Annotated in this window: 54 protein-coding genes and 1 tRNA gene; 26 read left to right on the forward strand and 29 right to left on the reverse strand. The window is 71.3% G+C overall.

Annotated features, from left to right (window positions below; translation table 11 throughout):
- The 3 genes from GCL84_RS15600 to GCL84_RS15610 form a co-directional block, all read right to left on the reverse strand.
- Positions 1-937: WXG100-like domain-containing protein (locus GCL84_RS15600; protein ID WP_456236902.1), on the reverse strand; the 937-nt coding region annotated here is incomplete at its 3' end.
- Positions 938-947: 10 nt separating this feature from the next.
- Positions 948-1,271: a WXG100 family type VII secretion target gene (locus GCL84_RS15605; protein ID WP_235926293.1), complete on the reverse strand. Its 324-nt coding sequence runs from the start codon at positions 1,269-1,271 to the stop codon at positions 948-950.
- 2 nt (positions 1,272-1,273) lie between these two features.
- Positions 1,274-1,753: a YbaB/EbfC family nucleoid-associated protein gene (locus tag GCL84_RS15610; protein ID WP_156756199.1), complete on the reverse strand. Its 480-nt coding sequence runs from the start codon at positions 1,751-1,753 to the stop codon at positions 1,274-1,276.
- 99 nt (positions 1,754-1,852) lie between these two features.
- On the opposite strand from GCL84_RS15610, the gene GCL84_RS30050 reads away from it, so the two are divergent.
- Complete coding sequence (locus GCL84_RS30050; protein WP_156756200.1) at positions 1,853-2,371, forward strand: three-helix bundle dimerization domain-containing protein; 519 nt, start codon at positions 1,853-1,855, stop codon at positions 2,369-2,371.
- Between the two features lie 252 nt (positions 2,372-2,623).
- Here the strand turns inward: GCL84_RS30050 and GCL84_RS15625 are convergent, their stop codons facing one another.
- Entirely contained in the window at positions 2,624-2,941 is a 318-nt protein-coding gene (locus GCL84_RS15625) for a DUF4394 domain-containing protein (protein ID WP_197523279.1), read from the reverse strand.
- 300 nt (positions 2,942-3,241) lie between these two features.
- Here GCL84_RS15625 and GCL84_RS15630 point away from each other — a divergent pair, with 300 nt between their 5' ends.
- Together GCL84_RS15630 and GCL84_RS15635 are read left to right on the forward strand one after the other, a co-directional pair.
- Positions 3,242-4,303, forward strand: a complete 1,062-nt coding sequence (locus tag GCL84_RS15630; protein WP_235926294.1) for a methyltransferase domain-containing protein — start codon at positions 3,242-3,244, stop codon at positions 4,301-4,303.
- Positions 4,304-4,405: 102 nt separating this feature from the next.
- Positions 4,406-4,729, forward strand: coding sequence for a hypothetical protein (locus tag GCL84_RS15635; protein ID WP_156756203.1), 324 nt, complete (start codon positions 4,406-4,408; stop codon positions 4,727-4,729).
- 131 nt (positions 4,730-4,860) lie between these two features.
- Here GCL84_RS15635 and GCL84_RS15640 read toward each other — a convergent pair whose 3' ends face one another.
- The 4 genes from GCL84_RS15640 to GCL84_RS15655 all read right to left on the reverse strand — a co-directional run bounded on the left by GCL84_RS15640 (position 4,861) and on the right by GCL84_RS15655 (position 8,387).
- Complete coding sequence (locus GCL84_RS15640) at positions 4,861-5,118, reverse strand: PASTA domain-containing protein (protein ID WP_235926296.1); 258 nt, start codon at positions 5,116-5,118, stop codon at positions 4,861-4,863.
- A 224-nt stretch (positions 5,119-5,342) separates the two neighbouring features.
- Positions 5,343-6,401: an alpha/beta hydrolase gene (locus GCL84_RS15645; protein WP_156756204.1), complete on the reverse strand. Its 1,059-nt coding sequence runs from the start codon at positions 6,399-6,401 to the stop codon at positions 5,343-5,345.
- Positions 6,402-6,615: 214 nt separating this feature from the next.
- Positions 6,616-7,440, reverse strand: a complete 825-nt coding sequence (locus tag GCL84_RS15650) for a DUF72 domain-containing protein (protein WP_156756205.1) — start codon at positions 7,438-7,440, stop codon at positions 6,616-6,618.
- 377 nt (positions 7,441-7,817) lie between these two features.
- Positions 7,818-8,387, reverse strand: coding sequence for a hypothetical protein (locus tag GCL84_RS15655; RefSeq protein ID WP_156756206.1), 570 nt, complete (start codon positions 8,385-8,387; stop codon positions 7,818-7,820).
- 525 nt (positions 8,388-8,912) lie between these two features.
- Here GCL84_RS15655 and GCL84_RS15660 point away from each other — a divergent pair.
- The 4 genes from GCL84_RS15660 to GCL84_RS15675 all read left to right on the forward strand — a co-directional run bounded on the left by GCL84_RS15660 (position 8,913) and on the right by GCL84_RS15675 (position 11,560).
- A complete protein-coding gene (locus GCL84_RS15660; RefSeq protein ID WP_235926297.1) occupies positions 8,913-9,248 on the forward strand; it encodes a PadR family transcriptional regulator in 336 nt (111 codons plus the stop codon).
- Positions 9,245-10,120 carry a hypothetical protein gene (locus GCL84_RS15665; protein WP_156756207.1) on the forward strand — a complete coding sequence of 292 codons (876 nt, stop codon included), beginning with the start codon at positions 9,245-9,247 and terminating at the stop codon, positions 10,118-10,120. Before GCL84_RS15660 ends, GCL84_RS15665 begins: the two co-directional genes overlap by 4 nt.
- A gap of 126 nt (positions 10,121-10,246) precedes the next feature.
- Positions 10,247-11,068 (forward strand): helix-turn-helix domain-containing protein, encoded by an 822-nt coding sequence (locus tag GCL84_RS30055; protein WP_235926299.1) that lies wholly within the window; start codon positions 10,247-10,249, stop codon positions 11,066-11,068.
- Positions 11,069-11,410: 342 nt separating this feature from the next.
- Positions 11,411-11,560 carry a hypothetical protein gene (locus GCL84_RS15675; RefSeq protein ID WP_156756208.1) on the forward strand — a complete coding sequence of 50 codons (150 nt, stop codon included), beginning with the start codon at positions 11,411-11,413 and terminating at the stop codon, positions 11,558-11,560.
- A 27-nt stretch (positions 11,561-11,587) separates the two neighbouring features.
- Here GCL84_RS15675 and GCL84_RS15680 read toward each other — a convergent pair whose 3' ends face one another.
- Together GCL84_RS15680 and GCL84_RS15685 are read right to left on the reverse strand one after the other, a co-directional pair.
- Positions 11,588-12,241, reverse strand: a complete 654-nt coding sequence (locus tag GCL84_RS15680) for a hypothetical protein (protein ID WP_156756209.1) — start codon at positions 12,239-12,241, stop codon at positions 11,588-11,590.
- Between the two features lie 70 nt (positions 12,242-12,311).
- Positions 12,312-13,268 carry a CPBP family intramembrane glutamic endopeptidase gene (locus GCL84_RS15685; protein ID WP_197523280.1) on the reverse strand — a complete coding sequence of 319 codons (957 nt, stop codon included), beginning with the start codon at positions 13,266-13,268 and terminating at the stop codon, positions 12,312-12,314.
- A 176-nt stretch (positions 13,269-13,444) separates the two neighbouring features.
- Here GCL84_RS15685 and GCL84_RS15690 point away from each other — a divergent pair, with 176 nt between their 5' ends.
- The gene (locus tag GCL84_RS15690) at positions 13,445-14,044 is read left to right on the forward strand and encodes a helix-turn-helix domain-containing protein (RefSeq protein ID WP_156756211.1); all 600 of its coding nucleotides are present in this window, start codon (positions 13,445-13,447) and stop codon (positions 14,042-14,044) included.
- 628 nt (positions 14,045-14,672) lie between these two features.
- Here GCL84_RS15690 and GCL84_RS15695 read toward each other — a convergent pair.
- Positions 14,673-16,103: an alpha/beta hydrolase gene (locus GCL84_RS15695; protein WP_197523281.1), complete on the reverse strand. Its 1,431-nt coding sequence runs from the start codon at positions 16,101-16,103 to the stop codon at positions 14,673-14,675.
- 286 nt (positions 16,104-16,389) lie between these two features.
- Here GCL84_RS15695 and GCL84_RS15700 point away from each other — a divergent pair, with 286 nt between their 5' ends.
- Together GCL84_RS15700 and GCL84_RS15705 are read left to right on the forward strand one after the other, a co-directional pair.
- Positions 16,390-17,547 (forward strand): sensor histidine kinase, encoded by a 1,158-nt coding sequence (locus GCL84_RS15700; protein WP_235926301.1) that lies wholly within the window; start codon positions 16,390-16,392, stop codon positions 17,545-17,547.
- Positions 17,544-18,239, forward strand: a complete 696-nt coding sequence (locus tag GCL84_RS15705) for a response regulator transcription factor (protein WP_407924395.1) — start codon at positions 17,544-17,546, stop codon at positions 18,237-18,239. Before GCL84_RS15700 ends, GCL84_RS15705 begins: the two co-directional genes overlap by 4 nt.
- 277 nt (positions 18,240-18,516) lie before the next feature.
- On the opposite strand, the gene GCL84_RS15710 is transcribed toward GCL84_RS15705, so the two are convergent.
- Positions 18,517-18,590 (reverse strand) — tRNA-Leu (locus GCL84_RS15710).
- Positions 18,591-18,741: 151 nt separating this feature from the next.
- Between GCL84_RS15710 and GCL84_RS15715 the strand changes: the two genes are divergently transcribed.
- Entirely contained in the window at positions 18,742-19,347 is a 606-nt protein-coding gene (locus GCL84_RS15715; RefSeq protein WP_156756214.1) for an ANTAR domain-containing response regulator, read from the forward strand.
- On the opposite strand, the gene GCL84_RS15720 is transcribed toward GCL84_RS15715, so the two are convergent.
- Positions 19,340-19,537 (reverse strand): hypothetical protein, encoded by a 198-nt coding sequence (locus GCL84_RS15720; RefSeq protein ID WP_156756215.1) that lies wholly within the window; start codon positions 19,535-19,537, stop codon positions 19,340-19,342. The two genes, GCL84_RS15715 and GCL84_RS15720, sit on opposite strands and share 8 nt — an antisense overlap.
- 719 nt (positions 19,538-20,256) lie before the next feature.
- On the opposite strand from GCL84_RS15720, the gene GCL84_RS15725 reads away from it, so the two are divergent.
- The 5 genes from GCL84_RS15725 to GCL84_RS15745 all read left to right on the forward strand — a co-directional run bounded on the left by GCL84_RS15725 (position 20,257) and on the right by GCL84_RS15745 (position 25,825).
- Positions 20,257-21,489, forward strand: a complete 1,233-nt coding sequence (locus GCL84_RS15725; RefSeq protein ID WP_156756216.1) for a branched-chain amino acid ABC transporter substrate-binding protein — start codon at positions 20,257-20,259, stop codon at positions 21,487-21,489.
- Between the two features lie 91 nt (positions 21,490-21,580).
- Entirely contained in the window at positions 21,581-22,498 is a 918-nt protein-coding gene (locus GCL84_RS15730) for a branched-chain amino acid ABC transporter permease (RefSeq protein ID WP_156756217.1), read from the forward strand.
- Positions 22,498-24,270: a branched-chain amino acid ABC transporter permease gene (locus GCL84_RS15735; protein WP_156756218.1), complete on the forward strand. Its 1,773-nt coding sequence runs from the start codon at positions 22,498-22,500 to the stop codon at positions 24,268-24,270. The genes GCL84_RS15730 and GCL84_RS15735 overlap by 1 nt, the downstream gene beginning before the upstream one ends.
- Positions 24,267-25,112: an ABC transporter ATP-binding protein gene (locus GCL84_RS15740; protein ID WP_235926302.1), complete on the forward strand. Its 846-nt coding sequence runs from the start codon at positions 24,267-24,269 to the stop codon at positions 25,110-25,112. Before GCL84_RS15735 ends, GCL84_RS15740 begins: the two co-directional genes overlap by 4 nt.
- A complete protein-coding gene (locus GCL84_RS15745) occupies positions 25,109-25,825 on the forward strand; it encodes an ABC transporter ATP-binding protein (RefSeq protein ID WP_156756219.1) in 717 nt (238 codons plus the stop codon). Before GCL84_RS15740 ends, GCL84_RS15745 begins: the two co-directional genes overlap by 4 nt.
- A gap of 99 nt (positions 25,826-25,924) precedes the next feature.
- On the opposite strand, the gene GCL84_RS15750 is transcribed toward GCL84_RS15745, so the two are convergent.
- Both GCL84_RS15750 and GCL84_RS15755 read right to left on the reverse strand, forming a co-directional pair.
- Positions 25,925-26,440 carry a GNAT family N-acetyltransferase gene (locus GCL84_RS15750; RefSeq protein ID WP_235926303.1) on the reverse strand — a complete coding sequence of 172 codons (516 nt, stop codon included), beginning with the start codon at positions 26,438-26,440 and terminating at the stop codon, positions 25,925-25,927.
- A 53-nt stretch (positions 26,441-26,493) separates the two neighbouring features.
- The gene (locus tag GCL84_RS15755) at positions 26,494-26,895 is read right to left on the reverse strand and encodes a hotdog fold thioesterase (protein ID WP_156756310.1); all 402 of its coding nucleotides are present in this window, start codon (positions 26,893-26,895) and stop codon (positions 26,494-26,496) included.
- Between the two features lie 102 nt (positions 26,896-26,997).
- On the opposite strand from GCL84_RS15755, the gene polA reads away from it, so the two are divergent.
- The 3 genes from polA to GCL84_RS15770 all read left to right on the forward strand — a co-directional run bounded on the left by polA (position 26,998) and on the right by GCL84_RS15770 (position 31,051).
- Positions 26,998-29,745, forward strand: a complete 2,748-nt coding sequence (gene polA / locus GCL84_RS15760; protein WP_197523282.1) for a DNA polymerase I — start codon at positions 26,998-27,000, stop codon at positions 29,743-29,745.
- 121 nt (positions 29,746-29,866) lie between these two features.
- Positions 29,867-30,493: a 5,6-dimethylbenzimidazole synthase gene (gene bluB / locus GCL84_RS15765; protein ID WP_156756220.1), complete on the forward strand. Its 627-nt coding sequence runs from the start codon at positions 29,867-29,869 to the stop codon at positions 30,491-30,493.
- 54 nt (positions 30,494-30,547) lie between these two features.
- The gene (locus GCL84_RS15770) at positions 30,548-31,051 is read left to right on the forward strand and encodes a Rossmann-fold NAD(P)-binding domain-containing protein (RefSeq protein WP_156756221.1); all 504 of its coding nucleotides are present in this window, start codon (positions 30,548-30,550) and stop codon (positions 31,049-31,051) included.
- A gap of 29 nt (positions 31,052-31,080) precedes the next feature.
- On the opposite strand, the gene GCL84_RS15775 is transcribed toward GCL84_RS15770, so the two are convergent.
- From GCL84_RS15775 to GCL84_RS15795, 5 genes are all read right to left on the reverse strand, one after another.
- Positions 31,081-31,674, reverse strand: coding sequence for a TetR/AcrR family transcriptional regulator (locus GCL84_RS15775; RefSeq protein WP_156756222.1), 594 nt, complete (start codon positions 31,672-31,674; stop codon positions 31,081-31,083).
- Positions 31,671-33,650, reverse strand: a complete 1,980-nt coding sequence (locus GCL84_RS15780) for a YhgE/Pip family protein (RefSeq protein WP_156756223.1) — start codon at positions 33,648-33,650, stop codon at positions 31,671-31,673. The genes GCL84_RS15775 and GCL84_RS15780 overlap by 4 nt, the downstream gene beginning before the upstream one ends.
- Entirely contained in the window at positions 33,647-34,285 is a 639-nt protein-coding gene (locus tag GCL84_RS15785) for an ABC transporter ATP-binding protein (protein WP_156756224.1), read from the reverse strand. Before GCL84_RS15785 ends, GCL84_RS15780 begins: the two co-directional genes overlap by 4 nt.
- 92 nt (positions 34,286-34,377) lie before the next feature.
- The gene (locus GCL84_RS15790; RefSeq protein WP_156756225.1) at positions 34,378-35,295 is read right to left on the reverse strand and encodes a GNAT family N-acetyltransferase; all 918 of its coding nucleotides are present in this window, start codon (positions 35,293-35,295) and stop codon (positions 34,378-34,380) included.
- Complete coding sequence (locus tag GCL84_RS15795; RefSeq protein ID WP_156756226.1) at positions 35,292-36,116, reverse strand: class I SAM-dependent methyltransferase; 825 nt, start codon at positions 36,114-36,116, stop codon at positions 35,292-35,294. The genes GCL84_RS15790 and GCL84_RS15795 overlap by 4 nt, the downstream gene beginning before the upstream one ends.
- Positions 36,117-36,404: 288 nt before the next feature.
- Between GCL84_RS15795 and rpsA the strand changes: the two genes are divergently transcribed.
- A complete protein-coding gene (gene rpsA / locus GCL84_RS15800) occupies positions 36,405-37,919 on the forward strand; it encodes a 30S ribosomal protein S1 (RefSeq protein ID WP_156756227.1) in 1,515 nt (504 codons plus the stop codon).
- A gap of 426 nt (positions 37,920-38,345) precedes the next feature.
- Positions 38,346-39,527, forward strand: coding sequence for a dephospho-CoA kinase (gene coaE, locus GCL84_RS15805; RefSeq protein ID WP_156756312.1), 1,182 nt, complete (start codon positions 38,346-38,348; stop codon positions 39,525-39,527).
- Between the two features lie 359 nt (positions 39,528-39,886).
- Here the strand turns inward: coaE and GCL84_RS15810 are convergent, their stop codons facing one another.
- Positions 39,887-40,405, reverse strand: coding sequence for a DUF402 domain-containing protein (locus GCL84_RS15810; protein WP_156756228.1), 519 nt, complete (start codon positions 40,403-40,405; stop codon positions 39,887-39,889).
- A gap of 143 nt (positions 40,406-40,548) precedes the next feature.
- Positions 40,549-41,172: a DUF402 domain-containing protein gene (locus GCL84_RS15815; protein WP_156756229.1), complete on the reverse strand. Its 624-nt coding sequence runs from the start codon at positions 41,170-41,172 to the stop codon at positions 40,549-40,551.
- Positions 41,173-41,297: 125 nt separating this feature from the next.
- Here GCL84_RS15815 and GCL84_RS15820 point away from each other — a divergent pair, with 125 nt between their 5' ends.
- Positions 41,298-42,548: a DUF5685 family protein gene (locus GCL84_RS15820; RefSeq protein ID WP_156756230.1), complete on the forward strand. Its 1,251-nt coding sequence runs from the start codon at positions 41,298-41,300 to the stop codon at positions 42,546-42,548.
- A gap of 65 nt (positions 42,549-42,613) precedes the next feature.
- A complete protein-coding gene (gene uvrB / locus GCL84_RS15825; RefSeq protein WP_197523283.1) occupies positions 42,614-44,776 on the forward strand; it encodes an excinuclease ABC subunit UvrB in 2,163 nt (720 codons plus the stop codon).
- 557 nt (positions 44,777-45,333) lie between these two features.
- Here uvrB and GCL84_RS15830 read toward each other — a convergent pair.
- The 7 genes from GCL84_RS15830 to GCL84_RS15860 form a co-directional block, all read right to left on the reverse strand.
- Positions 45,334-46,743, reverse strand: a complete 1,410-nt coding sequence (locus tag GCL84_RS15830; RefSeq protein ID WP_156756232.1) for an AMP-binding protein — start codon at positions 46,741-46,743, stop codon at positions 45,334-45,336.
- Positions 46,744-46,747: 4 nt separating this feature from the next.
- Entirely contained in the window at positions 46,748-47,302 is a 555-nt protein-coding gene (locus tag GCL84_RS15835) for a hypothetical protein (RefSeq protein ID WP_156756233.1), read from the reverse strand.
- Positions 47,299-49,005: a hypothetical protein gene (locus GCL84_RS15840; protein WP_197523284.1), complete on the reverse strand. Its 1,707-nt coding sequence runs from the start codon at positions 49,003-49,005 to the stop codon at positions 47,299-47,301. The genes GCL84_RS15835 and GCL84_RS15840 overlap by 4 nt, the downstream gene beginning before the upstream one ends.
- Positions 49,002-49,970 carry a serine/threonine-protein kinase gene (locus GCL84_RS15845; RefSeq protein ID WP_156756234.1) on the reverse strand — a complete coding sequence of 323 codons (969 nt, stop codon included), beginning with the start codon at positions 49,968-49,970 and terminating at the stop codon, positions 49,002-49,004. Before GCL84_RS15845 ends, GCL84_RS15840 begins: the two co-directional genes overlap by 4 nt.
- Positions 49,967-51,550: a MoxR family ATPase gene (locus GCL84_RS15850; protein WP_156756235.1), complete on the reverse strand. Its 1,584-nt coding sequence runs from the start codon at positions 51,548-51,550 to the stop codon at positions 49,967-49,969. The genes GCL84_RS15845 and GCL84_RS15850 overlap by 4 nt, the downstream gene beginning before the upstream one ends.
- An 88-nt stretch (positions 51,551-51,638) precedes the next feature.
- The gene (locus GCL84_RS15855; protein ID WP_156756236.1) at positions 51,639-52,499 is read right to left on the reverse strand and encodes an alpha/beta fold hydrolase; all 861 of its coding nucleotides are present in this window, start codon (positions 52,497-52,499) and stop codon (positions 51,639-51,641) included.
- A 44-nt stretch (positions 52,500-52,543) separates the two neighbouring features.
- A complete protein-coding gene (locus GCL84_RS15860) occupies positions 52,544-52,741 on the reverse strand; it encodes a hypothetical protein (protein ID WP_156756237.1) in 198 nt (65 codons plus the stop codon).
- A gap of 130 nt (positions 52,742-52,871) precedes the next feature.
- Here GCL84_RS15860 and GCL84_RS15865 point away from each other — a divergent pair, with 130 nt between their 5' ends.
- From GCL84_RS15865 to GCL84_RS15875, 3 genes are all read left to right on the forward strand, one after another.
- Positions 52,872-53,696, forward strand: coding sequence for a crotonase/enoyl-CoA hydratase family protein (locus GCL84_RS15865; RefSeq protein WP_197523285.1), 825 nt, complete (start codon positions 52,872-52,874; stop codon positions 53,694-53,696).
- A 54-nt stretch (positions 53,697-53,750) separates the two neighbouring features.
- Entirely contained in the window at positions 53,751-55,451 is a 1,701-nt protein-coding gene (locus GCL84_RS15870) for an AMP-binding protein (RefSeq protein ID WP_156756239.1), read from the forward strand.
- 62 nt (positions 55,452-55,513) lie between these two features.
- Entirely contained in the window at positions 55,514-56,080 is a 567-nt protein-coding gene (locus GCL84_RS15875) for a type 1 glutamine amidotransferase domain-containing protein (RefSeq protein ID WP_156756240.1), read from the forward strand.
- Positions 56,081-56,164: the final 84 nt, after the last annotated feature.

Consider the following 56,164-nt stretch of genomic DNA (forward strand, 5'->3'; position numbering starts at 1 on the left):
GGGAGGAGGTGGGGTCTGGGGGCGCTGGGGTCAGGCCGTCTCGCACTCGGCCTGCGCCGCCGTCCACAGCGCCGCTGGTCGCTCCGGTGAGGACGTCGCGGATGGTGAGTTTGTCCAGGTCGCCGGTGACGGCTGCTTGGGCGACGGTGGAGGCGACGCCTTCGGTGGCGCCCCGGACGGCGCCGCGGGCGGCATCGTCGGCGATATGGCGGCCGAGGGTGTCTGAGGCGCCTCGGGTGACGTTCCTGGGGATGGCGTCGGAGACCACGCCGATGGCGCCGTCGACCGCGCCGCTGATGGTGGCGTCCTTGGTCTTGTCCCAGTCCCAGCTCTTGCGGTCGCCGGAGAGCACCTGGAGGCCCTGGATGCCCACGTCGAGGGCGATGCTCTGCAGCACCTCGGCCAGGACGCGCTTGACGACCTCTTGGGCGACCTTCTTGAAGCCCTGCTGCATGAGCTTCTGCAGTAGCTGGCGGAAGAGCTGCTGCACGACGACGCGGGTGGCCAACTGCGCGGGCACGATGCCCGCGGTGGACGCGCCGAAGGTGCACCACGCGGTCGCCAGCATGGCGGCGATCGAGATCGCCAGCATGACCAGGGACGCGATGATCATGTACTTCGTGTACTCGACGTCCAGCGCGGTGGCGTCGGCCGAGTCACCGAGGGCCTGGCAGGCCTTGGCCAACGCGGTGAAGTAGGCGTCGTCGCCCTCGACGAACTTCTTCCACAGCTCCTCGAAGTTGTGCGCGGCCTCCCCGGCCCACGACCCCAGCGCCTCCTGGGCGCCCTGGTCCGCCGTCTGCGACACCCCCGGGATCGCCTTGGCCGCGGCGTGCCACGCGTCGCGCAGGTGCCGCAGCTTGTCCTCGTCGCCCTCCGGCCAGCTCTCCCCGACGACGATGGGCAGCAGCCACTTGACCTCGTCGGGAACCTCCATCCCCACGGTGCTAGTCCCCGCCCCCGAAACTCGATGTCGCCGTGTGCTCGGTGTCCTCGTAGGCCCGGGCGGTGTCCAGGAGACCCTGGTGGACGTTGCGCAGCCCCTCGGCGACAGCGCCCAGCCCCCGCTGGGTGCCGTCGGCGCCGGGCACGTAGTCCTTGGCGAACTCCTGCCCGGACTCGTCGCCGCCCCAGCACTCGCCCACCGCCGACAGCGCGTTCTCCAGCGCCGAGGCGACGCCCGCCAACTGCTCGGCCGCGGCGGAGAAGCGCGCCGCCGCCCGCGTCGCGACATCCGGCTGGATGTCGATCCTGCCCCCAGGCGCGACCACCGCTACCGCCGCCGCAGCCAGCTGTCGGGGGCCTCGTCGTCGTCAACCCGCGGCTCGGCCGCGGCGGTCGCGGTGGGCACCGGGATGTCGGCCATGAGCCCCCGCAGCGACGGCGCGTCGTCGAACAGGTCGCCGAAGTCGGGCAGCCCACCGCTGACCGGCGTCATCAGGTCGGACACCTGCTGGCGCACCTGCGCGGCCCCCTGCCTGGCCAGCTCCAGCACCGTCCTGGCCAGCGCCTCCGGCGTCGACCGGTCGAACGCCGACGGCGCGAGGTCCAGCGCGCTCAGCGCCCCCGACGAGTCCACGCTCACGCGCACCAACCCGTCCTTGGACGTCAGCGACGCGCTGGCCCGGGAAGCCGCCTCCTGTGCCTCCCGCAACGCCTCCGTCTGCCGCCGGAACGTGTCCAGCAGCCCGTCCACCTGCTCCTTCGCGGCCGTGTTGCGCGCACGCAAACGGTCGAGGTCTTCCTCCGCCATTCAGTCCCCCTAAGACTCCCCCTTGGCCGAGCTCGAGAACCATACCGCGACCGCCGGACAGGTGGGCGCGGTTGTCCACAACCCCTGCGAGAGCAGCCGATGAGCGGATTCTGGCTGCCCGATTCGCGGTCGAGGCGGCGAGCGACGCCACGCTGGCGTGAGCCGCCGCACTGGTTCGTTCCGAGGGCGCTGCGCGGCAAGGAGCCGCAGCGCGACCTCATGTTCGCCGTCGTGGGCGCGGTCGCTGACGGAGTCGCGCACCACGGCAACGACAGCCCGGCCGAAGGCCGCCACCCGGCAGCGCGGATCGACAGCGCCAGGCTTGGCTGGTGGCACAAGGGGGCCACACCGCGCGGGCCTGTTTGGGGTGTGCTGGATCACGGGTACGAACTAGGCATGGACTCGTCGCACACGATGGAGAACATGTCCGCGAACGTCGACAAGCAGCTCCACCAGGTGGAGGGCAGACTCGTCGAGCGGTTCGGCCCGGAGCGCGCCGACGACGTCCGCTCGGCGCTCTCGGCGGAGCGCGACCGGTTCGACGGGGCGAGGGTGACCGCGTTCGTCCCGATCCTCATCGAGCGACACGCCAGACGGCGGCTCGAGCGACAGGGCTGAGCACCGGAGGACGCCGGGGCCCGACCTGGCCCCGGCGTCGTCCTCGGGTCATTTGACGACCGCGACGCCTATCGGCGTGGTGCGCAGGTGGGAGACCACCGAGAGCCTGCGTAACCAGGTCGACGCGGTCGAGGACACCGGGCGCTGAGCAGGTCGATTTTGCCGACGGTGCCCCCAATGGCGCCGTTGTCCGGGTTCAGCCGCAGGTTGCGGCCGCGGTCGGTCACTAGGCGGATACGGTCCACCGAGGGACTAAGTCCAGGCCCACGGCCTCGCCGGAGGGCGCGACAGGCGCGCCCACGGCCAAGGCTTGCCGCTGCTGGCATCCACTGTGTACAGCTGGCCCTTCACGCAGATGGCGTAGACGCCGCCGGTGGCAGGCCGCACGTCCATTCCCACCAGCCTGTCGCCCGCCGCGAGCCCGGTGACCCGGACCCGGCGCTCGACCTTGCCGAGTCGGTCGCCGTCGTGCCTGCTCAACACCCCGTCGGCGCCGAGCACCAGTAGGTCCGGCCCCTTTTCGGTGGCCGCCGCCCCGGCCTCGGCGATCGTGGCGATGAGGCCCCTCATCGAGGTGCGCGTGGTTCTCGTTCGGTCGGTGACAGACGGGCCAGGCGATCGCCCTGCGACAGCCCTGGCTTCGCTACCAGCTCTCGCCCACCCCCGCATCGCGCCCGTGGAGCCAGTCTCCGTCACGGCCCAATCGGGGGACCTGCGCGTCACCGCCGACCTGATCGCTCACACGTGGGGCCCCGAGATCAAGCTGATGGGCTCCGACTTCACCCCGGCCCCCTCCGCGTCCCCGCCCGCCACGTCGATATCGTGCGGTTCCGCGCTTGGCATCTCCGCCGACGGAAGGGACAAGGGGCAGTGGCTGTGCGTCTGCTGGCGAGGACCCTGCGCGGGCTGGAGGACGTCGCCGCCGGGGAACTGGCCGAGCGCGGCCTCGGCGAGGTCCAGAGCAGCCGCCACCGCGAGGTGTGGTTCACCGCCGCCCGCCCGGACCCCCGCCTGCTGGACCTGCGCACGGTCGACGACCTGTTCCTGCTGGCCCGCGTGCTGGAGGACGTCGGGCACACCAAGGCGGAGCTGGGCAAGTTCACCGAGGCAGCCCGATCCCTCGACCTGGACGCCCTGCTGCGACGACGACTCGGGTGCGGCGGCCCACCCGGCGCGACCGGCGTGGACGTCGCCGCGTCCTTCCTGGGCAAACGCAACTACAACCGCTACGACGTCGAAGACGCCATCGGCCCCGAGATCGCGACCGCGATCGGCCTGCCCTATCACTCCCGACGCGGTGGCCAGGCACCACCACCGCGCACACTGTCGTTCCGCGTCACCATCGAAGGCGACCGCGCCACACTGGCCCTCCGCATCGGCGACCAGCCACTGCACCGCAGGAGCTACAAGCAGACCTCCACACCGGGCACCCTGCACCCCCCGCTGGCCGCCGCCATGGCACTGCTGGCAGGCATCACCCCCACCGACACCGTGCTCGACCCCTGCTGTGGCACCGGCACGATCATCATCGAGATCGCGGCCCTGACCCCCGACGCCCGCCTGCTCGGCGCCGACCACGACCCCCGCCCCCTGTCCGCGGCCACGGCCAACGCCGCCCTGACCGCCACCACGGCCACCTGGGTGCGGTCCGACGCGGCAAGGTTGCCCCTCGGCCTGGGGACGGTCGACCGGGTTGTCAGCAACCCGCCCTGGGACCGCCAGGTGCCCGCCCAGGCCGCGCTGGCGGCGCGTCCGGACCGGCTCTTCCGGGAGATTCGGCGGGTGCTGGCCGGTACGGGACCGGTGGTGTTGCTGCTGCACGAGGCCGAGGCCCAGCTCGCCTCAGCGGCGTCCGCTGGTCTGCGGGTCCACGACCTGCGCCCGCTGAGCCTGTTCGGCGCCCACCCGTCGATCGTGACGCTCACCGCGTAGCCGAGCCGGTCGACACGAACGTCGTCGGCGGCGCGACGAACGGCAGGTTTCGCGAGGCGGTTTCCGAGGCACTCCTCCTGTATCGGCACGGGAGGAGTCATCGTGATCGCAATGGAGCGGCAGGACTCAGGCGCGGCGGTCGTGCGGGTGGTGGGAACCGGGGTGGACCTGGTCGACGCGGCCGCGGTGCTCGACCCCGGCGACGTGCTGGTGGTGAACCTGGTCAGAGGGCCCGTTGGCGCGCGGACGGCGAGGGATGTGCTCGACGCGGCTGAGGTGTTGGCTAAGCGGGGAATCGCCCTTGTGGTGGCGGCGCGGGGTGAGCTAGCGGAGGTTTTGGAACGGCGAGGGGCCCTGGTGAGGTCGTCCGTCGCTGAGGCGGCTGGCGCGGCTATGGGGGCAGTGAGCGGGACCATCGCAGCGTGAGGGAGTGAAACGCAGGCCCGCAGGCGGGTGAGGTGGGTCTGGCGGGCTGGCGCGGCCACCTCGGTGGTGCTGACGGTCGGGCCCGCTGTCCACCGAGCCTTTCCACTGTGTTCAGCCGGTCCCAGGCAGGGTTACTCGTTGAGCTTCTTGGCGCTGAGCGTGATGGTCGTGGTGCAGTCGACGACTTGACCCGCTGCGACGCTCTGGGCGGTTGTGCGCCAGTTGCGGTCCAGGGCCAGGATGCGGCCCTGCCCGGTCGCGTCCTCCTCAAGCAGGATGTAGAGACCTGCGGCCTGCATGGCGTCCTGGGCGTTCTGGTGGACCATGCCCACCACGTTCGGGACAGTGCACGTCGTCGGCGCGTCGACCGGGCCCGGGGGCGCGGTCACCGTGGTGAGCGCGCAAGGTGATTCTCCCTGTTGTGGTTCACAGGGCCAGTCGCCGCGTTGCTGATCTTCGTTACCGGGAGTGGTCAGGGATCGGACTCGGCGCGCATCACCTCGTCAGCGGCGGGTCCACGAACGCCATCGCAACACCACTGGGTGCACGATCACGACGTCCTGGGGTTCGCGGAGCAACGAGCCCGCTCCGCGAACCCCGGGTCGGGTTGTGACTAGCTCGTGGCCAGGCCCGGGGCCACCAGGGCCATGAAGTGGTCCATGTCCGCCTGCAGGCACGGGGTCGAGCTGTGCTTGCCCGTGCAGCCCGGCGCCCACGCCGACCCGTCGCCGTAGTTGACGAAGGTGTGGGGGATACCGGCGTTGGTGAGGAACGACGAGGTCACCGCGGCGGTCGCGAGGGCGCGGTTCTCGATGACGGCCTGGACCGGGTTGACGGTCAGGTCCGCACCGTCACCGGAGTACATGGCCACCCCCATGCCGCGCAGCGGCTCGACGTTCTGAGCCGGGCTCTTGGCGTTCCACGTGACGTCGAGCGGCCAGACGGGCGCGCCGAAGATGGCGTCCGGGGCCACCGTCGGGGTGCCGTACGCGGCCAGTTGGGTGGTGCTGACCACGGCGGCGCGCATCTCCTGGTTGAGCAGGTCCAGGCCGCCGGAGAAGCTGCCGACGTAGCTGAACAGCTCGGGGCGCTGCTCGGCGTAGTGGAACGCGCCGAAGCCGCCCATCGAGTGCCCGGAGATGACCCGGCCCTGGCGCGTGGCCACGGTCGACAGGTTCGCGTCGATGAACGGGATCATCTGGTCGAGGTGGAAGTTCTGCCAGTTCTGCGGGGCCAGCGACCCGGGGAACTTCCAGTTGGTGTACCAGCTCCGGCCGCCGCCGTTCGGGGTGACGGTGATGACCGGGATGTCCTCGGTGGAGTTCTCGGCCAGCGTCCAGTTCCGCGAAGCCTGGGGCTGGTCACCGCCGCCGTGCAGCGTGTAGTGCACCGGGTAGTTGACGGCCGGGTCGTAGTCGACGGGCAGGGTGACCAGGACGACGTGCTCGCCGGACACCTGACCCGGCAGCACCTGGTAGGTCGGGACCTCGGGGGTCGTCACCGTGAAGGTGAACGACCGCTCACTGCCCTGCACCCACGTCGGACCGTCGATCACGGTCAGCCCCTGACCGCTTGTGAGCGTGGGCAGGGTGGTCTCCGCCTGCGCGGCAGGTGCGCTGACCCCTGCCAGCACGACCACTGCCGTTGCGACGAGCGATGCTGTGCGTCTCATGTGCGTTGTCCTCATTTTCCCTGGTGGTGTCCCGCGACCCTAGTGCCGAACGCCGGTCGCCCAACCGCCGTTGGCCGCGTCCGGCCATACCTGAGACCGCGTCGATAATCCGGTCGAGCGCACCAGGCAGACCACCCCGCCGGAATGCCGTAAACGCTCGATGCATTACTGCCAGGCTTTCAGTGATTGCCTGCCGCAGTGATCGCGATACCGCTCAGAACAGGGTCGCGGGCTCAACCGGCTCGGGCTCGGGCAGTGCGTCGAGGCCGGGCACGAGCGCCCGCACATCGTCGTGGAACCGGCGGGCGAGCGCGGGCGCGTCGTCGTTGTCGGGGGTGTGCAAGAAAACCGTCGGCGACCGGCCCTCGCGCAACCATCCGGCGACCACCGCGGTCCACGGCCGCCACCCCTCGACCGTCTCTTCAACCGAGTCCCGCCCCAGGTACCGGACGATCGGCTGATCGGTCAGCGCCCGCGTCCGCCGTGGCAGCCGCGGCTTCTTGGCCCAGGCGTCCTGCGCGGCCTCGCTGGTCGGCGGGCTCTGGAAGAAGACCGTGGTGTCGAACGGCACCCACTCGGCACCCGCGCCAGCGAGCGCCCCCTCCAGCAGCGACGTCGAGCGGGCGTCGGTGAAGTACCCGGGATGGCGCACCTCCACCGCACGCCTGCGGTCAGCGGGGAGCCTGCGCAGAAACCGGCCGAGGACGTCGACGTCCGAGGGGCCGAATGAGCCGGGCAGTTGGGTCCACAGGACCGCCCGCTCCCCGAGGGGCTCGATCGCGTCCAGGAACGCCCGCATCTCGGCCTCGACACCGACCAACCGGCGCTCGTGCGTGACGACCTTGGGCAGCTTGACCACGAACCGGAAGCCGGGACCGGTCTGCTGAGCCCAAGTCTCGACGGTCTTCCGGGCGGGGGTCGCGTAGAAGGTGGTGTTGCCCTCAACCGCGTCGCACCAACCGGCATAGGCCCGCAGACGCTCCTTGGCAGGCAGCGACTGCGGCAGGAACCGCCCGGCCCACGCCTTGTGGGTCCACATCGCGCAACCGACACGAAGACGCGCCACTCCGTCAGCTCCCTTCGATCATGGGCAAAGATAGCTCGTCGACGATATGGCGGCAGCCGAACATCCGCCGCTGCTCACGCACAAGAGCGAACCGCACGGGCGAACCAGTGCCTCTGTGCCCCGCAAGACACCAACCGAACAGGACTGACCTGGGGATTGCGTCGCGCAAACTATGCCGACCTCGTAGGGGGCGAGGTGTGACCTGCGAAAACGCTGCATGTCGTCGGGCCCGGAGGGTGTCCTCTCTGCGGTCGCCCTCTCGGAGCAGAAGTACGTTCGTACAGGTCTCGGAAACTTCGACCCTCGACAACGGTCGTATCGCCGTGCCTGGCCAGCCGCTTCCGGACCGGCTACTTCTTGGTCCAAACTGTGGCGTGGGCCCGGATTTCGCTGCCCGAGGTGAGCACTTCGAGCCGGAAGATCCGGCCTTCGGGCGTGCGGCCACAGACGATACTGCCCTTGACCAGGTCGTCCACCTGGTTGAAGCCAGCCTCCGACACCTGCGCGGCGCACTGCTCCTTGTCCGGCGAACCCGACCCCGGCCACTCTGCCAAGACGTGTTTCCCGGTCACGTAAAGCATCTCGCCAGCGAGCGCCTGGATCTTCTCCGACTCGACCTTGCGCGGTGGGACGGAGTCCAGGTTCCACTCGCCGAAGATGATTTCCTCGTCGAGCTGGACGCCCGCTGGCAGCGGTTTTGCCTGGGTCGTCTGCTGCGCGGCTTGAGCTGTGCTTGTGCCGCTGGTCGTGGACACGGCGGTCGCGGTGGTGACCGCCGTTGGCGTCGTCTCGGCGCCCGTCCCCTTGTCCACCAGAAACACGGCCAGGCCGACCAGCGCCGTGATCAGCGCGGCGATCGCACTAATCATGCCGGCGCTGTCCTTGAACCGGCCGCCGCGCTGAGACTCGTTGTTCGCCACGGCGGGTGAGTGTACTGGTTCGCTGCGTGACGCACGGGCGGTTCGCCGGGATCTGCTCGGGGGACCGCCAGGATACGGGCGGACCTGCCGGGTGGGTCGTCAGAACAGTAGGCCAAGCCCGTTCCGGAGGCGTGACGAGTCGCTGGATGGCTGATGCGGTCCAGCCTGGGCGGACGGTTCTGGTTCGGGGACCTGCCCAAGGCGGACCTGGGCGCGGGCCTCCAGTCGACGTCGACGGCGTCGAACTGGGGGCGGCCCGACTCGGCCACCGGGTCAAGTGTGCGCGGAAACTGCGGCTTCCGTGATAGTTGACCACTGCTGGTAGTGCTTCTTTCCGGTGTGGTTGATCGTTGGCCTTGGTGCCTCGCTTGGCGACGGTTCAAGGCGGTGTGGGGTGTCGGGGTGGTCGGGCGGGCGGAGCGGTGTTGTGCCGCGTTGGGCATGGTGCATGTCCTGGGTGGTGGCGCGGCGCGACTCGCGAAGGGTGGCTTGCGGATGGGCCGATGATCGGTATATACCGTTCCTGTGACCAACGCTTTGCGGGAACCCACGTTCCTGATACTCACCGCGCTTGCCGAGGAGCCCCGGCATGGCTACGGGATCCTGCGTGATGTCGAGCAGATCTCCGGGGGGCGGGTGCGGCTGCGGGCGGGCACCCTCTACACCGCGCTTGACCGGTTGACCTCGGACGAGTGGGTGGCCGTCGATCGGGAAGAGGTGGTCGACAGCAGGCTCAGGCGGTACTACCGCCTGACCGACTCGGGGGCGGCCAGGCTGGCGGAGGAGATCAAACGGGTGCGAGCCACTACCCGTGTCGCGGAAACACGTCTGCGTGCACGGCTCATCGGAGGAACGGCGTGAGCGAACTCGAGAAGCGGTACCAGCGGCTGCTGAGCCTCTACCCGCGGGACCACCGCGAACAGCACGGCGACGAGATGCTCGGCGTGCTGATCGCCGACGCGGGTGACCGGACAGCCCCAGGCTGGCGGGACACCGCCGACCTGCTGTGGGGCGCGTTCCGGTTGCACGTACGGCGTCTGCTCGCGGCCGACGTGCTGGCGATCGTCAGCCTGCTCGGCCCGATCGCGGTCCTGGCGGGTGCGGCCACGAGCCTGCACGAGCTGGCCTGGTGGGTTCAGGCGGGCTCGGTGCCGCGGTTCGAGCAGCTCCCCGACGCGCCGGTGTGGTTCGTCTGGCTCGGGGTCGCGATCCTTGCCATGGCCGGGAAACGCAGGGCGGCCGCGATTGGCGCCTGGGTGGCCACCGCTGGGCTGATCGTGGTCCTCCAGCTGCCGTTCGCGGGCTGGCAGTGGTTCACGGACAAGGCGGGCTGGGTGCTGCTCAGCGCGGTCACGGCTTTCGCGCTCTCCATGTCGGACGGGCGCAAGGCCCGGGGCTGGCCCGCGATCGGCACCATGGCCGCGACGGTCCTGGTGATCGTGGGGCTCGGGGTATTCGGCCACCGGGACGAGATCGCCGAGTACGCGGCGCTCGCCGTCCTGTTCGCCGGTGCGGTGCTGGCCGCCGGCATCAGGTCCGCCACCGGATGGCGGGCCGCGCTGGTGCTCTCGACGCCGGTCGCGACCGCGTTGCTCGCCCGGCTCGTGCACGCCGTGCACGACGGGCCGATCAACGACACGGTCTCCACGCTGATCTTCTTCGGCGCACCGCTGGTGTTCCTGGTCGCCATCGGCGGGCTGGTGCGACTGCCCCGGCGCACGAGCGTCAGCTAGTGGCGCGTCTCGGAGGGTTGATCCGGTAATCGGTCCTGTGGGGTGATCGGTCAGGCTGGTCCCGCATGTCGAGTGCGGGAGGTGGTCGTGGCTCGTCGACCGAGCGTGTTCGTGAGGCACTTGTCGATGGAGGAGGGCCGGAAGCTTCAGCGGGTCACCAGGACCGCGAAGTACCCGGTGCGGTTGCGGCGGGCCGCCGTGGTGCTGATGTCCGGCCAGGGCCAGGCGGTCCGGGACATCACCTCGTTGATGCAGGTCAGTGAGGATTGCGTGCGGGATGTGATCCACGCGTTCAACGAGCGGGGGTTCGCGGCGCTGGACCCAGAATGGAGCGGCGGGCGGAGTCGGACGATCGGTGAGGCGATCCGTGAACGGATCTGCCTGATCGCCCGGACCTCGCCCGCCGACTGGGGCATCACCGCGTTTTCCACCTGGTCGCTGGCGAGGCTGCGCGAGCACCTGCTCGATCGCGGCACCGTCGCCACGGTCAGCCGGGAAACGCTGCGGCGCGTCCTGCGCGACGCCAGCGTTTCCTGGCAGGCCACCACCACCTGGAAAGCGTCCACCGACCCGGACTTTCTCGCGAAGATGCACCGGATCCTCGACCTCTACGACCACCCTCCCCACAACGGACGCGTAATCTGCCTGGACGAGTTCGGTCCCCTGAACCTGGTGCCACGCAAGGCAAAGGCCTGGCGACCCGCCGCGCCGATTACGGGCCACCTACAACCGTCGGCACGGCGTGATGCACATGCTCGCCGCGCTGGACCTGGCCACCGGGAAGATCCTCTACCGGATCCGCCGCCGCAAACGGCACCGCGAGTCCCTCGACCTGCTCAAAGCCCTCCGCGCCCGCTGGCCCGGTCAAAAGCTCTACCCGGTCATGGACAACTTCTCCCCGCATCGACCCGCAATTGGGCCGCCGACAACGACGCCGAGTTGGGCTGATTTGGCGGAACCGAGCGTCAATTGTGTGCGTGCACGTTTGATCGGGAAGGGTGGGTTAAGGATGGCGGTTGGACGGGATTCAGTGTCGAGGATTGGGCGTCCACGGATCGTTGCTCTGGCGTATCCCGGGAGCGAAGGTGATGTCCCTGGCTCGGGGTTTCCGTTCGGGATGCCGTTGGCGTTGCAGGGCAAAGAGGTGCGGGTTGCGTGGGGTGAGTCGGACCTCGACGGAGGAGCATCAGGACCCGTGGCAGTCGTTGATGCGCCAGTTGGAGCGGGCCGAGGTTCCGGTTTTGGCGTCGAATGAGCCGATCATGATGGCCGTACGGCTACCGGGCGAAGGTGCTGAGGCATCCGAACGCGGCGAAGGCCGAGAAGGGTTTGACGAAGCCGGATGGTGGTTGCGGTGAGGCGGTGGCCTTGATGGCCCAGTGGCGTCATCACGAGGGGCTTGGGTTCGACGCGATCGCTCAGCGCCTCAACGCCCAGTGACCAGCCACAAAGTTTCCGGTCAACGATCTAGGTGCCAGCGCCGCTGTCGAGGAGCCAGTGGTAGCGCATGCGCATCGCGCGCTCGACGGCGGCGACCGCGGCGCCGACACCGAGTGTCAGGTTGAGCCACGGCGGCAGCCGCAACGGCGACTCGAACGTGCCCAGCGTGGCGGCGATCGACGGGATCTGGGAGATCGGTTCTGCGATCTGCAGCAGGTTCAATCCGACGCCGACGAGCAGCATCAGGATCGAGACGGCGCCGATGAGCCCGCTCGCGGCGGGATGCTCGCGCGCAAAGCGCATGCGTCGTCCCTCGGCGGATCGCGGGTCGGGCACGAGACGCTGCACCGTGCCGTCGTCGCCGACGAAGTGGCAGCGGCGCATGCCTGCCTCGCTCTTGTGGACCTCGATGTGACCGCCCGCGACCGGGAAGCGCGCGGGCAGCTTCGACTCCAGCCGGAGGCGGCCGTCGAGGTAGAGCCCGGCTCGCACCACGCCCGACTGGGCGTCCCCGCCATGCTTGACCTCGACCGTGTGCACGACCGGACGTCCGTGGACCGGGAGGGTGATCGACAACACCGAGCGCCGCACCATCTGCCACCAGCGGAAGGGCTTGAGCGCCCGCCCGTCGCCCGGCTTCGCACGCTTGGCCAGCCTGCGTTCGTTCCAGCTCGCGCTCATTGCCCCTGATCCTCTCCGCGGTCGGCCGCGCTGTGTCGAGTGGCTCGCTGCCGCCGATTCCGACGGGGTGTCACCGCTCGTCCGATGTCGTGCTGGCGAGCGTGCCAACCTTCGGCCCGCCTGCGCGCGTACCGCGTGTCGGCCCCCCGTTCCCGGGTGTGCGCGCGGGGTGGGTCCTGCGGGTCATCCACCAGACGATGGCGGTGATGACGACCAGCGTCGTGCTGGGGACGAGGTTCGCCCACGAACCGACCGCCTCCGACCGGGCCGCGAGCTCGGCGCCCACGTCGACGTGCAGGGTCGTGCCGAGCACGAGGAACGACACGTTGTAGACGCCGTGCAGGACGACCGCGACTTCCAGTCCGCCCGTGCGCCAGGTGACGACCGCCATCGACGAGAACAGCACGAGGTAGGAGGCGAACAGGAACGGGTCGAGCGTTCCGTGCGCGAGCGAGAACAGCACGGTCGTCACGACGATGCCGAGGACCGCGCCGGACCGGGCCCCGCGGGTCCAGCCCCCGAGCACACGAAACATCAGGCCACGGAACCCGTACTCCTCTCCCGCCGCGCCGAGAGGGGTCAGCAGCATTCCGATAGCGAAGAACCAGACCAGGTCAGCGGTCGTCCACGGAGCGGGGTCGCTGCCACCCAGCGACCCAACCGCGATCACGAGCAGGAGGGGCGGGCCGAACACCAGCAGCGCGCGGCCGAGGACGCCGAACCGGAACCGCCCCGCCACCGAGTGCAGCGACCTCGCGGGCACGCCGTAGAGCACACGCTGCACCAGCATGCTGTACGGGATCAACGCGGCCAGCGCCAGCGCACCCGCGGCCTGACGTAGCGGCGTCGAGGGCCCGGAACGTGCGAACAGTTCGGCGTCGACGACCTCCGAGAGACGTTGGAACAGGACCGCGAACCCGACGAACCCGGCCACCAGCAGCACGATCGCGACAATCCCGCGCAGGACGCGTCGCTTCTCGGTCGCGTAGACCCGGTGGTACTCGAGGCCCGCGGGCACCGCGGGCATCCACACGGGGCGGTCACCTCGTAAGAGCCAGGGACTGTGGTCGGTGACCGTCATTGTCTACTCCTCGTCGTCCTGATGTGTGACCGTCTAGGGCTATCACACTGTGCTAGTTTCTTCACAGTAGCACAGTGTGCTAATAAGGGTCGGAGCGACCGCCGGATGAAGTGAGCGAACCGATGCCACACAACACGCGAGACAAGATCCTGATTGCCGCGGCGACCATGCTCGGCGAGGATCCGACGGCCAGGCTGAGCGTGCGCGCGGTCGCCGCACGCGCCGATGTGAGCACTGGGTCGCTGCGACACTTCTTCCCGACGCAGCGGGAGCTGCTCGACACCGTGGTCGCAGGCATCTACGACGTCGACCTGCCCGACGACCCGATGCAGGACACCGCGCGCACTCCTGACAAACGGCTCGTGGCGTGCCTGCGGCTGCTGATGTCGCAGGTGGGGACGGGCGATCAGGCACGCGAATACTGGCGCGCGCAGCACGACGCCTACATCGCATCACCCCCCTCCGAGGGCGCCACCCATGCTTTCCTGGCCCTCGAACGCCTTGCCGTGCACCGCATCGAGAAGTGGTTGGCCGTCCTCCACGAGGAGGGCGCGCTCGCCCCCGGCGCGCTCGAACACCAGGCCCGCTTCCTTCTCACCGTCGTCACCGGCCTGCTGACCGAACGTGCACTTCCCGGCGACCAGGCACGGCTCGAGTTGGAGGCGCACACGCTCGCGACCGCCGCCTCGGCCGTGCTCCAGCCGGCGTCGGATCCCGTCTGACGCCCCCGGCGGTGCCTAATGACACGATCCGGACAAGAAGACCCTGTCAGCAACAGGCGTTGAGCAGAGAGCCGTCCACAGCCATCGCCGCCTCGAACCGGGCCAGCTCCTCCTGGGCCGGCGCCCTCATGCGAGTTCCCGACCCGGGAGAAGTGGCGGGCGCTTGCGCCTCCCTCGGATGCGCGGCCCGCCACCGCTGGCCGACAGGGTGGCATCGGCTTGTGGTGGCGCGTGATGATCAGCCCAATCCCGGCATCCCGATCGAGCAGCTACCCGTCACCAGAACTCTCACACCCCGTACACCCCCGGTCTGATGCACACGACAATGCTGACTACGCCCGCGACCTCTTGAGCGGAGCGTGCAGCACCACCGCGACAGCGCTTCTCCGACCAGCCGATCGAACAACGCCCAGTTCACCGCCGCGTCCCTTTCGCCGGTCGAACCACCCGCTCAAGGACACACGCCACCCGGCAAGCGGAATGGCAGTGAGAAGAGCGGACCAGCACGGGGCCTCGACGAAACTGAAACGCCCGGACGGGCGCGTTCAGCCCGTCGAGGCCGCGCGCTGAGCGCTCTATTGGTCACACTGCGTTCTCCGCGCTGCGGCACGGAAGACCGGCAAGTGGGTCACAGGACGCAGCGGGCGCCCCCGGGCGGTGTCTTCAGATCGACCAGGTAGCCGAGCGCGATGTCGTTGATGCAGGCGTTTTCACCGGTCAGTGAGACGCCGTGCTGCGCGCCGTCCACGGTCAGCAGGCTGCCGCCGAGCGCTTCGGCCAGGTCGACCCCTGCCTGGTACGGAGTGGCGACATCCCCGGTGGTCGACACCGTCAGCGTCGGAGGCACGCCTGCGACGTCGTCGGAGAGCCAGGGGCGGGTCCTGGACGGCGGCTTCGGCCATGCCGCGCACAGGTGGTGGGCCTGCCGCACCGGCCTGCCGTTGTCCATGAACGGTGCCGCTTCGCGCATCCGGCGGTTCGCCTCGGTCTGCTCGGCCGGTGTGCGGCGGGGCCAGTCCATGCACCGAGTCGCGAGGTAGCTGTCGCCGGTACCGTTGTAGGTGCCGTCCGGTTGGCGGCCTGCCATCTGGTCGCGCAGCGCGAGCAGGGTGTCGCCCCTGCCCGCGGCCAGCTCGGTGAGCCCGTCGATGAGTCGGGGAACCAGAGCCTTGGCGCGCATCCCGGCCAGCACAGCGAGGACGGCGTCGTTGTGGCCGAGGCCGCGGCCGTCGGCGGTCCGCGCGGGCCGGTCGATCAATGGCCGCGCCAACGCCTGGAACCTCTCGGTCGCGCGAGCCGGATCGGTCCCCAGTGGACAGTTGGCGTCCTGTGCGCATTCCTCGGCCAGTCGGTCGAAGCCCTTCTGGCTTGCCGCGGCCTGCGCGGTGTGCAGCTCGTCGCGGGTTGTGTCGGGGGCGACCGCACCGTCGAGGACCAGTGCCCGCACGTTCTCCGGGAACGTCTCCGCGTAGACTCCGCCCAGTTCGGTCCCGTAGCTCAAGCCGAAGTAAGTCAGCTTCTCGTCGCCGAGGGCGGCCCGCAGCACGTCCATGTCCCGCGCGATCTCCCTGGTGCTGACACTGGTGAGCGCGCCCTCGCCGCCCGCGCTCTCCGCGCACCGCCGCATGATTTCCCTGGCATGCTGTCCGCTGGTGGCGCTGTCGACGTCCATCGGGTTGTCGATGCCCGCGGCGCGAGCTTCGTTGTCGGCATCGGAGAAGCAGTCCAACTGGGGCCACGAGGCGCCAACACCGCGGGGGTCGAACCCGATGATGTCGAACCGCTGCCCGAGCGCTCCTTCGGTCCACAGCGGATTCGTCGAGGCCATGGTGGCGACGAAGTTCATCCCCGAGCCGCCGGGGCCACCCGGGTTGACCAGCAGCGACCCGATCTTCTCGCCACTGGCTGGGACCCGCAGCAGGGCGACCTCACCGCGAGCCCCGCCCGGGTTGTCGTAGTCCACGGGGACCTGCACCCGCGCGCAGTCCAGGCGCTCGTTCGCGAACAGCTTCTCGTCGACGGGCGTCGTCGCGAAAGGACCGCACGGTTCGAACGTCACCTGCTGGTTGTGAAATTTGGTCAGGTCCGGTGGTGGCGCGCCGGGCGGGGGTGGTGTGGTGCAGGCGCCCGTGAAGGCCAGCGACGCGGCTCCCACGACCAGCAATCTTGAGCGCGTACGGAACACAGGAACTCCTTGGTAGAGGTGCATTTGCCGCATTGACGCTAGGACCGCCGGTCGCGCCGGCGGATCCGTCGCCGGGCTCGGACCGCCCAACCGAAGTCGGAGCCGCACCTCCGTCTTCGGTGGGAGGCGGCGGGGCGGAGGCCTGTCTAGGCTCGACACTGTGAACGACACAGCGGATAGCGGGCGCCGGGACCGGGTCGCCGACGGTGGGTTGTTCGTGTTCGCGGTCCTGGCCGGGATCGCACTGGTGCTCTTCCGGCGGGAGATCGGGCCGATGGTGCCCGGCTGGATCATGACCGCCGACATCGTCGCCGGGGCGCTCGGCTGCCTCGCGCTCTGGTGGCGACGCCGTTACCCGGTGGTGCTGGCCATCGTGCTGGTGCTGCTGACCACCTTCTCCGAGACTGCCTCAGTCGCGGCGCTGGTTCTGTTGTTCACCGTGGCGCTCCGCCGCTCGACGTGGGCGGTCGTGCTGCTCGCCGTGGGCAGCGTGCTCACCCACACGGTTTATCAGGTGGTGCGGCCGGAACCCATGCTGTCGACGTGGATGTTCGTCTCGTGGATCCTGCTGGTGCACGTCGCTGTCGTCGCGGGGGGTCTGCTGCGGCGCGGCCGCCGCCAGCTTGTCGCGTCGCTGCGCGAACGGGCCGTGGCCGCCGAGGTCGAAGCTCGGCTGCGCACCGAGCACGCCAGGCTCGAAGCCCGTGAGGCACTGGCCAGGGAGATGCACGACGTGCTCGGCCACCGGCTGTCCCTGCTCGCCATCAACGCGGGCGCCCTGGCCTACCACCGCGCCGCCACGGCCGAGGACGCCCGGCGGGCCGCGGAACTGATCCGGGAGAGCGCCCACCGCGCGCTCCAGGACCTGCGCGAGGTCATCTCGGTGCTGCGCGCGCCAGACGGTGATGTGCCGCTGCCCGGCGTCACCGACATCGCCGAACTCGTCGAGGAGACCACCCGCTCCGGCGCCGACGTGCGGTTGCGCGACGAACCGGGCGTGAGCACGGGCGCCCTCGCGGTGCCCGCAGCGGTGAGCCGCACCCTGTACCGATTCGTGCAAGAAGGCCTGACCAACGCGCGCAAGCACGCCCCTGCCGCCCCGGTCGCCGTCACGATCACCGCCGAACCCGGCGCGCACCTGAGCGCGGAGGTCGTCAACGAGGCGCCACCCGGGCATCCCGTGGCAGCGCCGCCCGGCTCCGGGGCGGGCCTGCGCGGCCTGGCCGAACGGGTCACGCTCCTCGGCGGCGACCTCCAGCACGGCCCCACCCGCACCGGCGGCTGGCGGCTGGAAGTCCGGCTACCGTGGCCGACGTGACTAACGAGGCGCCTGGCGGCGACCGCACCATCGACGTGCTCATCGCCGACGACGACCCGGTCGTGCGCTTCGGGCTGACCATGATGCTGGGTGGCGCCCCCGATCTGCGGGTGGTCGCCGAGGCGACCGACGGCGCGGAGGCGATCGAGCTGGCCTGCCGCCACGCCCCCGACGTGGTCCTGATGGACATCCGCATGCCCGGCACCGACGGCATCACTGCCACCGAGACCCTCCTCGCCCGCGACGACGCGCCCAAGGTGGTCGTGCTCACCACTTTCGACTCCGACGCCCACGTACTGCGCGCTCTGCGCGCGGGCGCGGCAGGGTTCCTGCTCAAGGAAACCCCGCCGGAGGAACTCGTCGTCGCCATCCGCCAGGCCGCAGAGGGACGGCCCGTGCTCTCACCCGAGGTCACCCGCCGTCTCATCGACCGCGTCGCAGGCGCGGGCCCCGGACGCGACGCTCGCGCCGAAGCCGCGCGCAAGCGCCTGGACTCTCTCGCCCCGCGGGAACGCACCGTGGCCATCGATGTCGGCGCCGGGCGCTCCAACGCCGAGATCGCCGCCCGCCACCACCTGGGCCTGGCCACCGTCAAAACGCACGTCTCGGCCATCCTCACCAAGCTGGACCTCGACAACCGCGTCCACATCGCACTGCTCGTCCACGACGCCGACCTCGATCCCCAAGCGTGAGCCGACCGCTCCCAGAACGCGCGCTCATGCCGCGAGGCGCTCGAATCGGAGATCGCGGGCACCTGTGGACACCCACCCGTCCCACCGAGCGGACGTCAAGTTCGACACGTGCCCATTTAGCGCGGGCGGCCGGGCCACCGAAGCGGCCAACGCGAGGCCGTAACCCCGGTACGAGACCAACGGGAATGGCTCCGACCTGGGGATTGGCGGTCGCGCCTCCACGCTGACCGCGCAGGAGGAACAGGACCGACCTGGGGAAACGCTTGATCATAGCCGGTGCCCCCGGTGCGACTCGAACGCACACTGGACGGATTTTGAGTCCGCTGCCTCTGCCGATTGGGCTACGGGGGCCTAGGCGGACCAGGATACGGGATGGGGCGATCTTGGGTCGCGCGGGGGAGCGGTGTAGGCGCGATCACGTCTTCGAGGCGGTGGCGGTGAGGGGGCTGGCTGTAAGCTGCAAGCTCCGATTTCGCAGGCACCAACCCCCAGGAGGACCCGGGTGAGCGACCTGGCTGCCGAGGCCCAGTCCGGCCCCGCACCCCGCCGTGTTCTCGTCGCCGAGGACGAGGCGTTGATCCGCCTCGACCTGGTGGAGATGCTGCGGGAAGAGGGATATGAGGTCGCGGGGGAGGCCGGGGACGGGGAGCAGGCGGTGAAGTTGGCTGGGGAGTTGCGGCCCGATCTGGTGATCCTCGACGTGAAGATGCCGAAGATGGATGGGATCGAGGCGGCGACCTCGATCGCCAAGGAGCGGATCGCGCCGGTGGTGATGCTCACCGCCTTCTCGCAGCGGGACCTGGTGGAGCGGGCTCGGGACGCGGGGGCGATGGCGTACCTGGTGAAGCCGTTCGCCAAGCACGACCTGGTGCCTGCGATCGAGTTGGCGGTGAGCCGGTTCTCGGAGCTGCAGGCCCTGGAGAACGAGGTGGCGGGGCTCAACGAGCGGCTGGAGACGCGCAAGGTCATCGAGCGGGCCAAGGGGCTGCTGATGACCAAGCAGGCGCTGTCCGAGCCGGAGGCGTTCCGCTGGATCCAGCGCACGGCGATGGACCGGCGGACGACCATGAAGGCGGTCGCCGAGGCTGTCGTGGAGAACATCACCTGAGTTCGGAGTCGGTCGCTCCGTCGTCTACTCCGGACACGGTGCGGTGGGCCTCGTGCCTGTCTGGGGGCGGGATCGCCCTGGTGGGTAGTTCGAGCTGGGCGGTGATCACGGCTTTGCCCTGGGCGGCGGTGGGGTGAAACACGGGGTAGAAGGTGTGTCCCATCTGGGTGGGGACGGGGAGGTCGGTCACAACCGCACCATCGACCAGTGCGGGTACGGGCGGGCTGGGCAGCGCAGATGAGTTCCTGCCCGAGTCGCACATCCAGCGTGCCCGGGTCGAGCCCGCCGCTCACGGTCGGCGGCTCCGCGAAACCGGCCCGATGCCGTCGTGCTCAGCGAACCCCGCCTCCGGGTCTGTGACCACCGCCAGGTGAACCCCGTGCCCTGCGCCTGTCGGCGTATTGGCTCGGGCCAATCGGAGCACGTCGGGTTCGGGAATGGCGGAAAGGCCCGCGGGCGCTGGTCAGGTTCAGGCAATGCGACGAATTCCCAGTGATAGCGAGACGTCGCCCGTTCAAGCGGATTCGGCTGACTGTTTCCGCCATCGCCGCCGCGTAGGACGAGGTCCGCGCCGACCGGCAAGATCGCGTCCGCGGTCCAGACAACGGCTCCACCACCCCATGTGGACCCGTGCCTGGCCTGCGGGAGAACGTCAAGTGGCGGGACCTGCGGGCGGTCACGCTGCGTGCGGGACTAATGACGCTTTCCGGTCCGCGGGAGATGTGAATTTACCGTTTCACCTGGCGACGTACAGATGGCGGTCTTTCTGTTGCAGTCTGATCACGAGCTTCCAGCGCGCGTGACTCGGATGCTTTTGGTCACTACCTTCCGCCCCAGCCCTACAACAGATATGGGCTTCGCCCGGTTCGGCACTCGCCTCGACCGGGCGGTTCGGAGAAGGGACGCAACGTGCGGAACCAGACGATGAAGGCCTCGGCGCTCGTGGCCGCGGGCGCGCTGCTGCTCACGGCGTGCGGCACGAACAAGACCGAGTCGGGTGGCACCGCGGGCGGCGGCAACGCGAACTGCGACACGAGCAAGGGCACGCTGGTCGTCGGCGTCATCGCTCCGCTCAGCGGCGAGCTGTCCGCCCTCGGCCTCGGCATCAAGAACTCCGCTGACCTGGCGGTCAGGGAGGCCAACGACAAGTGCGCGGTCCCGGGCTACAAGATCGCCCTGGACGCCCAGGACGACCAGAAGAACCCGCAGCAGGGCGCGCAGGCCGCGACCAAGCTGTCGCAGGACGACAACCTGCTCGGTGTCGTCGGCACGCTGAACTCCTCGGTCTCCCTGGCGGTGGCGCCGATCCTGTCGCAGAACAAGATCGTGCAGGTCTCCCCGGCCAACACGAGCGACTCGCTGACCAAGGGTGAGGACCTCAACGCGCCCAAGCGCCAGTTCCCGACCTATTTCCGCACCTGCACCGTCGACTCGCTGCAGGGCCCGTTCGCGGCGGATTTCCTGGTCGGCGAGCAGTCCAAGAAGAAGATCGCGATCGTCACCGACGGCCTGACCTACGGTGAGGGCCTCGCGGCCGAGTTCGCCAAGAAGGCCGAGGCGCTCGGCGCCCAGATCGTCACCCGCCAGAAGATCGGTGAGAAGGACACCGACTTCTCCAGCGTCATCGCGGCCATCAAGCCCTCGGCCCCCGACGCGCTGTACTTCGGCGGCCAGTACCCGCAGGCCGGCCCGATGTCCAAGCAGCTCAAGGACGCCGGTCTGGACATCCCGGTCATGGGCGGCGACGGCATCTTCGACGACAAGTTCATGAGCCTGGGCGGCAAGGACGGCGACTACGCGACCTCCGTCGGCGCGCCGACCGACTCGCTCGAGAGCGCCAAGACCTTCATCGAGGCCTACAACAAGGCCGGTTTCCAGGACGGGTACAGCGCGTACGGCGCGTTCTCCTACGACGCGACGAACGCCATCATCGGCGCGGCCGTCACCACCATCAACGGCGGCGAGTGGAGCACCGACAAGCGCGAGGACCTGGTCGCCTCGGTGGCCAAGTACAACGCCCAGGGCGCGACCGGCGCCATCACCTTCGACGAGTTCGGCGACAGCACGAACAAGGTGCTGACGGTCTACAGCGTGTCGGGCGGCGAGTGGGTCCCGGCCAAGACCGGCACCTACGAGGGCTGACCTGACGACCGCATAACCGGCTCAGGCGGACCGGACTGACACACGGCGGGGGTGGGCTGACAGCCCACCCCCGCCGCGCACGGAGGTAGATGTGACGACGCTGTTGCAACAAATCGCCAACGGCATCGCGTTGGGAGCCACGATCGGGCTGATCGCCCTTGGCTACACGATGGTGTACGGCATCATCCAGCTCATCAACTTCGCCCACGGCGAGGTGTTCATGGTCGGCGCCTTCGGCGGACTGGCGGTGCACCGCTGGCTGCTGCCCGAGGCCTGGCAGGGCGACTGGTACATCAGCCTGCCGCTGATGATCGTCGGCGGCGTGGTGGTCGCGGTGACGATCGCGCTGATCATGGAGCGCTTCGCCTACCGGCCACTGCGCAACGCGCCCAGACTCGCGCCGCTGATCACCGCCCTCGGCGTGTCGATCGTGCTGCAGGAGGCCATCCGGATCTGGTTCCCGAACGCCGAGTCCGCGCAGGCCTACCCGAAGGCGTTCATCGACGCCCAGGTCGACCTCGGCCCGGTGTCGATCTCGGCCTCGAAGCTGCTGATCATCGTCGTGTCGGTGGCGCTGTCGGTCGGGCTGCAGCTCTACGTCACCAAGTCCAGGATGGGCCGGGCCATGCGCGCCACCGCCCAGGACCGCGACACCGCCCGGCTCATGGGGGTCAACCCCGACCGGGTCATCGTGCTCACCTTCCTCATCGGCGCCGCGCTCGCGGGCGTGGCCGGGGTGCTCTACGGCGTCGACATCACCAACGTCGACAACGCCATCGGCTTCCAGAACGGCATCTTCGCCTTCACCGCGGCCGTGCTCGGCGGCATCGGCAGCCTGCGCGGCGCGGTCATCGGCGCCTTCATCATCGGCCTGATCAAGACCCTGGGCGGCCAGTACATGCCGGGCGGCACCCAGTACGACTACGTCTGGATCTTCGTCGTGTTGATCTTCGTCCTGGTGTTCCGACCCCAGGGTCTGTTCGGCGAGGCCGAGAGGGTGCGTGCCTGATGACGACGACAACCGCGACCGTGCGGTCGCGCCCCCGGATCACCCTCGCGCCCACGCTGGCCAAGCCGCTGGCGGCCGCGGGCGGCGTCCTGGCGGTCATCGCCGCGCTGCTGCCCTGGACGACGTTCGTCCTGTTCGACAACGACGAGGTCAACCCCTCCCTGCAGTACTTCGACGCCCCGTTCGCCCTGTCCGGGTACCGGCTGCACACCATGCTGCTGGGCCTGGCGGTGCTCGTCGTGGCGTTCGTGCCGAGGATCCCGGGCCGGGCCAGGGCGCAGCGCGCGCTGGGCTTCGGCATCGCGGCCATCGGCTTGATCAGCCTGATCTTCCTCAGCTACAACGGCGGCGGCGTCGGCACCGTGACCGCCGCCGACGGCGACGCCGCGTTCGGCGCGGTCGTCGCGCTGGTCGCGGGTGTGCTGGTCGTGCTGTCGGCGATCGCGGCCGGGATCACCGACATCCCCGACTTCCCCACCAGGCTGCCCAGGCTCGCCGCCTACGGCGCCCTGGTCCTCGCCTTCGCCGCCATCCTGTTCCTGGTGGCCGAGACGCTGACCGCCGGTGGCCGCAGCGGCGTGAGCAACCCCTACGCGGGCCCGACCTTCCTCGCCTTCCTCGGCATGGCGGGCGGCGTGCTCGGCGCGCTCAGCGGTGTGGGCGTGGTCCGCTGGATCTCGGCGCTGTCCGAGCGGCACCGGGCGTTCTCGATCATCATCCTGGTGCTGTGCGCGCTTTCGCTGCCGCTGACCTCGGCGGGCAACGCCTACTGGATGACGGTCGCCACGACCATCGGCGTCTACGCCGCCACCGCCATCGGCCTCAACGTCGTCGTCGGCCTCGCGGGCCTGCTCGACCTGGGGTACGTGGCGTTCATGGGCGTCGGCGCGTTCGTCGCGGCCAACCTGTCCGGCGCGGCGACCTCCAAGCTGGGCATCGAGCTGCCGTTCCCGGTCGCCGCGCTGATCGCGGCGATCCTGGCGGGCATCGTCGGCGCCATCGTCGGCTCCCCGACGCTGCGCGTGCGCGGCGACTACCTGGCCATCGTCACACTGGCCTTCGGCGAGATCTTCACCCGCTCCGCGCAGAACGACATCGGCGGGCTGACCGGCGGCTCCAACGCCATCCCGCGCATCCCGGACGTGGAACTGGGCGGCACCGCGTTCAACGAGGAGATCCAGGTCGGCGGTCTCGAGCTGCCCGGCGGCGTGCTGTACTACTTCATGATCGTGCTGGTCGTCGGCGCGGTCATGGCGGTGTTCGCCAACCTCAAGAACAGCCGCGCGGGCCGCGCCTGGATCGCCATCCGCGAGGACGAGGACGCCGCGCGGGCGATGGGCATCAGGACCGGCAAGGCCAAGATCATGGCGTTCCTGGTCGGCGCCACCCTGGCCGGGCTGGCGGGGGCGATCTTCGCGCACAAGCTGACCATCGCCTCGTTCGACAGCTTCAAGTTCCTGGAGTCGGTGACGCTGCTCGCCGCGGTGATCCTCGGCGGCATGGGCACCATCCCCGGGGCCGTGCTCGGCGCGTCGCTGCTGTTCGTGCTGCCGGAGAAGCTGCGCGAGTTCGACGACTACCGGCTGCTGCTGTTCGGCCTCGCGCTCATCCTGATCATGCGGTTCCGGCCGCAGGGCCTGGTGCCCGACCGGGTGCGCAGAGCCGAGTTGGCCGGTGAGACGGCGACCGGGAAGTCCATCGACGAAGAGGAAGCGCTCGTGGTCGAACAGGAGCACGACGGGCCCACTGGCAAGAAGGGGGGCACGGCGTGACCGCCGACCCGATCGCCGCGGGCGCGCCCGTGCTGCACGCCCAGGACGTCACGATGGTCTTCGGTGGCCTGGTCGCGCTCAACAAGGTCTCGCTGACCCTGGAGCAGGGCCAGGTCGCCGGGCTGATCGGCCCCAACGGCGCGGGCAAGACCACCTTCTTCAACTGCCTCACCGGCCTCTACACCCCGACCTCCGGGCGGGTGCTGCTCAACGGCGCCCGGCTGGCAGGCGACCCCGCCAAGGTCACCATCGCCGGGGTGGCGCGCACCTTCCAGAACATCCGCCTGTTCCCGAACATGACGGTGCTGGAGAACGTGCTGGTCGGGCGGCACAGCCGGATGAAGCAGGACCCGGTGTCCACGCTGCTGCGGCTGCCCGCCTTCCACCGCGGCGAGCGGGCGGCCAAGGAGCGGGCGCGCGAGCTGCTGGCGTTCGTCGGCCTCACCCGGGCCGAGGACGAGGTGGCGCGCAACCTGCCCTACGGCGACCAGCGCAGGCTCGAGATCGCCCGCGCGCTGGCCACCGACCCCAGCGTGCTGCTGCTCGACGAGCCCACCGCGGGCATGAACCCGCAGGAGACCGAGGCGACCCGGCAGCTCATCCTGCGCATCCGGGAGACCGGGGTGTCCGTGGTCGTCATCGAGCACGACATCAAGTTCATCTTCGGCCTGTGCGACAAGGTCAGCGTCCTGGTGCAGGGCGAGCTGCTGGTGGAGGGCACGCCCGAGGTGGTCCGCGCCGACCCGCGGGTCATCGAGGCCTACCTGGGCAAGCCCCCGGAGGAGATCGAGGCCGACGCCCGCACCGCGGCCGAGGAGCACGACAAGGGGGAGCAGGCATGAGCCCGCTGCTGGAAGTCGGCGACCTCAGCGTCGCCTACGGCGCCATCGAGGCGGTCCGCGACGTGACGTTCAGCGTCGACGAGGGGCAGATCGTCTCCCTCATCGGCGCCAACGGGGCGGGCAAGACCACCACCCTGCGCACCGTCTCGGGCCTGCTGCGGCCCCGGGCGGGCACCGTCCGGTTCGACGGCAGGGACATCTCCGGGCTGCCCGCGCACTCGATCCTCAACCTGGGGATCGCGCACTGCCCGGAGGGCAGGCGGACCTTCGGCCGGATGACGGTCGAGGAGAACCTGCTGCTCGGCGCCTACACCCGCGACGACGAGCCGGGCATCCAGTCCGACATCCGCCGCGTGTACGAGCTGTTCCCCGTCCTGGGCCAGCGCAAGAACCAGAAGGCGGGCCTGTTCTCCGGCGGCGAGCAGCAGATGCTCGCCATCGGCCGGGCGATGATGTCGCGACCACGGCTGCTCATGCTCGACGAGCCCTCCATGGGCCTGTCGCCGATCATGACCAACCTGATCTTCCAGACCATCTCCGAGCTCCAGTCGCAGGGCACCACGATCCTGCTGGTGGAGCAGAACGCGCTCGCCGCCCTGGCCCTGTCCGACCACGGCTACGTCATCGACCTGGGCGCCACCACCCTGGACGGCCCCGGCAAGGAACTCCTGGCCGACGAGCGCGTGCGCTCGGCCTACCTCGGCGAGGACTGATCTCCGGGGCGCGAGCACCGGATCGGGTGAAGCGGGGTCGCGTCCGGCGGGCGCGGCCCCGCTTCTCGTCGTCCTGGGGTCCTCGGTGGGCGCACGACTTCAGCGGGGGCGCGGCGCGGGCTCCCCGGCCACGCGGAATCGGAGCCGCGTGCTCGCGACCGCGGCTTCCGGCGGGTGCCGATCGATCTCCCCGACCGGTCCCACGGCGAGCGTGCTGACGACGGACCGCCACAAGGCCGCGGCAGGCGCGTTGCTGTGGTCGAAGGACAGCGTCCACACACCGGGGTGCCGGGCGAACAGGCGCCGGGCAGCTTCTCGAGCCACCCCCTGGCGCCGGTGACCGCGAGCCACGAAGAACTCGGCGACGTTCCACGAACCGTCGCCGTCGACATCCCCCCGGATCAACGCGAAGCCGGCAAGTCGGCCGTCGACGGTGATGAAGTGCGCCTCTCGGTCAGCCTCGGTGAAGTAGCCGTCGAGGTGGCGGTAGGTGAACGTGCCGTGCCAGGTCAGCGCGAGGTCGCGGATGTCGGAGAAGTCGTAGAGGTAGAACTGGATCAGGTTCGCCAGCACGGACCTGTCCGCCTCGTCGACGGTCATGAGTTCGACATCCACGGGGCCGCAGTGTTCCCGAGGACCGCCTGCGGGCGCGAACGGCTTTGGGGGAGCTACTTCGCCCCGCCCGGCGCGCGGTCGACCGCGACGCAGGTGAGGCGGGCGGTGCAGGTGCGCTTGCCGCTCTCCTCGGTTATCACGATCTCGAAGGTCGAAGTGCTGCGACCCAGGTGCAGGGGCTCGCACACCGCCGTCACGACGCCGGAGCGGGCGGCGCGGTGGTGGGTGCAGGACAGCTCCAGGCCGACGACGAGCTTGCCCTCCGGGGCGTTGAGCGCGGCGGCGATCGAGCCCACCGTCTCGGCCAGGACCGCGTTGGCGCCGCCGTGCAGCAGGCCGTAGGGCTGCAGGTTGCCCTCGACCGGCATCGTGGCCACCAGGCGGGCCGGGGTCCAGTCGACGACCTCGATGCCGAGCTTGTCGGCGAGCAACTGGTCGGCGGCGGCGGGGTCCATGCCGGGGAACTTGCCCGGGTCGGCGCTCACGGGCCCTCCTGACGGGTGATCGGAGCCCGGCCCTGGCCGGGACTGTCGGTGCCCCACCCTAGACTCGCCCGCGTGCCAGCCAAGACCCAGACCCGCGCCACCAAGCCCGCCGCGAAGCCCACCGCCAAGTCAGGCCCACGCCTGCTGCTCATCGATGGGCACTCGATGGCGTACCGGGCCTTCTTCGCCCTGCCGAAGGAGAACTTCGCCACCGCGACCGGCCAGCACACCAACGCCGTCTACGGCTTCACCTCGATGCTGATCAACCTGCTGCGCGACGAGGCGCCCACCCACCTGGCGGTGTGCTTCGACGTCTCGCGCAAGACCTTCCGCAGCGAGCAGTTCGCCGACTACAAGGCCAACCGGTCCTCGAGCCCGGACGAGTTCAAGGGCCAGGTCAGCCTGATCCAGGACGTGCTCGCCGCGCTGAACATCCCCACCCTGGCCAAGGACGGCTTCGAGGCCGACGACCTCATCGCCACCCTGACCACCTCGGCCGCCGCCGAGGGCATGCACGTGGCCATCTGCACCGGCGACCGCGACGCCCTGCAACTGGTCACCGACCAGGTCACCGTGCTCTACCCGGTCAAGGGCGTGTCCGAGCTGGCCCGCTACACCCCGGACGCGGTGCTGGAGAAGTACGGCGTCAGCGCGACCCAGTACCCCGACTTCGCCGCCCTGCGCGGCGACCCCAGCGACAACCTGCCCAAGATCCCCGGGGTCGGCGAGAAGACGATCACCAAGTGGATGCAGCAGTTCGGCTCGCTGGCCGACCTGATCGACCGGGTCGACGAGGTCAAGGGCAAGGTCGGCGACGCGCTGCGGGCCAACCTGTCCAACGTGCAGCTCAACCGCCAGCTCACCGAGCTGGTCCGGGACGTGCCGCTGGAGCTGGCCCCGACCGACCTGGCCGTGCGCGACTGGGACCGCGACGCGGTGCACCGGCTCTTCGACGAGCTGGAGTTCCGGGTCCTGCGCGACCGGCTGTTCCAGACGCTGTCCACCGCCGAGCCGGAGGCCGAGGAGGGCTTCGAGGTCAGCGGCGGCGCGCTGGAGCCGGGGCAGCTCGCCGGGTGGCTGGCCGAGCACGCCCCCGCCGGGACCAGGATCGGGCTGTCGTTCCGCGACGAGTCGACCGGGGTGTCCGGGCAGGCCGTGGAGCTGCGGTCGGTCGCGCTGGCGACCACCGGCGGCGAGGGCGTGTTCGTCGACGTCACCACGCTGAGCGAGGAGGACGAGACCGCTTTCCGCGCGTGGCTGGCCGACCCGGGGCGGGTCAAGCTCGGCCACGACGTCAAGCGGTCGCTGCACGCCCTGCGCCACCGCGGCTGGGAGCTGCACGGCCTGGCCACCGACACCGCGCTCGCGGCCTACCTGGCCCGGCCCGGGCAGCGCACGTTCGCCCTCGACGACCTGGTGCTGCGCTACCTCAAGCGCGAGCTGCGGGTGGAGCAGGCCGACGGCGAGCAGCAGCTCTCCCTGCTCGACGACGAGGGCGACGACGAGCGCAAGCTCGCCTCGGGCGAGATCCTGCGCGCCCGCGCCATCGCGGAGTTGGCCGAGTCGCTCGACGAGGCGCTGCGCGAGACCGGGCAGGAGGCGCTGCTGACCGACATGGAGCTGCCGCTGCTGCGGGTGCTGGCCGAGCTGGAGGAGGTCGGCATCGCCGTCGACACCGACCGGCTGGCCGAGCTGGAGTCCGACTTCGCCGCGCGGGTGCGCGACGCCGAGCGGGCCGCGTTCGACGTCATCGGCAAGGAGATCAACCTCGGCTCGCCCAAGCAGCTCCAGGTGGTGCTGTTCGACGAGTTGCAGATGCCCAAGACCAAGCGGACCAAGACCGGCTACACCACCGACGCCGAGGCGCTCACGACCCTGTTCGAGCAGACCGAGCACCCGTTCCTGCGGCACATGCTCGAGCACCGCGACGCCACCCGGCTCAAGGTGACCGTCGAGGGCCTGATCAAGTCCACCGCCGACGACGGGCGCATCCACACCACGTTCAACCAGACCATCGCCGCCACCGGCAGGCTCTCCTCCACCGAGCCCAACCTGCAGAACATCCCGATCCGCACCGAGGCCGGGCGCACGATCCGCGAGGCGTTCGTGGTCGGCCCCGGGTTCGAGTCGCTGCTCACCGCCGACTACAGCCAGATCGAGATGCGGATCATGGCCCACCTGTCGGAGGACGCGGCGCTGATCGAGGCGTTCAACTCCGGGTTCGACTTCCACGCCGCCACCGCCGCCCGGGTCTTCGCCGTGGCGCCGACCGCGGTCACCGGCGAGCAGCGGGCCAAGATCAAGGCGATGAACTACGGCCTGGCCTACGGCCTGTCGGCGTACGGGCTCTCGCAGCAGTTGCGCATCTCCACCGAGGAGGCGCGCGGCCTGATGGACGACTACTTCCAGGGCTTCGGCGGCGTGCGCGACTACCTGCAGCAGGTCGTCGAGCGCGCCCGCAAGGAGGGCTACACCGAGACCATCTTCGGCCGCCGCAGGCTGCTGCCCGACCTGACAAGCGACAACCGCCAGCGCCGGGAGATGGCCGAGCGGATGGCGCTCAACGCCCCCATCCAGGGCAGCGCCGCCGACATCATCAAGGTGGCCATGCTCAACGTCCAGCGGGAGCTCAAGGCCCAGGGCCTGGCCAGCAAGGTCCTGCTCCAGGTCCACGACGAGCTGGTGCTGGACGTGGCCGCGGGCGAGAAGCAGGCCGCCGAGGACCTCGTCCGCGCCCAGATGGCCGCCGCGTTCACCCTCCGGGTGCCGCTGGACGTCTCGGTCGGCTTCGGCCGCTCCTGGAACGAGGCCGCCCACTGACCGACCCGGCGGCGCGTGGAGCGCGCGAACGAGGCTGGCGTGGTCGCGCCCGTGGCCATGACGAGGCCAGCCTGGCGGAGCGGTCGGCCCCGCGATGGGGGAGTGAAATAAGCTCACCTCTGTGGATGTGTACGAGGTCATCGGCAGACGCAGGGACGTGCGCGCGGAGTTCACCGGCGCCCCGCTCGACGACGAGACGCTGCGGCGGGTGCTCCAGGCGGCGCACGCGGCGCCCAGCGTGGGGATGTCGCAGCCGTGGGACTTCGTGCTCGTCCGCGACCCTGCCACCAAGCGGGCGTTCCACGGGCACGTGCACGAGGAGCGGGCCGCCTTCGCCGCGACGCTGGCGGGGGAGCGGGCGGAGACGTTCGAGCGGATCAAGATCGACGGCATCCTGGAGTCGACGCTGTCGGTCGTCGTCGGGTACGACCCCTCGCGCGGGTCGCCCTCGGTGCTGGGGCGGCACGCGATCGCCGACGCCGGGCTGTACTCGGTGTGCCTGGCGATCGAGAACCTGTGGCTGGCCGCGACCGCCGAGGGGCTGGGGGTGGGCTGGGTCAGCTTCTACCGCGAGGAGTTCCTGCGCGACCTGCTCGGCATGCCCGGGCACGTGCGGCCGGTGGCCTGGCTGTGCCTGGGCCCGGTCGCGGGCATGCAGGAGGTGCCCGACCTGGAGCGGCACGGGTGGCGTTCCAGGCTGCCGCTGGCCGACGTCCTGCACGAGGAGCGGTACACGCGGAAGGGTTGAGATCAGCCACGCTGGGTAATTTGCCTTCACCACTGTCGGTGAAGGGAGCGGGGCATGCGCGCGCTGGTCATCGGGGGCACCGGGTTGCTGAGCGGGGTGGCCGTGGAACTGGCCGGGCGCGGCTGGCGGGTGGTGCTCCCCAGCAGGCGCCCCGACCCCGGTGTCGCCTCGGGCGTGCGCTGGGTCAGCGCGGGCTGGTCCGCCCCCGACCCGCGCCTGCCCGCCCGGCTCGCGACAGCCCTCGGCGGCCCGGCCGACCTCGTGGTCGTCTGGGCCCACGGCGGGCTGCACGGTCCCATGGCCGACAACATCCTCCCGCTCCTGGCCGACGACGCCCCCATCGTCGAACTGCACAGCGGCGTCTCCTGCCCCGTCGCGGAGCACCCCGGCCACCCCAAGCACCGCGTCCTCCTCGGCCTGGTCGACTACGCGGGCCGCACCCGCCGCCTGAGCCCCGCCGAGACGACCGAGGCCACCCTCGCCGCCGTCGACCGCGCCACCGACGGCAAGCTGCCCAGCACCCACCAGGTCGGAATGCCCAAGCTGCTCGCGTCCTGAACCGGGCCACCAGGCGCGGCCGGGACCGGTCAGACCTTGCCGCGCAGCCCGCGCACCAGCAGCAGCACCGAGTCGCGGACCTCATCGCGGGTCTGCTCCGGGTCGAACACCTGCCAGTCCAGCGCGACGACGAGCACCGTGCCGAACAGCGACGCCGCCGCGGTGCGGACGCGGACGCCCTCGGGGAGGTCGCCCGCGTCCGCCAAGTGCTGGAGCTGGGTGCGGATGATGGCGGTGACCTGCTCGCGCAGCAGCGACAGGGTCTGCTGCCACTGGCCGGGGGTGCGCCAGAGCTCGCTGACGAGCAACTGGGCGAACGTCGGGTACTCGGCGAAGAAGGCCAGCATGCCGTCGACCAGGCCGCTGACGGTGTCCCACGGGCCCACGGCGGCCTCGGCGGTGCGCAGGCGGGCGGCGAGCAGGTCGACGCCGTAGCGCAGGAGGGCGTCGATGAGGCCGTCCTTGCTGCCGAAGTTGTAGTAGACGGTGCCCTTGGCGACCCCCGCCTCGGCGGCGATCTCGTCGACGGTGAGGCCGACCATGCCCCGGCTGCCCGCCAGCCGCAGCGTGGCGTCGAACAGCTTCTGCTTGGTGGCGCTGGTGCGTTCCGGTTTCGGGCTCACAGCACCAGCTCCGGGCGCAGCCGGGACGCCGTCCAGGTGCGTTGCCTGCGCGCCGCGATGGTCGAGACCACCAGACCTCCGATCAGGTACGCCGCGAGGACCCCCGCGTCAACGCCGAGCTGGGACAAGGGTCCACCGTAGAGCAGATGGCGCAAACCGTCGACGACGTAACCCATCGGCAGCGCTTTGTGCAGCGGGAGCAACAAATCCGGGAGCGTCTGCCACGGAAATGTGCCTCCGGCGCTGATCAGTTGCAGGATCAGCACGACCAGTGCCACGAACTTGCCCACCGGGCCGAGCAGCGCGTTGAGCGCGTGCACGACCGACACGAACGCCAGGCTCGTCAACACGAGGAAACCCAGTGTCGCCAACGGGTTCGCCGGGTGGATGCCGACCACACCGGTCACGACCGCGTACATCACGACAACCTGCGCGACACCGAGCAGCGCGGGGGTGAGCCACCCGGCGAGCGCGGTGCGGACCGCGGGGTGGCCCGCGGCCAGTGCGCGCGTCGACAGCGGGCGCACCACCAGGAACAGGACGAACGCGCCGATCCACGTGGCCAGGCCGAGGAAGAACGGGGCGAGGCCCGCGCCGTAGCTGCCCGCGCTGTTCTCGCCGACCTGCCGCACCGCCACCGGGTCGCCGATGGCGCGGGCGGTCTGGTCGCGGGTGGCGTCGTCGGGATCGGGGATCTGGCCCAGCCCGGCGGTCAGTCCGTCGTGGAGCGTGACCGCGCCGTCCGCGACGGATCGTGTGCCCGCGGCCAAGTTTGTGGCGCCCTCGGCGGCGGAACGCTCCCCGGATACCAATTCCCCCGATCCGTCGCGCAGGGCGGCGGTGCCGGTCGCCAGCTCCCGGCTTCCGTTGGCGGCGCGCGAGATCCCGTCCGCCAGCGCCGGGGTCGCCGCGGCCAGCGCGGCGCTGCCGTCGGCGACCCGCCGAGCCCCGCCCGCCAATTCATGAACGCTGGTGTTCGCTTGTTGCAAGCGGTCGTTGGCGTCCTCGACCGGACCGCGCAGCCCGTGCAGCGCCTCGACCGCTTGGCGGACTTGCCCTTCCGGGAGGCCCAGCGCGCGCAGCCGGGCGGCGGCGTCGACCTCCATCGCGTCGAACTGCCCGACGACCTCTTGCGCGGCTCCCGCCACTTGGGCGCCGCTGTCGGCGACGCGCCGCGTCCCGTCGGCGACCTGGCGCGCCCCGTCGGCCAACCGCGCGGCCTGGGCGGGCAGGTCCGCCGTCTTGTCGTCGAGCGCGCCCAGGCCGTCGGCGAGGGTCTTGGCCCCGTCCGCGGCGGTGGTCGAGCCGTTCGCGAGCCTGGTCGCGCCGTCGAGCAGCTCCCGCTGCCCGGTGGCCAGGGCCGCCGCGCCCGTCGCGGCCTGGCTGGAACCGTCGGCGAGCCGCGCCGCCCCGGTCGCCGCCTCCTGGGTGCGCTGGTGGATCGTGCCGAAGCCGACCAGGAACCGCTCGGCGGCCTCGGTCCCGACCTCGCTGGCCACCGACGCGCGCACCTCGGACACGACCCGGTCGGCGATCGTGCCGACGAGGTAGTTGTTGGCGTCGTTGGTGGTCACGGTGATGAGCCCCGGCCGGGGCCGCTCGCCCGCGCCGGAGGCCAGGGCGGCGGAGAAGTCGGCGGGCAGGGTGAGGGAGAAGGTGTAGCGGCCCTCGCGGACGCCGGACTCGGCGTCGTCGGCGGCGACCTCGTGCCAGTCGAAGGCGCCGGAGCCGTGCAGCTCGTCGGCGACCTGGCGGCCCGCGTTCCGGGTGGTCCCGTCGGGATCGGTCGTCCCGGTGTCGTCGACGACGAGGGCGGCGGGGATGCGGTCGAGCCGCTCGTAGGGGTCGGCGTTGGCGTAGAGGTACAGCGAGCCGTAGAGCAGGGGGACCAGCACCAGGGCGAGGACGGCCAGCTTGGGCAGGGTGCCCGAGGTCAGCCGCCGGAACTCCGACGCGGCCAGGCGCGGGGTGCTCACGCGATCGCCTCCTGGGCGAGGTCGAGGGGGCCGGGCTGCTCGACGCTGCCCAGCCGTGCGGGTTCCAAGGGCAGGGCGCGGGCCGCGGTGGCGCCGCACAGGACGACGACGGCCAGGCCCGCGCGGGCGTGCCTCAGCGCTGTGGGCCACCAGTCGCCGTGGTCTGCGGCGTGCCGGTCGGGGGTGTGGAGCACGAGCAGCCGCACCCCGCGGCGGCGTGCGGCGAGCGCGGTCAGCAGGGCGGTCCTGGCGGCGGGGGAGACGTTCTCGAACCGCGCCGCCCCGTCGACCCCGTGCTCGTCCAGCAGCGCGGCCACGTCCCGGCGCCGGGCCCGACCACCGCCGAGCGCCATCTCCTCGGCCACCACGTCGGCGGCGCGCAGCGCACCCTCCGGCTCGCTCACCCCCGGCGCGTCCACCAGTGCCGACCCGGCCCGCAGCGCGGCGGCCCCCGGCTCGACCGACCCGGCCGACAGCGCCATCCGCCCGGTCAACGCCAGCCCGAACGCGGTGTGCCCGGCGCCGGGCGGGCCCGCCACCAGGGCGAGCTGCCCGGGTCCGACCGCCAGCGACGTCGCCGCCAGCAGCGGACCGTGCGCCCCGTCGACCGCCACCCCGTCCGCGCGAACCCGCATACCGCCTCCTTTGAACTGACCAGTCAGTACAAAGAATGCGCCGCGCGGTGGACAACGTCAAACAGGCACAGGGTGATCTCGGCTACGCGCGGTCAGCGCAACGCGTCGGCGGGACGCAGCTCCCACACAGTCCACAGCGGGCGGTAGCCGCGCCGGGACCAGAACACGGGTGAGATGGGGTTGGGCGGGTTGTAGTAGAGGAACACCCCGGCCACGTCCTCGCCCGCCAGGTCCGCGTGCGCCGCGTCGACCAGCGCCGAGCCGACCCCCGTGCCGCGCGCGGTGGGCGCGACCGACACGCAGTTCAGGTAGCCCCACCTGCCGTGCGGCACCCGGGTCTCGGCCCAGGTCGCGGGCGCGGACACGGTGTGCCAGCCCTCGGCGTGGCCCACCGGCACCCCGTCGCGCTCGGCCAGCCACACCGGGTCGCCCTGGGCCAGGTGCACCGACAGCGCGGCGTGCTTGATCGCCCGCGCCTCCGGGCGCACCACCGCCCCGCCCACCTTGGCCGAGTAAGCCAGCTCCGCCATCGCCGAGTCGACCAGGAAGTCCATGTCCGCCCGGGTGCCCTGGCGCACCACCAGCCCGGCCTCCCGCCGCGGCGCGGGCGGGCCGGTCCGCACGGCCAGCACCGACAGCGGCACGAACCCGTGCGCCAGCAGCGCGCCGGTGGCCGCCACGTCCCGCGTCGGCCAGGACACCACGCACGCCGAGTCCGACCCGGGGGCCGCCCGCGCCAGCACCGCCGCCCAGCGGCGCAGCAGCACGTCCAGCGCCCCGCCGTCCAACCCGCCCAGCAGCGGGTGCAGCTCCCACACCTCCAGCGCCGACCACAGCGTCGGCGCGCTGCCCGGCGGGTGCTCGGTCCTGGTCACCACCCCGGCCGCGCGCTCCCCGTCCGGCAGCGCCGCGACCAGGACCTCCCCGTTCGGCGGCGCCACCGCGGGCGGCAGCAGCGGGTCGACCCGGGCGAACCGGGCCGACTGCGCCGCCAGCAGCGGACCGGTCACCGGCGGCAGCGGAAGATGGCCGTCCCGGGGAACCGCTCCCCGCGCAGCGGGCTCCACTGGCCCCACTCCTGCGCGTGCCCCTCCGGCCACTCCGGCTCGACCAGGTCGAACAGGGTGAACCCGGCGGCGTGCAGCGCGCGCACGTAGTCGCCGAGGGTGCGGTGGTGCTCGACGTAGGTCGGGGTGCCGTCGGCGTCGACCTCGACGTACGGGGTGCGGTCGAAGTAGGAGCCGGTGACGACGAGCCCGTCCGGGCCGGGGTCGTCCGGGAAGATCCACCGCATCGGGTGGGTCACGGCGAACGTCCAGCTCCCGCCCGGCCGCAGCACCCTGGCGACCTCGGCGAACGTCCCCGCCACGTCGGCGACGAACGGCACCGCGCCGAACGCCGAGCAGGCCAGGTCGAACGAGCCGGTGCGGAACGGCAGCCGCTCCGCGTTGCCCCGGACCAGCGGCACGTCGATGCCGGTCGCGGTGTTCGCCGCCCGGCCGTAGCGCAGCATCCCGGCCGACAGATCGATGCCGACGACGTTCGCCCCGCGCTCGCGCAGCCACCGCGCGCAGGACGCCGAGCCGCAGCCGACCTCCAGCACGTCGCGGCCGGAGACCTCGCCGAGCAGGTTGGCGTCCTCCTCGCGCAGTGACTCCGGGCACCACATGAAGTCGGTGACGCCGAGGAACTCGCCGTGCTCGGCGTGGTAGTCGTCGGCGTCGGCGTCCCACCAGGCGATGTTCGCCGCGACGGAGGCGGCCGAGTCGACCGCCACCCGCGCGACCCCGGTGGCGCCCAGGACGGCCTCGGCGCTGGTCTCGCTCGTCACCGGACCATGGTGGCAGCAGGCCGCTGACCACGGCCGTTCGAGGTACCCGGGTTTGCCCGCCTGGTGACCGGCCGCGTAGGATACATCCACGCAGTGGTATCGCGCCTTCAGCAGGTTTCCCCAGGGGTTTCCCCGCAGTCGGGAATCGACCTGCGGCGGCGGGTGTTGTCCGGAGTATGTCCTGCACGTGGGGTGTAAGTCGGCCGCCGTGATCCACTGCGGCAGACGAACTTCACGACGCAGAACCACGCCCAGCGACCCCCAATCCGTACCGGAGCCACCTACCCAATGTCCACCGACACCACCATTGTCCCCGACGCCTCCTCGACGAGGCCGCAGGTCGCCATCAACGACTTCGCGTCGGAGGAGGAGTTCCTCGCCGCGATCGATGCGACGATCAAGTACTTCAACGACGGCGACATCGTTGAAGGCACGATCGTCAAGGTCGACCGGGACGAGGTCCTGCTCGACATCGGCTACAAGACCGAGGGCGTCATCCCCTCGCGCGAGCTGTCGATCAAGCACGATGTCGATCCCGCCGACGTGGTCAGTGTCGGTGACGAGGTCGAGGCCCTCGTTCTCCAGAAGGAGGACAAGGAGGGCCGCCTGATCCTGTCCAAGAAGCGCGCTCAGTACGAGCGGGCCTGGGGCACGATCGAGGCGCTCAAGGAGTCGGACGAGCCGGTCAAGGGCACGGTCATCGAGGTCGTCAAGGGTGGCCTCATCCTCGACATCGGCCTCCGGGGCTTCCTCCCCGCGTCGCTGGTCGAGATGCGCCGCGTGCGCGACCTGCAGCCGTACGTGGGCCGCGAGCTCGAGGCCAAGATCATCGAGCTGGACAAGAACCGCAACAACGTGGTCCTGTCCCGCCGCGCGTGGCTCGAGCAGACCCAGTCCGAGGTCCGCAGCGAGTTCCTCAACCAGCTCCAGAAGGGCCAGGTCCGCAAGGGCGTCGTGTCCTCGATCGTCAACTTCGGTGCCTTCGTGGACCTCGGTGGCGTCGACGGCCTGGTGCACGTCTCGGAGCTGTCCTGGAAGCACATCGACCACCCCTCCGAGGTCGTCGAGGTCGGCCAGGAGGTCACCGTCGAGGTCCTCGACGTCGACATGGAGCGCGAGCGCGTGTCGCTGTCGCTCAAGGCGACGCAGGAAGACCCGTGGCGCCAGTTCGCCCGCACCCACGCGATCGGTCAGATCGTGCCGGGCAAGGTCACCAAGCTGGTTCCGTTCGGCGCGTTCGTCCGGGTGGACGAGGGCATCGAGGGCCTGGTCCACATCTCCGAGCTGGCCGAGCGCCACGTGGAGATCCCGGAGCAGGTCGTGCAGGTCGGCAACGACGTCATGGTCAAGGTCATCGACATCGACCTCGAGCGCCGTCGCATCTCGCTGTCGCTGAAGCAGGCGAACGAGGGCTTCACCACGGAGACCGAGTTCGACCCGACCCAGTACGGCATGGCCGCCGAGTACGACAACGAGGGCAACTACATCTACCCCGAGGGCTTCGACCCGGAGACCCAGGACTGGCAGGAAGGCTTCGACAAGCAGCGCGAGGAGTGGGAGCGCCAGTACGCCGAGGCGCACACCCGCTACGAGCAGCACATGAAGCAGATCGTCAAGGCCGCGGAGGCGGACGCCGCCGCCGAGGCCGAGGGCGTCATCGCGGCCGCCACCGGTGGCAGCACCAGTGGTGGCGAGCAGAGCTACTCCTCCGCGGGTTCGGAGAAGGCCGCCCAGTCGGGTGGCACTCTGGCCAGCGACGAGCAGCTCGCCGCTCTGCGGGAGAAGCTCTCCGGCGGCATGTGAGCCTGAGCTCTTCAGCGGAAACCCCCGAGACCACGCGGTCTCGGGGGTTTCCCCATTTTCGCTAGGACACGCCGTCCTCCTGCGCCGCTGCCCTCCCGGTCCCGGCAGCGGCCGAAGATCCGAGTGTTCGGCTCGGCCACGCAGCGAGCCCGCGCCAGACCCGTGCGGTCCCTTGCTCCCGCGCGCCCACCAGTGGCCCGACCAGGCTGGCGCCCACGGCGTCCTCGACCGAAGTCGCCATGGGACCACCAGGGAGCCGGTGTGCTGCTCGACGTCTCCCGCACCCTTGTCGCCGCGCACGACATGCTCACCGTCGTGGTTGCCGCGCTGCCGTCGCTGGTCACCGCGGCCGAGGCGGTTGCGGTGCTGTCCCGCATCGCCGACCGGGCCCTGAGCCCGCGGGCGTCCCCTGACACAATCGGTGCCATGCTGCGCGTAGGACTCACCGGGGGCATCGGGTCGGGCAAGTCGACGGTCGCGACCAGGCTCGCCGAGCACGGGGCGTTCGTGGTCGACTCCGACAAGATCGCCCGCGAGGTGGTGGAGCCGGGCACCGACGGCCTGCGCGAGCTGGCCGAGGCCTTCGGCGACGGCATCCTCGCCGCCGACGGCACCCTCGACCGCCCCGCCCTGGCCGCCATCGCCTTCACCGACGAGGCGACCCGCCAGCGGCTCAACGGCATCCTCCACCCCAAGATCGCCGCCCGCACCGCCGAACTGGTCAGCGCCGCGCCCGCCGAGGCCGTGGTCGTGCACGACGTGCCGCTGCTGGTGGAGAACCGGATGGGCTCGCTCTACCACCTGGTGATCGTCGTCGACGCCCCGGTCGAGGAGCGCGTGCGCAGGCTCGTGCGGTCCAGGGGCCTGGCCGAGCAGGACGCCCGCAACCGCATCGCCGCGCAGGCCACCGCGGCCGACCGCCGCGCCGCCGCCGACATCTGGCTGGACAACGGTGGCGCGCCCGACGTCGTGCAGCGCGCCGTCGACGCCCTGTGGGCCGACCGCCTGGTGCGCTTCGAGAGCAACATCCGGCTGCGCCGCGCCGACGACCGGGGCGCCCCGGTGATCGTCGAGGCCGACCCGGCGTGGGCCGACCGCGCCGCCCGGGTCGTGTCCCGGCTGCGGCTGGCCGCTGCCGAGAAAGCGCTCTCGGTCGACCACATCGGGTCGACGGCGGTGCCCGGCCTGGCCGCCAAGGACGTCATCGACGTGCAGGTCACCGTGCCCGACCTGGCCACCGCCGACGCCCTCGACGAGCCCCTCGCCGCCGCCGGCTTCCCCCGCCTGCCCGGCTTCGACCACGACGTCGACCACGCGGGCGGCCCCGACCTGCCCAAGCGCACCCACGTCAGCGCCGACCCGGCCACCTGGGTCAACGTGCACCTCCGGCCCGCGGGCGCGGCGAACCAGCGCTACGCGCTGCTCATGCCGGAGTGGCTGCGCCGCGACCCGGAGGCCGCCGCCGAGTACGAGGCGCTCAAGCGCGACCTCGCGGCCAAGGCCACCAGCATCCCGGAGTACGGCCGCCTCAAGGACGACTGGTTCACCGCGGCCGCCACCCGAGCCGAGGCCTGGGCGGCCCAGGTCGGCTGGCAACCCCAAGCCTGACCTCCCCGCGCGGCGCCCTCACTCGCACGGCACTCAAACCCCACCCGCGCGCACAAACCCCACCCGCGCGCACAAACCCCGCCTGCGCGCACAAACCCCGCCTGCACACACAAACCCCGCCTGCACACACAAACCCCGCCTGCACACACAAACCCCACCCACCACTGGGGGCCACCCTCGGTCCATTCTACCGGCCGAACCGCGCCAGAGCCCCGAAGTCGATCTTGCCTGTGGACAACTCAACGGAAGCCCGTCTAGCGCCTCTTCGCCGAGACCCGCCCAGCGAACGACCAGGCCGCCCGCCCGGAACCGTTGCGGCATGGGCGAACCGACAAGCCAACCCGACCGTTGACACTGCCCTAGTACGGCGGCCAGACCTCGAAGATGTGCTTGTGGGCGAGCCACGACGACAGGTCGTGGCGGACCCGGCTCAACTCCTCGAGCGTCCGGTGCACCGTGCACATCGCCAGGTCGGCGTCGCCGACGCGCAGGATGCGGCCCGCGACGGCGGCGGCGAACTCCTCGGAGTTGACGATCCGCGCCGCGGTCCCACCAGGGGCGGCGAGGCCAAGCAGCAGGTCGGTGCAGCGCCAGTAGCGGCCCTCGCGCAGCACCCGCACCGCTGACAGCACGCTCGGTCCGCCCTTGGCGTGCCGGGACCGGGGCTTCTGCTGGGTGAGCCGCAGGTTGTGCTCCGGCAGCAGCCAGGTGATCTCCGTGTCGGAGAAGGGGTCGTCCGGGGTCGTGTACTCCATACGCAAGCCCCAGCGCTCCACCTGGCAGACGCGCAGGGCGTGCGATGTCCCCGACGAGAAGCTGCGTACCGCGGTGGCGATGTCGACGATGTCGACAAGCTGCGGTGTGATGGCCGTCCCCACCTGGGCGAGCGTAGTCGGACACTTCGCCCGGGCGATTTCCGGAATCATTTCGTTATGTCACGAAAGCCCGGCGAAGAGATCTCTTTCGGGCTAATTTTCGCGATCATGACGTACTTTGCGTTGACTTTTTCCGGAATTGTCACTTAGTGGCAGAATTTGATCCAGGGCGGCTCGACACCCAGCGTGACCAGCCACGCGTCTACATCATAACCCGAACGGGCGATACCCTCGACGGCCCGGTATGTGCGCTCCATCGCTCGTCGCACCGTGGACGAATCCAGCAACCCGGCCCGCGCCGCGGCGACGAGTTCGTCGCTGTCCTCCACCCGGAGATCGCGACCCTCGCGCACCAGCACGTCCAAATAGAGGTCGAGCGTGCGCCAGACGGAATCCCCCGTCGACTCCGGGCTGCTGATGTCCACGACGTCGAGGTAGAAGTCGTGCCCCAGGTCGACCCCCGGCCGGGGCCGCCACCGCGACACCCGCAGGCCGTGCTCGGGCAGCAGCAGCGACTGGAAGTAGGCGATGCGCCGGTGCCCGTCGACCGGGCGCGCCATGAACAGGCCCCCGGGCAGCGCGCGGTAGACGTCCACCGCGCGCACGAAGCCCTTGGGGTCGGTGTTGGTCATCGCCGCCGGGTCGAACACCTCGACCTTGGGCGGGTGCACCTCGTGCTCGGTGTCGTCGCGGCGCGCGGGCGGCACGGGGAGTCCGGCGCCCGGCAGGGGGCGCCCCGCCCGGTGTGCGATCGCTCGTTCGGCTGCCATGAGGCCATCGTGCCGACTCGTGCGGTGTCCGCCCAGTGTTTTTGGCGGGTTTTGGACCGCCGATCGGGTGAACGCGGCTATGCTCCGGCGCCGATCAGGCTTCCAACGGCGAGAGGCGCGCGCCCGTGTTCGGCATTCTCCGACCCTGCAGGCACCGCCTGTCGGACACCCTCCGCGTGTCCTGGATGGCGCACCTGTGCGGTCTCTGCCTCGCCCTGCGCGACGACCACGGCCACCTCGCGCGGACCGCGACCAACTACGACGGCCTGGTCATCTCAGCGCTGGTCGAGGCGCAGTCGACCGCGGTGGGCGGGCGCCGCCTCGCGGGCCCGTGCGCGCTGCGCGGCATGCGGCCCGCCCCGGTCGCCGACGGCGACGGCGCGCACCTGGCCGCCGCCGTGTCGCTCGTGCTGGCCTCGGCGAAGGTGCGCGACCACGTCGCCGACGGTGACGGCGCGTTCGCCCGGCGCCCGGTCGCGGGGGTCGCCAAGCGCGTCGCGGGCCGCTGGGCCGAGCAGGGCGAGCGCACCGGCGAGCGGCTCGGGTTCGCCACCGCCGTCCTGCTCGACGCCGTGGGCCGCCAGGGCGAGGTGGAGTCCTCGCTGGGCGCCGGGTCGTCGCTGCTGCTGGCCACCGAGCCCACCGAGACCGCCACGGCCGCCGCGTTCGCGCACACCGCCGTGCTCACCGGCCGTCCCGGGAACGAGGCCCCGCTGCGCGAGGCGGGCCGGATGTTCGGCCGGGTCGCGCACCTGCTCGACGCCGTGGAGGACATCGAGCAGGACGCGGCCGCGGGCGCGTGGAACCCGCTGACCGCCACCGGCGCGACCGTCGCGGAGGCCAGGCGGCTGTGCGACGACGCCGTGCTGGGCGTGCGGCTCGCGCTCAAGGAGGTGGCTTTCGACGACGGCAAGCTGGTGCACGCCCTGCTGGTGCACGAGCTGAGCCGGGCGGTCACCCGCACCTTCGGCCACCAGGCGGCCGGCCACGGGCCGCTGCTCGCCGCCCACCCCCATGAGCTGCCGCTGGCGTCCAGCCAGCCGCCGCCGGGCTGGCGGGCGCCCGCCCCGGACCAGCCCCCGCCCGGGTGGCAGCAGCCCGCGGACCCGCGCGGCCCGAAGAAGGGGAAGAAGGACAAGAAAGGCCACGTCCCGGTCTGGGACTGGGGCAAGAAGCGGGGCGCCGCGGCGGGCTGCGGTGTCGCGGCGTTCATGTGCTGCACCTGCCAGTACTGCTGCGCCGACCCGTACCACGACCCGTGGACCGGCGAGCCCAAGCAGGGCTGGTGCCACAACTGCGACTGCGACTGCTGCAGCGGGTGCGACGGCTGCGGTGACTGCTGTGACTGTGGCTGCTGCAACTGCTGCGACTGTTAACCCTCTGACCTGGGCAAATGACGCGGGCGCGGCTTTTGTCGGTGGTCGGGCGTAGCCTTTGCGACGTGGCTTTCCCGACCGAGCACCCCGTCCTCGCGCACTCCGAGCACCGTCCCGTCGGCGACATCCCCCGCGCCGACGGGAAGTTCCGCATGGTCGCGGACTACCAGCCCGCGGGCGACCAGCCCGCCGCCATCGAGGCGCTGGAGAAGCGCATCGCGGCGGGGGAGCAGGACGTCGTGCTGCTCGGCGCGACCGGAACCGGCAAGTCGGCGACGACGGCCTGGCTGATCGAGCGGGTGCAGCGGCCGACGCTGGTGATGGCCCCGAACAAGACCCTCGCCGCCCAGCTCGCCAACGAGCTGCGGGAGTTCTTCCCCGACAACGCGGTCGAGTACTTCGTCTCGTACTACGACTACTACCAGCCCGAGGCCTACATCGCCCAGACCGACACCTACATCGAGAAGGACTCGTCGATCAACGACGACGTCGAGCGGCTGCGGCACTCGGCGACGATGAGCCTGCTCTCCCGGCGCGACGTCATCGTGGTCGCCTCGGTGTCGTGCATCTACGGCCTGGGCACCCCGCAGTCCTACCTCGACCGGTCGATCGGGCTCAAGGCAGGCGACCAGGTCGAGCGCGACACGTTCCTGCGCGCCCTGGTCGACGTGCAGTACGCGCGCAACGACGTGTCCTTCACCCGCGGCTCCTTCCGGGTGCGCGGCGACACCGTGGAGATCATCCCCGCCTACGAGGAGCTCGCGATCCGCGTCGAGTTCTTCGGCGACGAGATCGACAAGCTCTACTACCTGCACCCGCTCACCGGCGACGTGGTCAGGGAGTGCGACGAACTGCGCATCTTCCCGGCCACCCACTACGTCGCGGGCCCGGAGCGCATGGAGCGGGCGATCAAGGGCATCGAGGCCGAGCTGGAGGCGCGGCTGGCCGAGCTGGAGGGCCACGGCAAGCTGCTGGAGGCCCAGCGGCTGCGCATGCGCACCAGCTACGACATCGAGATGATGCGCCAGGTCGGGTTCTGCTCGGGCATCGAGAACTACTCCCGGCACATCGACGGCCGCGCCGCGGGCACCGCCCCGGCAACCCTGATCGACTACTTCCCGGACGACTTCCTGCTGGTCATCGACGAGTCGCACGTGACCGTGCCGCAGATCGGCGGCATGTACGAGGGCGACATGTCCCGCAAGCGCAACCTGGTCGACTTCGGCTTCCGGCTGCCCAGCGCCGTCGACAACCGGCCGCTGACCTGGGAGGAGTTCGCCGAGCGCATCGGGCAGACGGTGTACCTGTCGGCGACCCCCGGCCCGTACGAGATGGGGCAGACCGGCGGCGAGTTCGTCGAGCAGGTCATCCGCCCGACCGGCCTGCTCGACCCGGAGGTCATCGTCAAGCCCACCGAGGGCCAGATCGACGACCTGGTGCACGAGATCCGCGAGCGCGCCGAGCGCGACGAACGGGTCCTGGTCACCACGCTGACCAAGAAGATGTCCGAGGACCTCACCGACTACCTGCTGGAGCTGGGCATCCGGGTCCGCTACCTGCACTCCGAGGTCGACACCCTGCGCCGCGTCGAGCTGCTGCGCCAGTTGCGCATGGGCGACTACGACGTGCTGATCGGCATCAACCTGCTGCGCGAGGGCCTCGACCTCCCCGAGGTCTCCCTGGTCGCGATCCTCGACGCCGACAAGGAGGGCTTCCTGCGCAGCGGCACCTCCCTGGTCCAGACGATCGGCCGCGCCGCCCGCAACGTCTCCGGCCAGGTCCACATGTACGCCGACAAGATCACCGACTCGATGCGCCACGCCATCGACGAGACCAACCGCCGCCGCGCCAAGCAGCAGGCCTACAACGCCGAACGCGGCCTGGACCCCCAGCCCCTCCGCAAGAAGATCGCCGACATCCTCGACCGCGTCTTCACCGAGGCCGAGGACGACGACACCGTCCCCATCGGCGGTTCCGGCCGCAACGCCTCCCGGGGCAAGCGCGCCGCGGGCGAGAAGGGCAACGCCAAATCCGCGGGCCTCGTCGCCGCGGACCGCGACGTCAAGTCCATGCCCCGAGCCGAACTGGCCGACCTGGTCCACCAGCTCACCGACCAGATGATGACCGCCGCCCGCGACCTCCAGTTCGAACTGGCGGGCCGCCTCCGCGACGAGATCCACGACCTCAAGCGCGAACTCCGAGGCATGGACGCCGCGGGTATCAAGTAACCGCTGCACCGGCGTCTCACCGACCAGTGCGACGCCGGTGCTGGTCGTGGCCGCGATCCGCTGGCAGGGCGACGCCTGGACGAGTGATGCGTATCTCGGTTCAGTGGTCGTAGGCGGTCAGGGCCCGGGTGACGGGGAGGCTGGCGGGGGTGTGAGTGGCGGTGGCCGTGTCTGGCCCGTCCTGCCGGTTTCAGGTGTCTCACGGTGGGGCGGGTTCGGCCGTGTTGCACTGGGGTGGGTCCATGGTCCAGGTGGTGTCGGTCCACGGGTCAATGTCGGTGGCCGTCCAGCGCGTGATCTGTTTGGTGCGGGGCGATGCCGTCCGCGGGCGGCGGTTGTGGCCGGATTGGCACCGGACGGCGCGGGGGTTGCGGGCGGGCAGGAACCGCCAGCCTCGGTGGTCTGCCCACCCTGGGCCTGTCGGCCAGGTGGTCGTCGATTCGGTCGTCACAACGGATCTCGGACACCCTTCGCCACCCGCGGCCACCGCCCCGACTCACGCACTACTCGTCCGGGCCGCGCCATTGCTCGAGGTGGTTGAGGGAACGCTCGACGGCTCAAGGTGTGGGAGCGTCGGCGGTGTAGCGCTGGGGTTTGCTCTCGCCGGACAGGTCGCTTTCGGTGACTGTGATCGGCACGTCGCCGAGTAGGGAGCGGACGGCGTCGGCCACTGCGGTGGTTGGTGGGCCGGGGGCGTGGACGGCGATCTCGACGGCGCTGTCGGTGTGTTGGTGCAGGTGGTAGGCGAGGATGGCCAGGGGGGAGAGGACGTGGGTCAGTTCGATGGAGTTGATGACCGCGCCGGTGGCTGAGCGGAACATGACGGGGTCGCGGCCGTGCAGGGCGGTGAGGGCTGGGTGGCCGTCGTGCCAGGTCAGGGTCGCGTGGTCGCCGGTGCGGTAGCGGAGGAGGGGGAGCAGGGCGTTCTCTCCGCAGGTGACGGCTATCTCGCCGGTTGTGCCGGGTGGGCAGGGGGCGCCGGTGGGGTCGAGGATCTCGATGTACATCTGGCGGGGGAGGACTGTGTGGACGGCGCCGGTGCGGTGGGCTATGAGGCCTGCCTCGGTGATGCCGTAGAGGTCGAAGACGGGGGCGCCCAGGCGGTGGGCGAGGGTGGTGGCCGCCGAGCGGTCCAGGGCCATGGCGCCGGAGAGGACGGCTCTGGGGCGGGTGGTGAGGCCGATCTCGGCCAGGGCGGCCAGGGAGACGGGGTTGCCGGTGTAGAGCTCCGGGGCCAGGTCGTCGAGGAAGGCCCGGCGGTCGGCGGGGGTGCGCCAGGCCGTGGGGTGGGTGTTGACCTTCACCACGCCTGCGCCGTTCCAATAGGACGACACGGAGGCGAACTGGTACGCCACGGGCTGGTGGTAGACGTTCACCAGCGAGACCCGGTCGGGTCCACCCGCGACGGTGATGCCCGCGGTGGCGAGGACGTGCTCGATCATGGGCAGGTCGAGTGCGCAGAACTCCGGGGTCATCGGCACCGTCGCCGCTGGGCCCCGGGAGCCGGACGTGCGGTAGACGATCATCTCGGAGAGGTCGGCGTCGTCCGGGACGTGGAGTTCGGCTGCCGTCAGCAGGTCGTGGCGGGTGAGCGGTGGGACGTCCGTGAGCCGCGTGGGGCGCGGGCGGCGGCGGTAGGCGGGGACGGTCGCGTAGACGCGGTCGACCAAGTCCATCAGCCAGGGCGGCTCGGTGTCCGGGTTCCAGCCGTGGTGGCCGGGCGGGTGGGCGCGCAGGCGGGCCAGGGCGGGGGCGGTGAGGCGGTCGCCGCAGGCGTGGTTGAACGGCGGGGCGTGCGGGTGGGTGCGCAGCCGGGCGAGGTTGGCCGCGCCCGCCTCGGTGAGCAGGGGCCAGCGCTCGGCGTCGGTGAGGGCGACGGCCTCCATCGGCACGTAGTCGGGGACGGGGTAGGGGCGGGCGGCGGGGCCCGCTGCGCCGTCGGGAGGCGCCGGATCGGTGTCGGGCACGGGGTCACACCTGGCTGTAGCGGGCGGCGGCTTCCTTGGCCCGTTTGTCGGCCATCGCCTTGCGGATGGCGGCCGCCCTGGCCTCGGCGGCCTCCGCCTCGGCGACGAGGCGCCTGCGGCGGACGCTGTCCACTGTGGAGAAGCGGTCCTCGGCTTGGGCTCGGGTCTCGCCCGCGGGGAGCGCCTCGACCGCGTGGAGCAGGAGGCGGGCGAGTTCTTCGCGGCGGTCTGGGTCGTCGGTGAAGCGGGTGGCGTCGATGAGGTCTGCCAGTTCTGCCAGGTGCGCCACCAGGAGGGAGTGCAGGCTGGCGGGCACCTCGGGGTTCGACGGGAGAGCGGCGGCCAGCCAGCAGGTGACCAGGACCAGGCGTTGCCAGTTGGGGGTGCCCTGCTCGAACACAGTGGCCTGGCCCGGGGTCAGGGGTGCGCCGCCGAGGGTGGTGAGGACGTCGGAGACGACGGCGGGCGGGTAGGCGGTGGTCTCGTCCAGGAAGGCGGGCGGGGTGTCGGCGAGCCTGCGGGTCAGGTCGGCCACGGAGGGCGCCGGGGGGCTGGTCATGCCTTGCTCCTGTCGTAGGTGCGGCGGCTGAACGCGGCGGCGAAGGCCACCAGGTCGGCCCAGTCGCCCACCGCGTGCGCGTCCCAGCCCGGGGCCATCTCGGCGATCGTGGCGAGTCGGTCGGGGCGGAACAGGTGCAGCAGCAGGGTGCCGCCCGCGCCCGCCCCGGCCAGGGCCGAGGCGGCGATGTCCGAGCCCGGTCTGCCCTGCTCGTCGGTGCCGCGGAACAGGGTGTCCACGCCCTCGTCGGAGATGACCACGATGTGGGTGGCGCGGCGCGGTCGGGCGTAGGTCTCGCGCATCGTGGGCAGCGGGAACGCCGTCGCACCGCCGAAGTAGCCGGTCAGCACGCGCAGGACCGCCGTCTCGTCGCGGACGAAGCCGTCGGTCACCAGCACCTGCTTCTTGCCGCTCCACAGGGTCGCCTGCACCCGCGCGCCCATTCGCAGCGCCGACAGCGCCAGGATCGCCCCGGCCAGCGCCAGGTACGACACCGCCTCGCGCGGGTTGGGCATCGACCCGGAGGAATCGATGTACAGATCCAGGTCGACCGGTTCCGGGTCGGACTCCCGGCCCTCCATCGTGCCGTCGTGGCGCTGGACGGTGGTGACGCCCGGCACGACCACCGGCGAGCGCAGTGCCGTGCTGAGCCAGTCGACCCGCTCCAGCGGCTCGCCGACGTCCCAGTTCTCCAGGCCCTCGGGCAGGGGTTCGAGCAGGGCCGGGGTGCGCCGCACGGGGAACGGCACCAGGTGCGGGGCGGCGCGCTCGCGGTAGTAGCGGGCGGCCATGTCCTCGTCGGAGACCGCCAAGCCCAGTTGGCGCAGGATCTCCCCGTACTCGAACGGCTCCCGGAACTGGGCGTCGGTCGTCTTCTCCCGCTGCTCCCCGGACTCGTCGAGTTCCACGTCCGCGGGGGCGAAGTCGTTGACCCTCGGGTCGTGCACCGGGTGCACCAGCGGCCCGTCGTCGTCGGCGGTCAACCCCGGGACCTGGTCGCCCGCGCTGAGCCCGGCGCGGCAGGTGCGGGCCAGCAGCGCGCTCGCCTCCTTCTCGCCCGCCTCGGCCAGGTAGCGGTAGCACAGCATCGCGAAGCCGCCCGCGCCCGCGAGCCAGTCGGTCGCGTAGACCCGGACCAGCCGCGCGGCCAGGCCCGCGTCGGTGTCGGTGTCGGTGTGCACCCGGTCGACCAGGGTGCCCGTCTCCAGCGCCCACAGCCGCTCGAACACGCGCAGGTAGAACGACCACAGCCCGCTGGCCGACCCGCGCGGCATCCGCTGGTAGACCCCGGCCATGTCCAGGCCCCGGCTGCGCTGCAACCGGTCGTTGATCAGCGCGTCGGCGTAGAGGTTGGCCACCAGCGGGGCGTGCTGCTCCAGGTCGGGCAGGCAGCGGCGGACCCTGGCCAGCAGCCGCGCCCCGTCGGCGAGGTCGGCCGGGCACAGCACGTGGTGGCCGATCTCGTGCGCGAGCACCTCGACGCCGTGCTGGCCCAGGTTCAGGTCGTTGGCGGCCTGCAGGTCGAGCACCACCGTGCGGTCGGTGAGCCGGAACATCGCGAAGCTGCCCGTCAGGCCCTCCGCCCTGGCCAGCTTGGTGGACTCGCACAGCACCGGCGGGTGCACCGTGACGAACCGGCCCCACGCCTTGAGCGCGTCCGGCCACGCCCGGGTCCACTGGCGGGCCATCGCCGAGGTCTTCACGCTGACCGCCCCACGAACACGATGCGGTGCGAGTACCGGGTGGTGACCGCCAGCGTGTCGCCGATCCCGGCCACGCTCGTGGTGGCCGCCAACTCCGGCAGCCGCAGCACCCCGCCCCGGCCGTCGCTGACCTCCCCGACCCCGTCGAACCGCAGCGACGAGCCCGCCGCCGCGCCCGCGGGCACCGCGGGCACCCGCCGCAGGTCCCACCCGAACCGGTCGACGGCGACCTCCCACGCCCGCTCGCTCACCTCGGCGTACCAGCGCCCGTCCACCGCGCGCACGACCGGCGGGCGCGGGAACGGCCCGCCGAAGCCGGTGAACGCCCCGACCCGCTCGCGCACCAGCAGTCCGGGTTCCCCGCCTGCAGGCGCCGCCCACGGGTCGGCGGCCAGCCGCTGGAGCGTGGGCCCGTCGACCGGGTCGCCCAGGGCGACGGCGGCCACGTCGGCGGGCAGCCCGCGCAGCGCCGCCAGGGCGGACCGGCGCAGCAGGGCGACGCCGCACCGCCAGGCCGCGACCGCCCCCGCGTCGAGCAGCAGGTCGGTCCGGTCCGGCGGGATCACCCCCGCCATCCGGACCATCGCGCCCAACCACCGCCCGAGCTGCCCCCTCGGGGCCGCGTCGATGGTCCGGGCGGCGTTGAGGACCGCGGCGGGCACCCGGGTGGGCGCGTGGCCCACGAACCACGCCAGCATCGGAAGGGCGGCGAACGCCCGCGCCGTCGGCGTGCCCTCGGTCAGCCAGCCCCGCTCGGCCAGCCGCAGCGACAGGCTGACCAGCGCGTCGGTCAGCGGGACCGGGTCGTCCACACCGGACGCGTCCACGACCGGGCCGACATGGGCGCGCAGGTGGTCGAGGAACTCGGTCGCCGACAGCGACCGGGTGCGGTGCCGGGCCAGGGCGAACTGGGCGTTGTAGCGGTCGCGGTTGCGTTCGAGCGCTTGGTGGAACGGGGAGCTCACGGGCGCCACCGCAGCCAGGAGCGGTAGTTGACGTACCGCTGGTGCAGGTACTTCAACGCGAGCGCGTCGTCGTAGGTGTGCCCGTAGAGCTTGCGCGAGCGCGACGAGTCGGTCAGCAGCCCCTCGATCCGCGACAGCCGGGCGGTCACCTCCGACTCGCCGACCCCGTCCAGGCCCCGGTCGAACTCGGCGAGCATGGCGCCCACCGGGTCGTCGGCGTCCAGGTCGATCCGGTCGTACTCGGCGCACGCGCGGTCGAACAGGTGCCTGATCCAGCTCACCCGGTCGGTGCGGTACGGGCGGTGCGACGGGTCCTCGAAGGCGGGGGAGTTGTCGTCGGGCACGAGCTTGTCGTGCAGCACGAACGGCAGCACCGCGCGCAGGTCGTCGAGGCCGACCTCCTCGCGGTCGCGGAAGTAGGCCAGCGCCTTGGCGTAGGCGATCGTGCTCTGCAGCGCGCGCACCGACAGGCCGTTGAGCGTCTGCGAGCCCAGGTCGGCCAGCCGGTCGCGGCCGGTCTCGGTGGCCGCGAGCAGGTGCGGGTCGACCCCGGCGAGCTTGGCGGTGTCCTTGGTGCGGTACTCGAACTGCTCGCCCGCCTGCTCGAGCAGCTCGAACTGCGCGGAAAAGAACTCCAGCCGCCGCAGCACCGGGGCGGGCAGCGGGACCCGCAGGATCTCCGCGGAGACCCGCTCGTGCTCGGCCTCGCTGAACACGATCTCCGGCGGCACCACCTCCTCCGGGCGCAGCCGCTGCTCGATCCTGGTGACCAGTTCGCCGAGGAACCGGCTGTTGAACTGCAGCGCGTGCACCACCACGTCGATCCGGTCGCGCAGCGCCTCGATCACCTGGTAGGTGCCACCGCCCGCGTCGTCGTTCGCCGTGAGGTACCAGGCGGAGTCGGCGGCCTCGTAGACCTGGTCGAACACCTCGGCGTACCCGTCGGACATCAGCGTCAGCAGCGCCGACTGGGTGCGGGTCGGGATGCGGTTGTACTCGTCGATGATCTTGACCCGCATGGACAGCCAGGACCGCCAGGCGATGTCGATGTCGCCGATCCGCTCCGCCTTGATCAGGTCGGCCGGGAGCGGGGTGCCCAGCAGGTCGGCGATGGTCAGCTGCGGGTGCCCGTGCTGCATCGCCCGCCGCACCTCGCGCAGCGGGTACCCGGCCAGCACACCCATCAGCACCGCGCTGGCCGTCTTGCCCCGGCCGGGCCCGCCGACGAGCAGGCACCGCCGCCGCACCGCGAAGGTCAGCAGCGGGATGAGCACGAAGCTGGAGTAGCTCTGTCCACTCGGCAGGGTCAGCCGAGCCTTGGAGTCCCCGAGCGAGACCGACGGGCTGGGCCCCTCGGCGAACTCGACGTCGTAGTGCGGGCTGATGATCGCGTGGTTGACGATCCAGAAGTACGCCTGGCGCAGCTTCTCGTCCAGTGGCAGCGCGCGCCCGTCCGCCTCGCCCCCGGAGACCGGTCCGGAGTAGAGCGCGGCCACGTCGAACTCCGCGGGCTCGGCCGCGCCCGCGTGGGCCCCGCCCGGCAGGGTCGGGGCCTGGGAGACGTGTTGGTAGCTGTCCACACGCCCATCATGCCCCCAGCCCCCGACATCCCGGGCGTCTGTCGACCACTCGGCGTCCGGGGCCCGGACTCGACGTCGAACCCCTGGCTCAGCCGGTGATGCCCGCGGCGGCGAAGCGCTCGTCCAGGAACCGCACGATCGTCGCGGTCAGCCGGGCCGGGGAGAACCGCAGCTCCACCGGGCTGCTCGCCTCGACGAACTCCGCGCGCGGCAGCTCGCCCGCGAGCATGTGCGCGTCGCCGAACGGGTGGATCGGGTCCCGCTGGTGGCCGATGACCAGGGCGGGCACCTGGATCGCGGTGCGCAGGGTGGTCGGCGGGGCGATGCGGCCGAAGAAGATGCCGTGCACCACGGCGGCCATCGCCGCGGGCTCCTGCGACAGCGTCTCGGTGACGGTGTCGACCCACTGCCGCCCGCGCGGCACCCGGCGGGCCAGCGCGGCGAGACCACGCACGGCGGGCGGGATGAAGCGGGCGCTGAACAGCAGCGGCGCGAACGCCAGCAGACCCGCGACGATCGCGTTGTCCAGCACCGGCATCTCCACCACGAGCCCGGCGGCGCGGTCCGGCGCGGCCACCGCCACCTCGAGGGTGACGTTCGCGCCGAGGGAGGTCCCGCCGATCACGGCCCGCTCCACGCCCAGGTGGTCGAGCAGCGCCACCACCTGGGTGGCCCAGGTGGTCATCGAGTAGCGCCAGGACTCGGTCGGCCGGTCGGAGCCGCCGTGCCCCAGCAGGTCCAGGGTCAGCACCCGGAACCCGGCGGCGGCCAGCGACCTGGCGAGCGGGGCGTGCATGGTGCGGGTCATCAACTGGCCGTGCGTGAGCACGACCACGCGCGGGCCGGAGCCGAACTCCGTGAAGCGCAGTGTCTGCCCGTCGACCTGGAACGAGCCCGTGCGCTCGACGGGGCTCTGGTGCGGGGCTGCGGTGGCGGCGATCCCGGTCATCCCCCCAGGCTACTGGTCGGTAGCGAGAAGGCCGACGTGATCAGTCAGTCCTTGCGCCTGCGCCCACCCGATCCCGGTTTGGCCTTCGGGGCGGGTGTGCCCACGGCCTGCGTCGCCGCGGGGGCGGGCTGCTCGGCCTTGTCCTCCGCGCTCTCCTCGACCTTCTCCTCGACGGCGCTCCCGCGCATCTCGCGCAGCAATTCGTCGAAGATCGGTGTGGACATCACGGGCTGGCCTGCCATCCGGGCTCCCCTCGCTTGGTCGGCGATGGGCAACCTACCCGTTCGGACCCACGACGCCCGGCCATTCGGCGGACACGATCGAGTGGAAGCCGGGGTGACAGGGAAGTTACCCATGAGTAATGTCTTTGGCATGACGGAAAACCTGGTCTCCCTCGCTGTCGACGTCGCCGACCACGTCGCGGAAGTCACACTGCTCGGGCCCGGCAAGGGCAACGCCATGGGGCCCGACTTCTGGCGGGAGCTGCCCCAGGTGTTCGGCGCGCTGGACCGCGACCCCGAGGTGCGCGCCGTCGTGCTCACCGGCAGTGGCAAGCACTTCTCCTACGGCCTCGACCTGCCCGCGATGATGCCCGCCTGGGGCGGGATGCTCGGCGGCGAGTCGCTCGCCGGGCCGCGCACGAGGTTCCTCGACGAGATCCGCGGCCTGCAGGACGCGGTCACCTCCATCGCCGCCTGCCGCAAGCCGGTCGTCGCCGCGGTGTCCGGCTGGTGCATCGGCGGCGGCGTGGACGTCATCGCCGCGGCCGACATCCGGCTCGCCAGCGCGGAGGCCAAGTTCAGCGTCCGCGAGGTCAAGGTCGCCATCGTCGCCGACCTGGGCAGCCTGCAACGGCTGTCCGGCGTCATCGGCGAGGGCCACCTGCGCGAGCTCGCGCTCACCGGCAAGGACATCGACTCCGCCCGCGCCGAGCGCATCGGCCTGGTCAACGAGGTCTTCCCCGACCAGGACGCCGTGCTCGCCGCCGCCCGCGCGCTGGCCACCGAGATCGCCGCCAACCCGCCGCTGGTCGTGCAGGGCACCAAGGACGTCCTCGGCCTCGAGCGGGAGCGCCGCGTCGCCGACGGCCTGCGCTACGTCGCCGCCTGGAACTCCGCCTTCCTGCCCAGCAAGGACCTGGGCGAGGCGGTGCAGGCGTTCCTCGAACGGCGCGAGCCCGAGTTCACGGGGGAGTGAGCCCGCCGGGTTAGGCTCGATCCTGGTCGTCGGTTCAACGAGGAGCGTGCCACCGTGTCCCAGGACTTTCGCGCCGCCCGTGACCTGCTGGTCTCCCACGGCGAGGACTACGACGCGGCCAGGTCCGGGTTCGCCTGGCCTCGGCCCGAGGAGTTCAACTGGGCGCTGGACTGGTTCGACGCGGTCGCCGCGCAGGAGCCGACCGCGAGCCGCAGGGCGCTGTGGATCGTCGAGGAGGACGGCTCGGAGACGTCCTGGACCTACTCCGAGCTGTCCCACCGGTCCAACCAGGTCGCCAACTGGCTGCGCGGCCTCGGCGTCGCGCGCGGCGACCGGCTGGTCCTCATGCTCGGCAACCAGGGCGAGCTGTGGGAGACCATCCTCGCCGCGATGAAGCTCGGCGCCGTCGTCATCCCCGCCACCACCCTGCTCGGCCCGGCCGACCTGCGCGACCGGGTGGAGCGGGGCGCGGCCGGGCACGTCGTCGCCCGCTCCGCCGACGCGGCCAAGTTCGACGACGTCCCCGGCGACTACACCCGCGTCGCCGTCGGCGAGCCGGTCCTGGGCTGGCACCACTACTCGGACTCGGCGGCCACCGACGTCGCCTTCGCCCCCGACGCGCCCACCAGGGCCGACGACACCCTGCTGCTCTACTTCACCTCCGGCACCACCGCGCGCCCGAAGCTGGTGCGGCACACGCACGTGTCCTACCCCGTCGGCCACCTGTCCACGATGTACTGGATCGGCCTGCGCCCCGGCGACGTGCACCTCAACATCTCCTCGCCCGGCTGGGCCAAGCACGCCTGGAGCAACCTGTTCGCCCCGCTCAACGCCGAGGCGACGGTGTTCCTCTACAACTACACCCGCTTCGACGCCGCCGCGCTCCTGTCCCAGATGGACCGCTGCGGCGTCACCAGCTTCTGCGCCCCGCCCACCGTGTGGCGCATGCTCATCCAGGCCGACCTGACCCAGCTCAAGACCCCGCCGAGCAAAGTCGTCGGCGCGGGCGAGCCGCTCAACCCCGAGGTCATCGAGCAGGTCTCGCGGGCCTGGGGCGTGACCATCCGCGACGGCTTCGGCCAGACCGAGACCAGCGTGCTCATCGCCAACACGCCCGGCCAGCCGGTCAAGCCGGGCTCCATGGGCCGCCCGCTGCCCGGCTTCGACATCGCGCTGGTCGACCCGGCCACCGGCGAGCGCGCCGACGAGGGCGAGATCTGCGTCGTGCTCGACCCGCGCCCGGTCGGGCTGATGACCGGCTACGCCGACGACGACGAGCGCACCGCCGAGGCCATGCGCGAGGGCGTCTACCATACCGGCGACGTCGGCTCCCGCGACGCCGACGGCTACATCACCTACGTCGGCCGCGCCGACGACGTGTTCAAGGCGTCGGACTACCGGATCTCCCCGTTCGAGCTGGAGAGCGCGCTCATCGAGCACCCCGCCGTCGCCGAGGCCGCCGTCGTGCCCTCGCCGGACCCGATCCGGCTGGCGGTGCCCAAGGCCTACGTCGTGCTGGCCGCGGGCCACGAGCCCACGGCCGAGACCGCGCGTTCCATCCTCGCGTTCGCCCGCGAGAACCTGGCCCCCTACAAGCGGATCCGCCGCCTGGAGTTCGCCGAGCTGCCCAAGACCATCTCCGGCAAGATCCGCCGCGTCGAGCTGCGCGGCCGCGAGGCCGAGGCGCACGGCGACCCGGGCGCCACCGTGGCGGGCGAGTTCACCGAGGACGACTTCCCGGACCTCAAGGGCTGATTAGGACAGCGCCGATCGGGAACCCCGCCTGGACAGCACGTCCCGATCGGAAGGAGGGCCTGATGGCCCAGCTCGCTGACCGCAAGATCGCCTTCCTCGTCGCCCCGGAGGGCATCGAGCAGGTGGAGCTCACCGAGCCCTGGAAGGCGGTCGAGCAGCAAGGCGCGACCCCGGTGCTGGTCTCCACCGACAGTGGCGAGGTGCAGGCGTTCAACCACCTGGACAAGGCCGACACCTTCACCGTGGACCAGGTGGTCGACGGCGCCGACGTGTCCGGCTTCGACGCGCTCGTGCTGCCCGGCGGGGTCGCCAACCCCGACTTCCTGCGCACCGACCCCGACGCGGTGCGGTTCATCGCCAGGTTCTTCGCCATGGGCAAGCCCGTCGCCGCGATCTGCCACGCGCCGTGGACGCTGATCGAGGCCGACGTCGTGCGCGGCAGGCGGCTCACCTCGTGGCCCAGCCTGCAGACCGACCTGCGCAACGCGGGGGCCGAGTGGGTCGACGAGGAGGTCGTGGTCGACGAGTCCGGCCCGTCCGCGCTGGTGACCAGCCGCAACCCCGGCGACCTGCCGCGCTTCTGCGAGAAGCTCGTCGAGGTGTTCTCACGTGAGAAGGCCTCCGCTTAACCAGGAGCATGCACGGCCTTAACAATCAGTTACATCCGATATGCGGACAGTTGTTAACGCGTGGTGGTCGGCTTCCGACAACAC

It is taken from the genome of Actinokineospora pegani (genome assembly GCF_009745975.1).
Lineage (GTDB): Bacteria > Actinomycetota > Actinomycetes > Mycobacteriales > Pseudonocardiaceae > Actinokineospora > Actinokineospora pegani.

Coding starts and splice junctions, on each gene's coding strand:
- GCL84_RS15610 (WP_156756199.1), bottom strand. CDS start 1,753: ATGGCGGAGGAAGACCTCGACCGTTTGCGTGCGCGCAACACGGCCGCG.
- GCL84_RS30050 (WP_156756200.1), top strand. CDS start 1,853: ATGAGCGGATTCTGGCTGCCCGATTCGCGGTCGAGGCGGCGAGCGACG.
- GCL84_RS15625 (WP_197523279.1), bottom strand. CDS start 2,941: ATGAGGGGCCTCATCGCCACGATCGCCGAGGCCGGGGCGGCGGCCACC.
- GCL84_RS15645 (WP_156756204.1), bottom strand. CDS start 6,401: ATGAGACGCACAGCATCGCTCGTCGCAACGGCAGTGGTCGTGCTGGCA.
- GCL84_RS15650 (WP_156756205.1), bottom strand. CDS start 7,440: ATGTGGACCCACAAGGCGTGGGCCGGGCGGTTCCTGCCGCAGTCGCTG.
- GCL84_RS30055 (WP_235926299.1), top strand. CDS start 10,247: ATGGAGGAGGGCCGGAAGCTTCAGCGGGTCACCAGGACCGCGAAGTAC.
- GCL84_RS15680 (WP_156756209.1), bottom strand. CDS start 12,241: ATGAGCGCGAGCTGGAACGAACGCAGGCTGGCCAAGCGTGCGAAGCCG.
- GCL84_RS15685 (WP_197523280.1), bottom strand. CDS start 13,268: ATGCCCGCGGTGCCCGCGGGCCTCGAGTACCACCGGGTCTACGCGACC.
- GCL84_RS15690 (WP_156756211.1), top strand. CDS start 13,445: ATGCCACACAACACGCGAGACAAGATCCTGATTGCCGCGGCGACCATG.
- GCL84_RS15735 (WP_156756218.1), top strand. CDS start 22,498: ATGACGACGACAACCGCGACCGTGCGGTCGCGCCCCCGGATCACCCTC.
- GCL84_RS15745 (WP_156756219.1), top strand. CDS start 25,109: ATGAGCCCGCTGCTGGAAGTCGGCGACCTCAGCGTCGCCTACGGCGCC.
- GCL84_RS15755 (WP_156756310.1), bottom strand. CDS start 26,895: ATGGACCCCGCCGCCGCCGACCAGTTGCTCGCCGACAAGCTCGGCATC.
- GCL84_RS15770 (WP_156756221.1), top strand. CDS start 30,548: ATGCGCGCGCTGGTCATCGGGGGCACCGGGTTGCTGAGCGGGGTGGCC.
- GCL84_RS15785 (WP_156756224.1), bottom strand. CDS start 34,285: ATGCGGGTTCGCGCGGACGGGGTGGCGGTCGACGGGGCGCACGGTCCG.
- rpsA (WP_156756227.1), top strand. CDS start 36,405: ATGTCCACCGACACCACCATTGTCCCCGACGCCTCCTCGACGAGGCCG.
- coaE (WP_156756312.1), top strand. CDS start 38,346: ATGCTGCGCGTAGGACTCACCGGGGGCATCGGGTCGGGCAAGTCGACG.
- GCL84_RS15815 (WP_156756229.1), bottom strand. CDS start 41,172: ATGGCAGCCGAACGAGCGATCGCACACCGGGCGGGGCGCCCCCTGCCG.
- GCL84_RS15835 (WP_156756233.1), bottom strand. CDS start 47,302: ATGACCAGCCCCCCGGCGCCCTCCGTGGCCGACCTGACCCGCAGGCTC.
- GCL84_RS15855 (WP_156756236.1), bottom strand. CDS start 52,499: ATGACCGGGATCGCCGCCACCGCAGCCCCGCACCAGAGCCCCGTCGAG.
- GCL84_RS15860 (WP_156756237.1), bottom strand. CDS start 52,741: ATGGCAGGCCAGCCCGTGATGTCCACACCGATCTTCGACGAATTGCTG.
- GCL84_RS15865 (WP_197523285.1), top strand. CDS start 52,872: ATGACGGAAAACCTGGTCTCCCTCGCTGTCGACGTCGCCGACCACGTC.
- GCL84_RS15875 (WP_156756240.1), top strand. CDS start 55,514: ATGGCCCAGCTCGCTGACCGCAAGATCGCCTTCCTCGTCGCCCCGGAG.